The 57,671-nt window shown below is 42.1% G+C and carries 48 protein-coding genes, 1 rRNA gene and 1 pseudogene (2 of these 50 running past the window's edge); 33 read left to right on the top strand and 17 right to left on the bottom strand.

Going from position 1 to position 57,671, the window contains the following annotated elements; all coding sequences use genetic code 11:
• The 4 genes from CPS94_RS07345 to CPS94_RS07335 form a co-directional block, all read left to right on the top strand.
• Positions 1-1,014, top strand: partial view of a hypothetical protein gene (locus CPS94_RS07345; protein ID WP_112194276.1) — the 3' portion only. 270 nt of this gene lie to the left of the window's left edge; only the last 1,014 of its 1,284 coding nucleotides appear in the window; its start codon lies off the left edge, out of view; its stop codon occupies positions 1,012-1,014.
• Between the two features lie 395 nt (positions 1,015-1,409).
• Positions 1,410-4,100, top strand: coding sequence for a bifunctional acetaldehyde-CoA/alcohol dehydrogenase (gene adhE / locus CPS94_RS07340; RefSeq protein ID WP_112194278.1), 2,691 nt, complete (start codon positions 1,410-1,412; stop codon positions 4,098-4,100).
• 185 nt (positions 4,101-4,285) lie between these two features.
• Positions 4,286-4,447, top strand: a complete 162-nt coding sequence (locus CPS94_RS11345; protein ID WP_162626418.1) for a hypothetical protein — start codon at positions 4,286-4,288, stop codon at positions 4,445-4,447.
• Positions 4,444-5,607 (top strand): MFS transporter, encoded by a 1,164-nt coding sequence (locus CPS94_RS07335; RefSeq protein WP_112194280.1) that lies wholly within the window; start codon positions 4,444-4,446, stop codon positions 5,605-5,607. The genes CPS94_RS11345 and CPS94_RS07335 overlap by 4 nt, the downstream gene beginning before the upstream one ends.
• A 74-nt stretch (positions 5,608-5,681) precedes the next feature.
• On the opposite strand, the gene lacD is transcribed toward CPS94_RS07335, so the two are convergent.
• The 3 genes from lacD to CPS94_RS07320 form a co-directional block, all read right to left on the bottom strand.
• Complete coding sequence (lacD, locus tag CPS94_RS07330; RefSeq protein ID WP_112194282.1) at positions 5,682-6,665, bottom strand: tagatose-bisphosphate aldolase; 984 nt, start codon at positions 6,663-6,665, stop codon at positions 5,682-5,684.
• Positions 6,666-6,772: 107 nt separating this feature from the next.
• Positions 6,773-7,480 (bottom strand): GntR family transcriptional regulator, encoded by a 708-nt coding sequence (locus CPS94_RS07325; RefSeq protein WP_112194284.1) that lies wholly within the window; start codon positions 7,478-7,480, stop codon positions 6,773-6,775.
• Between the two features lie 6 nt (positions 7,481-7,486).
• Complete coding sequence (locus tag CPS94_RS07320) at positions 7,487-8,206, bottom strand: GntR family transcriptional regulator (protein ID WP_112194286.1); 720 nt, start codon at positions 8,204-8,206, stop codon at positions 7,487-7,489.
• 300 nt (positions 8,207-8,506) lie between these two features.
• Between CPS94_RS07320 and CPS94_RS07315 the strand changes: the two genes are divergently transcribed.
• The 7 genes from CPS94_RS07315 (at position 8,507) to nagA (ending at position 15,303) form a co-directional block, all read left to right on the top strand.
• A complete protein-coding gene (locus tag CPS94_RS07315; protein WP_112194288.1) occupies positions 8,507-10,303 on the top strand; it encodes a glycoside hydrolase family 35 protein in 1,797 nt (598 codons plus the stop codon).
• The gene (locus CPS94_RS07310) at positions 10,300-10,782 is read left to right on the top strand and encodes a PTS system mannose/fructose/N-acetylgalactosamine-transporter subunit IIB (RefSeq protein WP_112194290.1); all 483 of its coding nucleotides are present in this window, start codon (positions 10,300-10,302) and stop codon (positions 10,780-10,782) included. The genes CPS94_RS07315 and CPS94_RS07310 overlap by 4 nt, the downstream gene beginning before the upstream one ends.
• 6 nt (positions 10,783-10,788) lie before the next feature.
• A complete protein-coding gene (locus tag CPS94_RS07305) occupies positions 10,789-11,682 on the top strand; it encodes a PTS mannose/fructose/sorbose/N-acetylgalactosamine transporter subunit IIC (RefSeq protein WP_112194292.1) in 894 nt (297 codons plus the stop codon).
• On the top strand, positions 11,669-12,493 hold the full coding sequence (locus CPS94_RS07300; protein ID WP_112286450.1) for a PTS system mannose/fructose/sorbose family transporter subunit IID: 825 nt from the start codon (positions 11,669-11,671) through the stop codon (positions 12,491-12,493). Before CPS94_RS07305 ends, CPS94_RS07300 begins: the two co-directional genes overlap by 14 nt.
• Before the next feature lie 68 nt (positions 12,494-12,561).
• Positions 12,562-12,960, top strand: a complete 399-nt coding sequence (locus CPS94_RS07295) for a PTS sugar transporter subunit IIA (protein ID WP_112194294.1) — start codon at positions 12,562-12,564, stop codon at positions 12,958-12,960.
• Positions 12,961-12,972: 12 nt separating this feature from the next.
• Positions 12,973-14,139, top strand: a complete 1,167-nt coding sequence (locus CPS94_RS07290) for an SIS domain-containing protein (protein WP_112194296.1) — start codon at positions 12,973-12,975, stop codon at positions 14,137-14,139.
• Positions 14,140-14,154: 15 nt separating this feature from the next.
• Complete coding sequence (gene nagA, locus CPS94_RS07285) at positions 14,155-15,303, top strand: N-acetylglucosamine-6-phosphate deacetylase (RefSeq protein ID WP_112194298.1); 1,149 nt, start codon at positions 14,155-14,157, stop codon at positions 15,301-15,303.
• 86 nt (positions 15,304-15,389) lie between these two features.
• Here the strand turns inward: nagA and CPS94_RS07280 are convergent, their stop codons facing one another.
• The gene (locus CPS94_RS07280; RefSeq protein WP_112194300.1) at positions 15,390-16,493 is read right to left on the bottom strand and encodes a vitamin B12 independent methionine synthase; all 1,104 of its coding nucleotides are present in this window, start codon (positions 16,491-16,493) and stop codon (positions 15,390-15,392) included.
• Between the two features lie 210 nt (positions 16,494-16,703).
• Here CPS94_RS07280 and CPS94_RS07275 point away from each other — a divergent pair, with 210 nt between their 5' ends.
• Positions 16,704-17,966: a serine hydrolase gene (locus CPS94_RS07275; protein WP_112194302.1), complete on the top strand. Its 1,263-nt coding sequence runs from the start codon at positions 16,704-16,706 to the stop codon at positions 17,964-17,966.
• Positions 17,967-18,160: 194 nt separating this feature from the next.
• A complete protein-coding gene (locus CPS94_RS07270) occupies positions 18,161-18,436 on the top strand; it encodes a hypothetical protein (RefSeq protein ID WP_162626417.1) in 276 nt (91 codons plus the stop codon).
• A gap of 192 nt (positions 18,437-18,628) precedes the next feature.
• Here CPS94_RS07270 and CPS94_RS07265 read toward each other — a convergent pair whose 3' ends face one another.
• From CPS94_RS07265 to CPS94_RS07255, 3 genes are all read right to left on the bottom strand, one after another.
• Entirely contained in the window at positions 18,629-20,089 is a 1,461-nt protein-coding gene (locus CPS94_RS07265) for a glycoside hydrolase family 1 protein (protein ID WP_112194306.1), read from the bottom strand.
• Positions 20,090-20,103: 14 nt separating this feature from the next.
• Entirely contained in the window at positions 20,104-22,071 is a 1,968-nt protein-coding gene (locus CPS94_RS07260) for a beta-glucoside-specific PTS transporter subunit IIABC (protein ID WP_112194308.1), read from the bottom strand.
• Positions 22,072-22,187: 116 nt separating this feature from the next.
• On the bottom strand, positions 22,188-23,036 hold the full coding sequence (locus CPS94_RS07255; RefSeq protein ID WP_112194310.1) for a PRD domain-containing protein: 849 nt from the start codon (positions 23,034-23,036) through the stop codon (positions 22,188-22,190).
• A gap of 333 nt (positions 23,037-23,369) precedes the next feature.
• Between CPS94_RS07255 and CPS94_RS07250 the strand changes: the two genes are divergently transcribed.
• Positions 23,370-24,008: a YfbR-like 5'-deoxynucleotidase gene (locus CPS94_RS07250; RefSeq protein WP_076149017.1), complete on the top strand. Its 639-nt coding sequence runs from the start codon at positions 23,370-23,372 to the stop codon at positions 24,006-24,008.
• A gap of 98 nt (positions 24,009-24,106) precedes the next feature.
• Positions 24,107-24,535 (top strand): nucleoside-diphosphate kinase, encoded by a 429-nt coding sequence (gene ndk / locus CPS94_RS07245; RefSeq protein WP_112194312.1) that lies wholly within the window; start codon positions 24,107-24,109, stop codon positions 24,533-24,535.
• Between the two features lie 90 nt (positions 24,536-24,625).
• Here ndk and CPS94_RS07240 read toward each other — a convergent pair whose 3' ends face one another.
• Together CPS94_RS07240 and CPS94_RS07235 are read right to left on the bottom strand one after the other, a co-directional pair.
• A complete protein-coding gene (locus tag CPS94_RS07240) occupies positions 24,626-26,212 on the bottom strand; it encodes a peptide ABC transporter substrate-binding protein (RefSeq protein ID WP_162626416.1) in 1,587 nt (528 codons plus the stop codon).
• Between the two features lie 315 nt (positions 26,213-26,527).
• Positions 26,528-31,123: a S8 family serine peptidase gene (locus CPS94_RS07235; protein ID WP_112286449.1), complete on the bottom strand. Its 4,596-nt coding sequence runs from the start codon at positions 31,121-31,123 to the stop codon at positions 26,528-26,530.
• A 213-nt stretch (positions 31,124-31,336) separates the two neighbouring features.
• On the opposite strand from CPS94_RS07235, the gene CPS94_RS07230 reads away from it, so the two are divergent.
• Positions 31,337-32,077 carry a threonine/serine exporter family protein gene (locus CPS94_RS07230; protein ID WP_004050050.1) on the top strand — a complete coding sequence of 247 codons (741 nt, stop codon included), beginning with the start codon at positions 31,337-31,339 and terminating at the stop codon, positions 32,075-32,077.
• Between the two features lie 14 nt (positions 32,078-32,091).
• Positions 32,092-32,544: a threonine/serine exporter family protein gene (locus tag CPS94_RS07225; RefSeq protein WP_004050051.1), complete on the top strand. Its 453-nt coding sequence runs from the start codon at positions 32,092-32,094 to the stop codon at positions 32,542-32,544.
• A gap of 18 nt (positions 32,545-32,562) precedes the next feature.
• Here the strand turns inward: CPS94_RS07225 and CPS94_RS07220 are convergent, their stop codons facing one another.
• On the bottom strand, positions 32,563-33,510 hold the full coding sequence (locus CPS94_RS07220) for a helix-turn-helix transcriptional regulator (protein WP_004050053.1): 948 nt from the start codon (positions 33,508-33,510) through the stop codon (positions 32,563-32,565).
• Between the two features lie 116 nt (positions 33,511-33,626).
• Between CPS94_RS07220 and CPS94_RS07215 the strand changes: the two genes are divergently transcribed.
• From CPS94_RS07215 to CPS94_RS11790, 3 genes and pseudogenes are all read left to right on the top strand, one after another.
• The gene (locus tag CPS94_RS07215) at positions 33,627-33,902 is read left to right on the top strand and encodes a Mor transcription activator family protein (protein WP_004050055.1); all 276 of its coding nucleotides are present in this window, start codon (positions 33,627-33,629) and stop codon (positions 33,900-33,902) included.
• Positions 33,903-33,957: 55 nt separating this feature from the next.
• Positions 33,958-34,749, top strand: a pseudogene (locus CPS94_RS07210) (tyrosine-protein phosphatase).
• A 253-nt stretch (positions 34,750-35,002) separates the two neighbouring features.
• A complete protein-coding gene (locus CPS94_RS11790) occupies positions 35,003-35,164 on the top strand; it encodes a dihydrofolate reductase family protein (protein ID WP_238145331.1) in 162 nt (53 codons plus the stop codon).
• A gap of 34 nt (positions 35,165-35,198) precedes the next feature.
• Here CPS94_RS11790 and CPS94_RS07200 read toward each other — a convergent pair whose 3' ends face one another.
• The 7 genes from CPS94_RS07200 to CPS94_RS07170 all read right to left on the bottom strand — a co-directional run bounded on the left by CPS94_RS07200 (position 35,199) and on the right by CPS94_RS07170 (position 40,578).
• Positions 35,199-36,044 carry a DUF72 domain-containing protein gene (locus CPS94_RS07200; protein ID WP_004050059.1) on the bottom strand — a complete coding sequence of 282 codons (846 nt, stop codon included), beginning with the start codon at positions 36,042-36,044 and terminating at the stop codon, positions 35,199-35,201.
• A gap of 151 nt (positions 36,045-36,195) precedes the next feature.
• Entirely contained in the window at positions 36,196-36,606 is a 411-nt protein-coding gene (locus tag CPS94_RS07195) for a peptide deformylase (protein ID WP_039936203.1), read from the bottom strand.
• 52 nt (positions 36,607-36,658) lie between these two features.
• Positions 36,659-37,822, bottom strand: a complete 1,164-nt coding sequence (locus CPS94_RS07190) for an MFS transporter (protein ID WP_004050062.1) — start codon at positions 37,820-37,822, stop codon at positions 36,659-36,661.
• A gap of 2 nt (positions 37,823-37,824) precedes the next feature.
• The gene (locus CPS94_RS07185; RefSeq protein WP_004050063.1) at positions 37,825-38,385 is read right to left on the bottom strand and encodes a helix-turn-helix transcriptional regulator; all 561 of its coding nucleotides are present in this window, start codon (positions 38,383-38,385) and stop codon (positions 37,825-37,827) included.
• Positions 38,386-38,509: 124 nt separating this feature from the next.
• Positions 38,510-39,145, bottom strand: coding sequence for a cyclic di-AMP binding protein CbpA (gene cbpA / locus CPS94_RS07180; protein WP_004050070.1), 636 nt, complete (start codon positions 39,143-39,145; stop codon positions 38,510-38,512).
• Positions 39,146-39,302: 157 nt separating this feature from the next.
• Positions 39,303-39,518, bottom strand: a complete 216-nt coding sequence (locus CPS94_RS07175) for a hypothetical protein (protein ID WP_004050072.1) — start codon at positions 39,516-39,518, stop codon at positions 39,303-39,305.
• Between the two features lie 97 nt (positions 39,519-39,615).
• The gene (locus CPS94_RS07170; protein WP_004050073.1) at positions 39,616-40,578 is read right to left on the bottom strand and encodes an L-lactate dehydrogenase; all 963 of its coding nucleotides are present in this window, start codon (positions 40,576-40,578) and stop codon (positions 39,616-39,618) included.
• A 276-nt stretch (positions 40,579-40,854) separates the two neighbouring features.
• Here CPS94_RS07170 and pth point away from each other — a divergent pair, with 276 nt between their 5' ends.
• From pth to CPS94_RS07100, 13 genes are all read left to right on the top strand, one after another.
• The gene (pth, locus tag CPS94_RS07160) at positions 40,855-41,421 is read left to right on the top strand and encodes an aminoacyl-tRNA hydrolase (RefSeq protein ID WP_004050075.1); all 567 of its coding nucleotides are present in this window, start codon (positions 40,855-40,857) and stop codon (positions 41,419-41,421) included.
• 19 nt (positions 41,422-41,440) lie between these two features.
• Positions 41,441-44,974, top strand: coding sequence for a transcription-repair coupling factor (gene mfd, locus CPS94_RS07155; RefSeq protein ID WP_162626461.1), 3,534 nt, complete (start codon positions 41,441-41,443; stop codon positions 44,972-44,974).
• Positions 44,964-46,553 (top strand): putative polysaccharide biosynthesis protein, encoded by a 1,590-nt coding sequence (locus CPS94_RS07150; protein WP_112194319.1) that lies wholly within the window; start codon positions 44,964-44,966, stop codon positions 46,551-46,553. Before mfd ends, CPS94_RS07150 begins: the two co-directional genes overlap by 11 nt.
• On the top strand, positions 46,550-46,819 hold the full coding sequence (locus CPS94_RS07145) for an RNA-binding S4 domain-containing protein (RefSeq protein WP_112194321.1): 270 nt from the start codon (positions 46,550-46,552) through the stop codon (positions 46,817-46,819). Before CPS94_RS07150 ends, CPS94_RS07145 begins: the two co-directional genes overlap by 4 nt.
• A 78-nt stretch (positions 46,820-46,897) precedes the next feature.
• Positions 46,898-47,305, top strand: coding sequence for an FtsB family cell division protein (locus CPS94_RS07140; protein WP_112194323.1), 408 nt, complete (start codon positions 46,898-46,900; stop codon positions 47,303-47,305).
• A 79-nt stretch (positions 47,306-47,384) separates the two neighbouring features.
• Complete coding sequence (locus tag CPS94_RS07135; RefSeq protein WP_076148998.1) at positions 47,385-47,885, top strand: S1 domain-containing RNA-binding protein; 501 nt, start codon at positions 47,385-47,387, stop codon at positions 47,883-47,885.
• Positions 47,886-47,944: 59 nt separating this feature from the next.
• Positions 47,945-49,315, top strand: coding sequence for a tRNA lysidine(34) synthetase TilS (gene tilS, locus CPS94_RS07130; protein ID WP_112194325.1), 1,371 nt, complete (start codon positions 47,945-47,947; stop codon positions 49,313-49,315).
• The gene (gene hpt, locus CPS94_RS07125) at positions 49,308-49,850 is read left to right on the top strand and encodes a hypoxanthine phosphoribosyltransferase (protein ID WP_039936205.1); all 543 of its coding nucleotides are present in this window, start codon (positions 49,308-49,310) and stop codon (positions 49,848-49,850) included. Before tilS ends, hpt begins: the two co-directional genes overlap by 8 nt.
• A gap of 79 nt (positions 49,851-49,929) precedes the next feature.
• A complete protein-coding gene (gene ftsH / locus CPS94_RS07120) occupies positions 49,930-52,050 on the top strand; it encodes an ATP-dependent zinc metalloprotease FtsH (RefSeq protein ID WP_112194326.1) in 2,121 nt (706 codons plus the stop codon).
• 112 nt (positions 52,051-52,162) lie between these two features.
• Positions 52,163-53,050 (top strand): Hsp33 family molecular chaperone HslO, encoded by an 888-nt coding sequence (gene hslO / locus CPS94_RS07115; RefSeq protein ID WP_076148993.1) that lies wholly within the window; start codon positions 52,163-52,165, stop codon positions 53,048-53,050.
• A gap of 70 nt (positions 53,051-53,120) precedes the next feature.
• Entirely contained in the window at positions 53,121-54,116 is a 996-nt protein-coding gene (gene dusB, locus CPS94_RS07110) for a tRNA dihydrouridine synthase DusB (protein ID WP_112194328.1), read from the top strand.
• 104 nt (positions 54,117-54,220) lie between these two features.
• Positions 54,221-55,717: a lysine--tRNA ligase gene (lysS, locus tag CPS94_RS07105; protein WP_112194330.1), complete on the top strand. Its 1,497-nt coding sequence runs from the start codon at positions 54,221-54,223 to the stop codon at positions 55,715-55,717.
• Between the two features lie 814 nt (positions 55,718-56,531).
• Positions 56,532-57,671: ribosomal RNA gene (locus CPS94_RS07100) — 16S ribosomal RNA — on the top strand; it runs 424 nt beyond the window's last position.

Raw genomic sequence — 57,671 nt, 5'->3', positions numbered from 1 at the left:
CAAAAAGCTGAACCAATGGTAGATAGACCGACTGATGTAAGTAAAGAAAAGGCTAAAATAGATCGGACTTCGCAGACATTGCAAACTTTGTTGAGTGAAAAAGGTGACAGTCAAGCGTTAGATAATTGGGTGCAAAAAGACCCCAAGATCTTTGAGCGCTTATTTGATATGGTAATGGTCTATAAAGTTTCAACGCGTCGGATCGGTTTTAAAGCCTATAATAAAAACAATAAAGAATTGAGATTTAGAGAGACGATCCGGAATCAATTCAATCCTAAAAATGGTGATGCGATCTTGGTCAGCAACGCCCATACGGAGTCACCTCGAATCACAAAATTGATCAGACGACCAGCTGAGTCGTATTATCCTAATACAGTGACCTTTGATCGTGGGGTAGTTGAGGTCAACGCTGATAATGAACTGATCGTTAAACGCAATGTAAGTGGGAAAAAGCTTCGAGTCGATGGTGAATTGTTTGAGTACAAGCTCCCAGCTCAAGCCTATAATATCCACGAAGGTAGTATCGTGCGGTTGCGTTGGTATGCTAATTCGCATGGTGAACGGCAAAATGAAGATATCTCGCTAGCCTGGGTCTATCCTGAGCGGCAAGAAAAAGTCACCACGCCAGCTCCGAAAAAGGAAAAGGGGCCTAAGCCACAATATCAGCCGACGATCGAATTTGATCTAGAAGGTAGAACAGTCGGGGTCGTTGTTGGGCGTGAATTGTATCGTGATAAATACGAAGCGATCATTGAGGCACATAATGGTAAGATGCTGATGGTCGATGCCTTCTATCATCGCCGTGACCCAGAAAATTATTTCTCACGGCGCTTGAGTGAAGCGGATTATGTGGTCATGGTCCAAAACCAAAATAAACATAATACGAGTTATGCTTTAGCTAAGATCAAGGATCAATTCCAAGGTTTTGCAGTGGCTAAGAACTTGACCGGGATCCAGGTAGAACAAGCTATCTATCGGGCCGTCAAAGGGCTACCGGCATTCGTAGCCGGTTAAAAGGAAAAATAAATGCCGTTAGCATCGTTTGAATAACGCGGGACTCATCTTGATGTGTATTTGCATCATGGTGAGTCCCGTTTTTGCATGGCGAACATGTTATCGTTATAAATAAGATAAAAAGTGCACAAACTACTAGATATTAGTTAAAAAATTTATATAAATCTTGGCAGAGATGCCTAAAAGATATTTTTGGAGTGCTCTCGAACAAAAAGTTAATTTTTATATAAAGTAAGCGCTGTTTGGGTGGAGATATTTCTTGTTTAAGAAAGAGTAAAATAAATTGAAATCGGTATCAATAAGGTTTAATATAGTTAGCGAAAGTATTCACTAAGGATTTATCGAGTGAATTACTAGTCATTTTTAATTTAATTATTTTGGGAGGTTCCAGATAGATGAGCAAAGAAAAGCCAAAGAAAAAAGTATTAACTCCAGAAGAAAAAGAAGCAAAGATGCAAGCAGCGCGCGTTTATACCGATGGCTTGGTCGAAAAAGCGTTAAAGGCAGAACAAGAGTATGCGACCTTTACGCAAGAACAAGTTGATAAGATCGTAGCTGCCGCAGCTTTAGCTGGCTCTGAAGCAGCTTTGACTTTAGCTCACGAAGCAGTCGATGAAACTGGACGTGGGGTAGTTGAAGATAAGGATACTAAAAATCGTTTTGCAACAGAAAATATTTATAACTTGATCAAAAATGAAAAGACAGTCGGTGTCATTTCAGAAGATAAGATCAAGGGCCAAGTTAAGATCGCAGCTCCATTAGGTGTCTTAGCGGGAATCGTCCCAACGACCAACCCAACTTCGACTACAATGTTCAAGGCTTTGATGGCTTTAAAGACGCGTAATGCGATCGTCTTTGCTTTCCACCCCCAAGCACAAAACTGTTCAGTACACGCAGCTAAGGTCATCTATGAGGCAGCATTAGCAGCTGGAGCACCAAAAAATATCATTCAATGGGTCGAAAAACCATCACTTGAAAATACAACTGGCTTGATCCAAAATCCAAAGATCGCATCTATCTTAGCAACTGGTGGTCCAGGAATGGTCAATGCAGCGTTACGCTCAGGTAATCCGTCAATGGGTGTCGGTGCAGGTAACGGGGCGGTTTTTGTCGATCACACAGCCAACTTAGACCGTGCTGTCGAAGACCTTTTGCTGTCTAAGCGTTTTGATAATGGGATGATCTGTGCGACAGAAAACTCAGCTGTTGTTGAAGCACCAGTTTATGACGCTTGGTTACAAAAGATGCAAGAAAAAGGTGCATATTTAGTACCAAAAGAAGACTATGCTAAGATCGAAGATTTCGTCTTTAATGATAATCACGGGGTAAACGGTCCAGTTGCAGGTAAGAGTGCCCGCTGGATCGCAGAACAAGCCGGTGTCTTTTTACCAGAAGATAAAGACGTGATGTTATTTGAATTAGATGCTAAAAACATTGGTGAAAAGTTATCCTCTGAAAAATTATCACCACTCTTGTCCATTTATAAAGCTAAAGACCGCACTGATGGGGTCAAGATCGTTGGTGCCTTGCTAGACTACCAAGGTGCAGGACACAATGCTGCGATCCAGATCGGTTCTCAAACAGATCCATTCATCAATGAATTTGGTGATAAGATCAAATCAGCGCGTATCTTAGTCAACCAACCAGATTCGATCGGTGGGATCGGTGATATTTATACGGATGCATTGCGTCCAAGTTTGACACTCGGAACAGGATCATGGGGGAAAAATTCATTGTCACATAACTTATCAACAGGTGATCTTTTGAATATTAAGACAGTTGCTAAACGTCGCAACCGTCCACAATGGGTACGCTTGCCAGAAAAGATCTACTATGAAAATAATGCGATCTCATATTTACAAGATGAGACAGAAGATATCAAGCGTGCCTTTATCGTAGCCGATCCAGGAATGGTTCAATTTGGCTTTGTGGACAAAGTTTACGATCAATTAGCCGTGCGTGATACGCCAGTGAAGACAGCTCTCTACGGAACCGTAAAACCTGATCCAACATTAGGCCAAACGATCGAGATCGCTCGGCAAATGGCAGAATTTAAGCCAGACACAGTGATCGCGCTTGGTGGTGGATCCTCCTTGGATGCAGCTAAGATCGCACGTTATATCTACGAATACTCCTTAGATCAACCAGCTGGTTTCATGGATAATTACGCTAAAGTCAGCGAATTGTTCTTATTGCTACAACAAAAATTCGTTGATATTCGTAAGCGGATCGTTAAATTCCACCATGCAACAGAAACTAAATTATTTGCGATCCCAACAACATCAGGTACCGGTTCAGAAGTGACACCATTTGCAGTTATCACTGATGATAAGACACATGTGAAGTATCCTTTAGCTGATTACGAATTGACACCACAAGTTGCGATCGTGGACCCAGAGTTTGTAATGACTGTACCAAAACGCACTGTTGCTCTTTCAGGGATCGATACGTTATCCCATGCTTTAGAAGCATATGTTTCGGTAATGTCTTCTGAATTTACTCGTCCATGGGCATTAGAAGCGATCAAGTTAGTCTTTGAAAACTTAGTTGATTCATACAACTTTGATCCAAAGAACCCAACAGCTGCTGGTGAAAAAGCACGTGAGAACATGCATTACGCTGCGACATTAGGTGGGATGGCATTTGCTAATGCCTTCTTGGGTATCAATCACTCGCTTGCACATAAAACAGGTGGAGAATTTGGTTTGCCACACGGTCTATGTATCTCGATCGCTATGCAACCAGTTATCCGCTTCAACGGGGCATCTGGTAAGGTAAAACGTTCACCATATCCACGCTATGAAGTATACCGTGCCCAAAAAGACTACGCTGACATTGCCCGTGCTTTAGGACTTAAGGGCAATAGTGATGCCGAATTAGTTGAAGCATTATGTGCTCGGATCGCGCAGTTGTTCAAAGATCTTGATGTTGAACCTAAGTTATCCGCTAATGGAGTTACCAAGGAACAATTTGAAGGAGCATTGGATGAAATGGTCGATTTGGTTTACAATGATCAATGTACACCAGCTAACCCACGCCAACCATTCTTAGAAGAGATCCGCGAATTATTGTGGGAACAATTTTAATTAAATAACGCAAAAGAGCGAGTTTCAAGTGTCGAAACTCGCTCTTTTTGTTGTGAATAAAAGCTTACCAATTTTTACATAAAATTATATAACGATTAATTTGTTTTTTGTTTTTGATTAAAAAAAGGTTTGAAAAATAAAGCGTGTCGGTGTATAATTTGTAAAAAATATGCGGAGGCTTTTTTATGAACAGTGAGATAGTGACAGATATTGTTTATATTTTAGAAAAGTATGAGATGACTATGCTAGATGAAAAGGTTATGAGCGTAGCAACCACTGTTAAAAACTTGCTGGTACTTATCACAAGCATTAAAGGACAAACTACTTTGGGGAGGTTCGGCGTATGAAAAAGAATTTTACTCTTTTTATTATTAGTGATCTTATTTCCCAATTCAGTGCCGGCATCGTTTTAGCTGCTTTGAATTGGTACATAATCGATGTGTATCAGTCTAATAGTTTAGTAGCAACGATCGCTAACATCAATGTTATTGCTGGGTTGATAATTTCTTTAGTAGCAGTTGGATTACTAAAAAGGATGAATTCAAAACGGATTGCATTGATGTCATACTTCTTTAGAGTTATTTTCATAGCACTACCGTTGATATTACTAAAGCTAGGGATTGATGATCGTCTGGCGATCTACCTGTTAGCTTTGAGTAATGGTATTGGCTGGAATCTATATTTTCCAGCATCCAAAGATATCTTGAATAGTTTTACCGCTGAAGAAAATGCACTGCAGCTCAATTCTTTTGCTGAAATTTCGATGCAAGTGGGACTATTTTCGGCAGCCCTAGTTTCAGGGATCTTGTATCGTTATATCGGATTTGAAAATATTTTACTTTTAGGTACGTTTCTTTTTTTCGCTGCCCTTGTTATTTTTGCTTTGGTGAAATATCAAGAATCAGATAAGGTAGAAGCGATAGAACAGCAAGGTGTTTTTGCTTATCTGATCCGACACAAGTGGTTATTGATACTAGGGTTAGTTTTATACATACCATTTATTGGTGCTAACGTTATTAACACAACGCTTCCTGGTTATATTCAAGCACATTTATCCGGGAATTCGATCAGTTATGGTTTTACAGATACGATGTATGGTGTAGGTGCTTGTTTAGCAGGGGTTTTACTCCCAGTCATTGCTAAATTTATCAATAAAGAACACCTCATTTTTCCGTTATTTTCAATTGCTGTGTTACTAGGTGTTGTTCTCGTGTTAAATCATAGTTTAGCTTTAACTGCCGGATATATTTTTTTATTGGGCTCAGTCGGTCCAGCGATCCGAACGATCATCTATACTAGAACGATGGAGATAGTTCCTAGCAAGCTATTGGGTCCACTTGTATCTGTTTGGAATTTTATCAATCTGATCTTTCAATTTGTCGCTAACTATAGCGTAGGGCGGGTGATGGATATAGTTGGCCCTCAATGGGGATTTATGATCTATGCTAGTACGATGCTTCTAGGGATATTGTTGTTTATTGGGATCAAAAACAGATATAGAGCATAAAAAACTCTAAGGGTAAAATATACGGGTGTACACTTTCTGGTACGGAATTATACCAGAAAGTGTACACCCGTTTTTTAGATCAAGTTTTTACTTGCAAGTGGAGTCGCAGTTTCTTTTAAGACGGTATTTAAAGCTTCGATATTAGCCCTTCCTTTTGTCTCACACCAAAGGCTCGCTGCACCAGCACCATCTTGTGCAAATGGGGCGACGCTATCTTGCCAGGTCGCACGCCCACACAAGACACCATTGAATTTTGAACCAGCTTCATGGGCAAAGTAGAGTGTATCTTGAAACATCTGTGCCGATACGCCAGCACTTAAGAAGATAAATGGGACACCGGAAGCCGCTTTGGTCTGTTCAGCAAAGTAAGCTGCAGCTTGTTCTTTGGAGTAGACTGCTTCCTCATCTTTTGCAAACCCAGCAATATAAGCCATATTAACTGGAACTTCGACTTTCAAGACATCAACGTTATAACGTGGTTTAGCAAATTCACGCATCATTTCGATAACTTTGTGCGGTTTGACGGCTGCATATTCTTTACCCTTGGTGTCTTCGATATTAGCATCATAGGACATCAATTCGAGGAAAAATGGGATATCTTCAGCTACGCACTCACTGCCGATCCGCTCGATGAAGGCCTGTTTTTTTTCGTTGATCGCCATTGGTTCATCGACATCATAATAGACCATGAACTTAACGGCATCAGCGCCCGCTTCTTTTAAGCGTTTAGCCGACCAAGCGGGTAAAAGATCTGGCATACGTCCTGGTTCGCTGATATCATAGCCCGTTTTTTCATAAGCTAGTAAAAGGCCACAGTTGTTGTCACGGGCCAAAGCTGCGGGCAAACCATATTCTGGATCGAGTAAGATCGCCGATGAATACGCTGTCATTTTTTGAGAGATAACTTTTTTGAACTCACTTAGATCAGAACTGGTTACGGGATGGTCGGCGTTTTTAGCCAACATCTTTTTTAATGAGCCACGTTGATCGATCGCAAGGGCTGCAATAATTCCATCAGAGTTAGAGAGCCGCTGTAAAGCCGTTGTTTTTCCTATCATGATCTCGCATCCTTTGTTTTAAAATGTTTGTTTATGTTCTTATACGTTTAAATTACCATGGAGAAAATGATTAGTCAAACGATAATGTTTATAAATGTTTGAAAATATCATTGAGTCGGGCTTTCAAGTTTGATCTTGTAATACTCCCAACGTTTGTACGAGCAGATGTATTCAATGATCTGTCCGCTGAGTGATAGAGTTGTTGTGCGTTCTTGTTTGACGGTCGGGGTCTCTTCGCTGATCTCTAAAAGAGTAGCGATTTTTTGGGGGGTCGGTAAGATGATCTGATTATATTCAACAAAAGGTTCGGTGTTTAGCTGGATCTTAAATTCATTTTTCATTTGAGTATAGATCGAATTGTAATAAGCGAGATCTTGGGGGTGAGTCACAAAGCGTTCGGGTAAATAAGTGCACTGATAGATATATGGGATCTGTTTAGCCCGGCGCACACGTTCGATCGCATAATAAAAGTCAGTTGAGGCAAGGCCTAAATGTGTCAAGATCGTGGAACGGTTATCTCGAGTGATGCTGATGACTTCAACGCGGTCATCGGGGGGCGAAAAGACCTCGAGATCGCTAAATTTAACGGTCTTTAACTTGCGCGAGCGTGAGATAAAGGTCCCTTTACCTTGGTAACGCACTAAAAAACCTTCAGCGACGAGCTCTTTTAAGGCGCGGATCACGGTGATCGAACTGACATGAAAGCGTTTGGTGAGTTCAGCTTCACTATAGAATTTGTCGCCACTTTCAAATTTGCCAGATAAAATTTCACTTTTGAGATTATTTTTGACGAGTTGATGCTTAGGGATCTTCATAATTAATTACACATCCTTTGTGAGAGGCACTTTGTAAGCAAAATAACGTGAAGGTGCGGTCGTGATCGTAAATTCAAAGGGACGTTCGAAGATATCATAGGCAAGCCGTTGGATCTTAAGGCAGGGTGAACCCACGCGTAGATCGAGTAAGTCAGCTTCGCGTTCGTTGATGAGACTAGCAAAAAATTCCTCAGCACCATCTTTGATCTTCAGCTGGTATTTAGTGGCAAGGAGGTCATAGAGCGAGTTTTTGACCAGTTCATTACGTTTTAAAGCAGGAAAACGTTCAGCCGGTAAAAAAGTTTTTTCAAACAAAACTGGCTGATGCCCCAATAAGCGCAAGCGCTCAACGCGGTAGACTGGCTCATCTTGAGCTAAGTGGAGCATTTGGGCCACATAGTAGTTAGGGATCGTCTGGGTGAAAAGTAAGATCTCGGTCGTGGGCGCCTGCTCAGCGGGCATATCCAATTTGCTGAAGCTGTAAAAATGTGCGTAATCATATTGAACGGGTTCATAGGTCACATAATAGCCGATGTTTTTAGCTTTGGCGATCAATTTTAGGTCTTCTAATTCACTTAGAGCAGCGCGGACGGTGGAGCGACTAACTGAATATTTGTGCGCTAATTCTTTTTCTGTGAAAAAGCGGGTATTCGTTGGCTGCTGGGTCTCTAAGATATTTTTGATCAATTTGTCTGCTAGAATAGCGTATTTAGGGCGTTTTATCATCGCTTAACTCACCTACTTTGAAAAAATTGTACGTTGAAAAAAACGTAAGCTGATAATATTTCACCCCAATTATACACTAAATGGTATGTAAATTAATACTGAAAAAGTATAGCAAAAAAGTTTAATTAATTGTGTAAATAAGCTAGAATTAAAGTGTAAATGATAGCGCATACAAAAGTGTATGACTAACTATTACAGGTATATACCACTTTCAGCTGAACCATTTTTTGTAGCATTTATTTATTATTACCGTAACTTAGTATATTAATATAATGATTTTATTTAAGAGGACAGATGGATATGGAGAATTTTATCGTACGAGAAGATGGACTTTATCTAAACGATGAACCCTTTAAGCTTCTTTCAGGGGCGATCCATTATTTTCGGATCCCACGTGAACAATGGTATCGGTCCTTATACAACTTAAAAGCATTAGGTTTTAATACGGTCGAAACATATACGGTTTGGAACCTCCATGAACCTAAAGAAGGCGTGTTTGATTTTAGTGATCGCCTTGATCTTAAGGCTTTCATTGAGTTAGCCCAGAGTTTAGGTTTGTATGTGATCGTGCGCCCGTCACCATATATCTGTGCGGAATGGGAATTTGGCGGTCTACCAGCTTGGCTCTTGACGAAAGAAAATATCAGGTTACGCGCTAATGATCCTGTTTTCTTACAGGCTGTCGAGCGTTATTATCAAGAGCTTTTTCAGATCTTGACGCCATTGCAGATCACACATGGTGGTCCGATCATCATGATGCAGATCGAAAATGAATATGGATCATACAGTGAGGACAAGACTTATTTACGTCAGATCAAAGCTTTGATGGAAAAATATGGAGCTGATGTGACGTTGTTTACCGCTGATGGTGCTTGGCAAGCAACGCTACGTGCGGGAAGTTTGTTAGAAGACAAGATCTTAGCGACTGGTAATTTTGGTTCCCATGCCAAAGAAAATTTCACAGCGTTAAAAGCGTACCAAGAAAAGCTAGGAGTCAAGCAACCTTTGATCTGCATGGAATTTTGGGATGGCTGGTTCAGTCGTTGGGGCGAACCCGTCGTTAAACGCGATCAAGCTGAACTTTTAGCAGCATTGCGTGAAGTTTTAACGCTAGGTGCAGGTGTCAATCTTTATATGTTTCATGGTGGCACTAACTTTGGTTTCATGAATGGCTGTTCAGCGCGTAGAGAACACGACTTACCGCAGATCACGTCATATGACTACGGCGCACCGTTAAATGAAGCTGGTGAGCCGACTCCAACTTACTATGCGATCAAAGAGCTGATCGGCGAAATGTATCCTGAGCTTGAACAAAAAGAACCAATAGTTGAAAAGACGATCAAGGTTTCAGATATCAAATTGACGGGGCAAGTCGATCTATTCACCTGTTTAGACCAAGTCAGTGAAAAGTATGACAGTCAATATCCGCAGTCGATGGAAGCATTAGGAAGTGGCTATGGCTATGTGTTATATCGCACACAGATCTTACGCGATAAGCTAGCTAAAGAACGTTTTCGCGTGATCGATGCTAGAGATCGGCTAGGCTTTTATCTAGACGGTGAGCATGTAACGACCCAATACCAAGAAGAGATCGGAGAAGATATTGAGGTCAAGTTACCTAATGAAACTGGGCGACTCGATATCTTAGTCGAAAACATGGGCCGGGTCAATTATGGAAGTAAGCTATCAGCCAATACGCAACGCAAAGGACTCGGACGCGGTGTTATGGCTGATCTACACTTTATCTTAGGTTGGCAACAGTATGTTTTGAACTTTGATAAGCTTTCAGCGCTCGATTTTACCGGTAAATGTATCAAAGGCCGACCGAGTTTTTATCGCTATGAGCTCGAGTTAGTTGAGCCAGGTAATTGTTATCTAGATCTAAGTGGCTTTGGCAAAGGAGTCGCGCTGGTAAATGGGCATAATTTAGGTCGTTTTTGGCAAAAAGGACCACAATTAGCGCTCTTTGTTCCCGCAGAATTTTTAAAGCAAGGCAAAAATGAAATCGTTATCTTTGAAACAGAAGGCATTTATCAAACTAAGCTGAATTTGGTAGAAAGACCGATCTATAAACATATTAAGGAGGATGCGCAATGATTATTGCAGTACGGATCGATGGACGTTTGATCCATGGACAGGTAGCTAATTTATGGACGACTAAGTTAAATATCACTCGGATCATGGTCGTAGATGATGAAGTTTCACAAAGTGCGATCGAAAAAAGTGGACTTAAGCTTGCAACGCCAGCCGGAGTTAAGTTAAGTGTTCTCCCGTACGCGCGGGCAGCGGAAAATATCTTAGCTGGTCGTTATGACTCACAACGTTTGTTGATTGTGGCTAAAAAACCACATTATTTATTGAAATTAGTTGAAGCTGGCGTCCCACTTGAAGAGATCAATGTGGGCAACATGTCACAGTCGGATACGACGACTTCGATTACACGCTCAGTAAATGTTGATGAGCAAGATATTTTCGAATTCAAAGAATTGAACAAACATGGGGTCCATTTGATCCATCAAATGGTACCTGCTGATTCGGCGGAAGATTTTATGGAGCTATTGAATAAGAAAGGGTGAGCCTAAATGACAATTGCATGGTGGCAGATTTTACTACTCACGTTGTATGCCGGATACCAGATCTTAGATGAATTACAGATCAACTCCTCGGCGGGTTCAGCTGTTTTTGCCGGCTTGATCTCCGGGCTTGTAATGGGTGATCTAAAGACTGGTCTATATATTGGTGGGATGATGCAACTGACGATCTTAGGGGTCGGAACTTTTGGCGGCGCTTCCAGAATTGATGCTAACTCGGGTACGATCTTGGCGACCGCCTTTGCCGTTTCGGTCGGGATGGATCCCAAACAAGCGATGGCAGCGATCGCAGTGCCAGTGGCTGCCTTGATGATCCAAACTGATATCTTAGGCCGTTTTGCCAATACGTATTTTGCACACAAGATCGATAAAGATGTGGAAAACTTTGAATATAAGAAGATCGAACGTCACTTCTTGATGGGGGCGATCTCATGGTCACTTTCCCGGATGTTACCAGTGTTCTTAGCTTTAGCCTTTGGTGGTGGCCTAGTTTCCAAAGTCGTTGGTTACTTGAACGGCGATCTCAAATGGTTAGGGGATGGGCTCTCAGTTGCGGGGGCAGTCTTACCAGCTGTCGGTTTTGCGATCTTACTGCGCTACTTACCAGTTAAGAAACACTTTGCTTATTTGATCTTGGGCTTTGTGATCACTGCACTTATGACAACGCTCTTTGGCAATATCCAATTGCTTGGAACAAGTGTTGCCGGTTTAGACAAGACTTTAGTAGCTAACTTCAATAGTATGCCAATGTTAGCGATCGCTTTGATCGGTCTAGCTTTAGCCTATATCTCTTACAAACGCAGTGATGCGGATGCACCAAAAGCACCGCAACAGCCACAGGTAAATAATAACAGTGAGGGGGAAATTGAAGATGACGAACTCTAATAAACCAAAAACAACAGGTTACAAATTGACCGATGCCGACTTCAAGCAGATCAACCGGCGCAGTCTCTTTGGTTTCCAATTAGGCTGGAACTACGAACGCATGCAAGCGTCAGGTTATCTGTATACGATCTTGCCCCAATTGCGCAAGATGTATGGTGACGGGACACCTGAGTTAAAGAAGATGATGAAATTACACACCCAATTCTTCAACACGTCAAACTTTTTCAATACGATCGTTACAGGGATCGACTTGGCGTTGGAAGAAGAAGGGGCCAAATCAGCTGAAACAGTCAACGGTTTGAAAGCTGGTCTGATGGGACCGTTTGCTGCAATCGGGGATGCGATCTTTGGCGCTTTGATCCCAGCGATCTTTGGTGCGATCGCCGCTGATATGGCGGTCAAAGGTAATCCACTTGGCGTTTTGATCTGGGTCTTGGCCTGTGTAGCGATCATGGTCTTTCGTTGGAGCCAATTGAAATTTGCCTACAAAGAAGGTAGCACTTTGGTAACAACGATGCAACACCGTTTGACCGCTTTGACCGATGCTGCGACCCAACTTGGGGTCTTCATGGTGGGAGCGTTGGTAGCTACAATGATCAATGTTAAACTCGCTTGGACACCGATGATCGGAGACGTTAAGATCGATTTCCAAAATAACTTGGATATGTTATTACCTAGATTATTACCAGCAGTGATCGTTTTAGCTGTTTACTGGTTACTTGGTAAGAAAAATATGACTTCGACCAAAGCGATCTTCATCGTACTCTTTGTTTCAATCGCATTATCAGCTTTAGGTGTTATTTCAAAATAGACTCTTAGCGGACCATGGTGAAGTAGCTTCATTGTGGTTCGTTTACCATAGGAAAGGAAATGAAATTTATGAAACCATTAGTATTGATCAGTCACGGAGATCTAGGTATTGAATTGAAGAAAAGTGTTGAAATGATCATGGGACCACAAGATGATATCTACACAGTATCACTGTTACCCAATGAAGGCCAAACAGAATTTTTAGCTAAATTTGAAAAAGTTGTTGCTAAGCTTGATGATTTTGTCGTGTTAGCTGATCTATATGGTGGGACACCGTGCAATGTGATCGCCAAACAGATCATGGCCGGCGCTAATTACCGGCTCTATGCTGGGATGAACATGGCAATGGTGATCGGGTATTTGAACGCAGAAATGTTAGGTTCAAAGGCTGATCTTATTGCGGAAGCGCGCAATGGCGTGACTGATGTCAATGAAGCGCTCCAGGGTTTGATCGATGCAAATAGTTAAGAGGTGAGCAGATTGTTTGAAAAAAGTAACGCGACCTTAGAAAAATTAGGAGCCGTTATTACGACCCGTGAGATCCAACAAGAACCAAAACTTTGGCTAGAGACCCTAGCGATCTGTCAACAGCATCAAGCTAAATTAGCTGACTTGTTGGCTAGCTTTGAGCTCAAAGAAAACCAAAAGATCCGCGTGATTTTCACGGGAGCGGGGACCTCACAGTATGTGGGGGATACCTTAGTGCCTTATCTACGCCGGATGGGGGACACGAACCGCTTTGAATTTGTGAGTCTGGGGACTACGGATATCGTGGCAGCACCAAAAGACTATCTTTTAGCCGATGAACCGACCTTACTCGTGTCCTTTGCGCGCAGTGGTAATAGCCCTGAAAGTAAGGCAACTGTGAAATTAGCAAATAAAGTCGTCAAACAGGTCAAGCATTTAGTGATCACCTGTGCTGCTGAGGGCGCTTTAGCAGTTACAGGAAAGACTGATGCGAACAGCTTGGTCGTTTTAATGCCAGAGCTTTCTAACGATAAAGGGTTTGCGATGACCGGCTCATTTACGTGTATGACATTAGCGGGTCTCTTGTTTTTTGATCAAACTGACCAAGCTAAAAAGATCGACTATGTAAAAACAGCAGTTAAATTAGGCGAGTATGTGATCGAACAAGAAGACCAGTTAGCAGCTTTAGTTGAGCTTGATTTTGAGCGGATCGTTTACCTGGGTTCGGGCCCGTTGAGTGGACTAGCTCGTGAAGCGCAATTGAAGATCTTGGAATTGACTCATGGTCAGATCGCAACAGTCTTTGATTCTTCGATGGGCTTTAGACATGGGCCAAAATCTTTTATCAATGAAAAGACTTTAGTGTTGGATCTTGTAGCTAATGATCCGTATACCCGCAAATATGATCTTGATGTGTTAGAAGAAGTTCACGCCGATCAGATCGCTTTGCAGACGGTAAGCATTGGGCAAGTGAGTGGCCATGAATTTACTGGCCAACGTTTCGATTATCCTCCAAGTGAGACCTTACCAGAAGGCTACTTAGCCTTGCCCGATATCATGGTGGCCCAAGTGATCGCTTTATTGACTTCACTTAAGATCGGTAACACACCCGATACTCCATCGCCAAGCGGGACCGTTAATCGTGTCGTTAAAGGTGTTTTGATCCACGAATTTGAATAAAGAAGGCGAAATGACATGCATTATTATATAAAAGCACAGACATTTTTAACTAAAAGTGGGGTAAAAACTGGGGGCTACTTAGAGATCAAGGATGGTAAATTTGGCCGTTACCTACCGCCAGAGACCGACCTTTTTGCTGCAACGATCATCGACAAAAAAGATGCGATCATTGCCCCGGGCTTAGTTGACACGCACATCCATGGCTATGCGGGACATGACGTGATGGATGCCGATCCAGCAGGCTTAGCTGAGATCTCACAGAGGTTACTTTCATGTGGGGTAACTTCCTATCTGCCGACGACTTTGACCGCACCACCACAAAAGTTAGCGCAGGTTTGTCAGTTGCTAGGTGAAAAAGCTCATGAAATATCAGGTGCCAAGATCCAAGGGATATATCTTGAGGGACCTTATTTTACTACGGAACATAAAGGAGCACAGAACCCAGCGTATATGCGCGATGCCGATCTTGTTGAGCTTAAAAGCCTGCAAGCTTATGCAAAAGGAATGATCAAAAAGATCGCCCTTGCCCCCGAACGTCCTGGGGCGCTCGCATTTACCAAGCAAGCTGTCAAAAGTGGGGTCAAGGTTTGTCTAGGGCATAGTAATGCTACCTATAAAGAAGCGATGGCAGCTGTTGATGCTGGCGCTGATATCTTTGTTCACACGTATAATGGGATGAGTGGCCTAAATCATCGGGCACCTGGAATGGTCGGAGCTGCTTTTGCAAGTGATGCTTATACTGAGTTGATCTGTGACGGACATCATGTTCATCTGGGTGCGATCTCAGCGTTGCTCAAGGCTAAAAAAGAAAAGACCGTTTTGGTGACTGACTGTATGCAAGCAGGCGGGATGCCTGAAGGTGAGTATATGTTAGGCGAGTTTTTGGTCGAGGTCAAAGATGGAGCGGCCCGCCTAAAAGATGGTGGCAGTTTAGCTGGCAGTGTCTTAGAGCTATTTACCGCAGTCAAAAACCTTGTTGATTGGGGGCTATGTAGTCTTTCAGAAGCATTTGAAATGGCAAGTGAGCTTCCAGCTAAGAGTGCCGGGATCGCTGATGTCTGTGGCAGTATCCAAAATGGCCGTGACGCTGATTTCTTGGTAGTCAGCCCAACTTTAGAACTCAAAGAAACTTATGTTGATGGCCAAAGTGCTTATCAAAGATAATGCTCTCTTTGATAAGCAAATAAACTCCCGCTCAAGATGCAAGAACACACCTTGAGCGGGAGTTTTTGCTAGTAGTTATTTATACACTACCAGATCTCTTTACCTGTTTCGACTACTAATTTGACCTTGGCCCATTGTTCATCTTCGGTCAATTCGTTACCTTCTTCTGTTGAAGCAAAACCACATTGAGTTGAGATCCCCAGATTTTCTAAGGGTACTAGCTTGGCTGCTTCAGCTACTCTAGCCTTTAACTTAGCTGGATCTTCTAAGTCAGGGAATTTTGAGGTCACTAAGCCTAAAATGATCTTAACGTCTTTTCGCTCGTTCCAGATCCGCTTTAAGGCATCAAAATTGCCGGAACGTTCATTATCGTATTCTAAGAATAATTCATCATAGTTCAAAAGACTTAAGTATGGTGCGATCACGTCATAGCTACCACTGAATAGGTAAGTCGATTTGAAATTGCCCCGACAAATGTGGGTCGTGATGGTCATATCGGCTGGGACTTTTTCAAGCATCTTATTGATGACAAAGACGCTATCTTTGGCTAAAGCTAAATATTTGTCGCGTTCTTCACCCGTTGTTTCATTTAACTTGCTGATCAAAAAGGCCCAGGTCGTATCATCTAATTGTAAATAACGACAACCTAGATCATAGAAATGCTTGATCGTTTCACTATAAGCTTGAGCTAAACCCTTGAGAAATTCTTCCCAATTAGCATAGAAGAGTTTGTAATTTTTACTGCGATCATCTCTAAAGAAAAGTGTTGGAGAAGGGATCGTTTGTTTAGCAACAACGCCTTTTGGAACGATGCTCTTTAGATACTTAAATTGTTCAAAGAAGGGGTGGTCTGGATTATATTCGATACGGCCACCCAACTCAACATTGTCAGTTCGGGTCTTTTCCCCGTGGAATTTATAACTTTGGTGATAATCATAGCGTTTGACACCCTTGAAGCCCCAAAGAAAATCTAAATGCCACCAACTGCGCCCAAATTCACCATCGGTTGCATCCTTTAAGCCAAGTTTAGCTTGTTTTTCAACAACACGTTTGATCTCTTTTTTCAAGATCTCATCGTAATTATCTTGGTCGATCTTACCGTTTGCTAAATCCTCTTTAGCATGTTTTAATTTACTTGGTCGTAAAAAACTACCGACAACATCATAGTGTGAACTAAATTTTTCATTCATAATTAATGCCCCCCTTGAAATCGTGAAGCGCTAAACCTCACGTTACTTTAAGGATAACGCTAATTTTCCACTTAGACAAAGAAAAGCAATTTTGTAGCTAAAAATAGTGAAAAAACTAAGGAAAATTTCAAGGATAAGATACCTATTAAAAATGACCGATTTTAGCTAGAATATTACTAAGAACTAGAGATAATGAAGGGATGTTAAGACGTGAAGTGTCCAAAATGTAATTCGACTAATCCAACTGGCTCAAAATTTTGCCAAAGTTGTGGTGAAACTTTGCCAGATCCAACTACTCAAGTATCAAGCGCTAAGCCAGGAAAAATCTGCCAAACTTGTGGTGTCTCAAATGATATCAAAAATGATTTTTGTGACCAATGCGGTGCGCCCTTTGCTGGCACGGCCCCAAAACAAGCGCCAGCGCCAGAACCGACCTATTCGCGAACAAAAGGACCATATGCGGGTGTTCCCCAACGTAAAAGTAATCCAGCTGGGATCATCATTGGGGTAGTTGCAGGGCTACTTGTTTTAGGTGTTGGTGGGTATTTTGCTTACAATACACTCAATAAACCAGCTAATGAAACAACTTCTGTAGCTAAAAGTAGTAAGGCTGAAAGTTCGACTGAAAAAGAGAGCAGTAGTGTTGCTTCTAGCAGTAGTGAAACTTCGAGTTCAAGCTCCAGCTTTGATGAAGCTAAAGTCAAAGAACTTGTAGCTAATGATATCGGCGGGATCGCTGGTGATAAAACAGTCTATGTGGCACCGATGAATGAAGATACGAGTTATTTATTGAACAATCAAACTCAAAGTGCAGCTTCGGTGATCAAACTCTTTATTTTAGCAGCAGCCTATGCCCAACAAAAGATCGGTACGATCAATTTAGATGATACGTATACTCTTTCTAATGCTGATAAAGTTGGTGGGACAGGTGTGATCCAAAACATGCCAGCGGGCAAGACCTTTACTTACCGTGAATTATTAGCTTATATGATCGATGAAAGTGACAATACAGCGGCTAACATCATGATCGATGCTTTAGGTGGGATCGATAAAGTCAATGCACAGATCGAAAAGATGGGGGCCCATGATACTAAGTTACAACGTAAGATGATGGATACTAAGTCACTTGAGGCTGGGCGCGATAATATCACATCGGCAGCTGATGTGGGTGAATTGTTGAAGAAAGTTTATAACCACAAATTGATCAGTAAGAGTGACAGTGCTGAATTCTTAGATATTTTAAATAAGAACCGTGATCATGATAAATTAGTTCGTGACCTACCAACTGGAGCTAAGGTCTACAACAAGACTGGGATCATGCAAAATTACGGGATCTTAAATGATGCAGCGATTATTGAAAATGAAAAAGGTGCCTTTGTTGTCGTTGTCTTGACCCAAAATGGTGATAACAATGAAGAACAAGCAGCCATGAATAAATTAGGTCTGGACCTATACAATACTCTATTACAATAACTTTAGCGGGCCATGAGGTGATAACATGAAAAAGCAGTTACGTGTTTTAGGCGTACTGGTTTGCTCGTTACCCTTAATGACAGGGTGTTTGCCCTAAACTAAGGACAAACAAGGATCTAGTAGTAGCCATAAAACTAGTCAAACAACTAAAAAGAAGGCTAGCAGTAGCTTCACATGCTCCAGTGACAAAGGGTGTGACAAAAGAGCAACCAGTGTCGGATTCTGTTGTTGGACAGACCCTACCTAATGGAATGGATTTTTATTATCATTTAGCGATCCAAGCAGGAATATGTGATCCCAGCGTTTCACCTGAGGATTTTTATCGTGAAGCAACTTTAGGTGATCAACAAGTTACTTATCAAGGCCATACGGTAACCGTTAAACTTATCCACAAGGGTGAGGGTGCGTATGAACAAAACGGAGAAACGATGATCGATAATTCCATTTATGAGATCGTTTCGGTAAATTGAGATAAAAACAGTGCAAAAAAATCGGGTAGTGCCTTAGCATATAGCTATGACACATCCGATTTTTTTGCACTGTGGTAGTCGTGCTTCAGAAATCTGAGCCTAGCGTATAGCTACGAATAGTCAATGCTGCAAGGTACGCACCATCGCCTATTCTAGGCTATCCGTACGGTTCACCCGATTTCTTACGCACTGTTATAGGTTTTCGCCGTTTGATGCGATCACTTGTTGGTACCAATAAAAGGAATCTTTGCGGATCCGTTTTAAGGTACCATTGCCCTCATCGTCTTGATCGACATAGATGAAGCCGTAACGCTTAGACATTTCTGAAGTTGAAGCACTGATCAGATCGATCGGGCCCCAAGTCGTATATCCCATCAATTCGACCCCATCACCGATCGCTAACTTCATCTGCTCGATATGTTTGCGTAGATAATTGATCCGATAGTCGTCGTGAATCTTGCCATCAGAAGTGAGCTCATCAAGAGCACCTAGCCCATTTTCCACGATGAAAAGTGGTACTTGATAACGATCCCACATCTCATTTAAAGCGATCCGAAGTCCGATCGGATCGATCTGCCAGCCCCAATCACTTGTCTCAAGATAAGGGTTAGGCTGTCCAAGAGCGAAATTTCCTAGAGCTTGATCAGTTGTATCTTTGGCAGAGCTGATCGTTGACATATAGTAGCTAAAGCTTAGGTAATCAACTTTTCCTTCAGCTAAGATCGTTGTATCTTCTGGCGCAAAGTCTAAGGTGATCTCGTGCTCTTTAAAGAAGCGATTCATGAAGTTTGGATATTGACCACGTACTTGAACATCGGTAAAGAATAGATTGAATTGATCATTTGCTTGAGCTGCGCGGACATCAGCAGGGTCAGGGGTAGCTGGATAAGTTTGCATCCGTGCTAGCATACAACCGATCTTGGCATTAGAGTCAAGCTCATGGAGTTGCTTGACTGCTAGAGCGCTAGCGATGAATTGGTGATGCAAGGCTTGATAGCGTAAGTTGAGCATTTCTTTTTCACTTAGCTCAGCGTCGATCGCACCTGTGCCACCAAAGCCCATCGAAGCAGCATTGATCTCATTGAAAGTCATCCAATATTTGACGATCCCACGGTAGCGTTCGAATAAAACTTTTGTGTAGCGGGTAAAATGTTGGATCACTTCACGACTAGCCCAACCGTTGTATTTGAGGGTAAGTTCGAGGGGCATCTCATAGTGTGAGATCGTGACGACTGGTTCGATATTGTATTTCTTACAGGTCGCAAATACCTTATCGTAAAATGCAAGGCCCTTTTCATTAGGTGTCTCTTCTAAACCAGTCGGAAAGATCCGAGCCCAAGCAATTGAGAGGCGAAATGCCTTAAAGCCCATTTCACTGAAGAGTTTGATGTCTTCTTCGTAATGATGATAAAAATCGATCCCGCGGCGCTTAGGATAGTTAGCCACGCCGGGGTCAGCGATCGCTGCTTGGATGCTGTCTTTAGTTACAGAACTCATAGTAAATGTTTTGCGGTCAGTAGCTTTCTTGACGACCTCGGCTGTTGTTAGACCTTTGCCGTCAATGTCAAATGCTCCTTCGATCTGGTTAGCTGCTGTTGCGCCACCCCAGAGAAAATCTTGCGGAAATGTTTTAGGAAAATCAGTTTGATACATTTTTTTCACCTCAATTATTTTAAGTCAAGTAATTTAGCGCCAGTCTTGATCGCACCTGTTTTGACAGGAACGATCTGATGGTAATTCTTGGAATTGGTAACAACGATCGGGGTCGTTAAGCTAAAGCCAGCTTTTTTGATCTGTTCAAGGTCAAATTTGACGAGGGGTTCACCGGCTTTGACTTTTTGACCTTGTGTAACTAGAGTCTTAAAATATTTACCATCTAGTTGAACGGTATCCATCCCGATGTGGATCAAGATCTCAGCTCCCGCAGTGGTATTTAGACCGATCGCATGTCCCGTTGGAAAGACAAGGGCGATCGTGGCATCAGCTGGGGCACAAACGACGCCGTTGCTAGGTTCGATAGCGATCCCTTGTCCCATTGCCCCCGATGCAAAGACTTGATCACTGATACTATCTAAAGTTACAGCTTTACCAGTCAAAGGACTGGCTAGCGTGGTCGGAGCGTTGTAGCTAGCAGGAGACTCACTAAGAATTTTATGAGTTGCGACTTGTTGGGCTTCTTTGGCTGTCTTTGCTACAGTTTCAGCTGTTTTTTGGTCTTGCACTTCAAGGACACTTTGACGTCCAAAGAGCATTTGTAAGATAAAACCAAGAATAAAGGAAACTCCCATGGCGATGATCAAGCCATAAACTGACATGTCCATACCGTTTTTAGGTGAGATCGCAGTTGGGATAGAGAAGATGCCGAGACCACCCATCATGAAGAATTTGGTGCCAAAGAAACCGATCAGACCCCCACCGATAGAAGCTGCGATACAGCTTAAAATAAAGGGACGTTTACGCGGTAAAGTCAAACCATAGATCGCAGGTTCCGTGACCCCGAAGATCCCTGAGATAAAAGCTGGAAAAGCCAGGCCTTTGACTTTAGCATCTTTTGCTTGGAATAAGATCGCTAAAACGACCCCAGTTTGGGCAAAAGAAGCCGCTAATGTCAAACTTAGCGTAGTATCGAAACCTTGTGCAGCGATATTAGCCAAGGCGACGGCAACAAAGCCCCAGTGGACACCAAAGATAACAAAGACTTGCCAAAAGGCTCCCATCACTAAGCCAGCTAAGATAGGGCTCAAGTTGTAGATGCCTTCAGTGATCGCGGCTAATAGATCCCCGATCCAAGATGCTAGCGGTCCGATGACTAAGAAAGTGACCGGAACGGTGATAAGCAAGGTGGTAAATGGAACTAAGAACGTTTTGACTACGGTTGGGATGAACTGCTTGCACCATTTTTCAACTTTAGCGGCAAACCATACGGCAACGATGATCGGAATAACGGTCGAAGAGTAATTGATCGCAATGATCGGCAAGCCAAGAAAGGTTGCATGGATATCAGATTGGATAAATGTTCCTTCAAAGAGCGTATAAAGCGTCTTTTGCTCGCTACTCATTGCGATGATCGCAGGATAAGTCATGGCTGCCCCGATCGCGATCGCAGTGAATCGATCTAAGCCAAATTTCTTAGCTGCCGTTAAGCCTAAGATGATCGGGAGAAAGTAAAAGAATCCATCCCCGATCGCATAGAGTACTTGATAGGTACCAGAAGTGGTATTCAACCAACCAAAAGCAGCACACATGGCAGTCAGCCCTTTGATCATCCCAGCAGCACATAGCGGACCTAAGATCGGTTGGAAGATCCCTGAGATCAGATCGATGAAACGGTCGAGTAGACTCATGTTTTGTTTGTCGACATAATCATCAGCCACAGGCGCACTGCTGTTAAAACCTCCTAATTTGACCAAAGTATTATAGACATCAGGAACATGATTGCCGATCACGACTTGGTATTGTCCCCCAGACTTGACGACCGTGATAACACCATCATTTTGCTTTAAAGCTTCATCGTTAGCCTTAGAAACGTCTTTTAATTTAAAGCGTAAACGAGTCGCACAGTGAACGACGCTTGCAACATTATCTTTGCCACCAACATTTTCAATAATGAAGTTAGCTAATTCTTCGTAAGCCATATAAAATTCCTCCTTTATAATAAGAAAACCCAAGTGTCTTCAAAGAAAGCTATAAAGCCTAATTTGAAAACGCCTTGGGTTCATGCCTGATCGTATCAGTAACACACCATAAGTGTTTAGTTAGTATTTGCTTGACGTGAAGTAACGCGAAAAATATGCAAGGTCAGATATACCAATTCATCGGCTTCAAGTTGCCAGCCCATTTTGGCATTGAGTAAGACAGCGATGCGCTCGGCAGTTTCATAAGCGCGCGTGTATTTGACCTGCATCAGTTGAAGTAAAGCTGGGTCAAGTTGTGCCCCTTCTTGCTGCTTATCTTTTAGTAAGCGAACGAGTAAAGTCCGTAAATGCGAGACGAAGCGACTATAATTAAATGATTGCTGATCGAGTTCTAATTGATACTCGTAAGAAACGATCTTGATGATCTCAGTGATCAATTGCGTGATCTGGATCGTTTCTTGTAATTTAGCATCGTCTGAAGTTGCATTGACAAAGTGATAAGTCATCAAGATCGATTCACTAGCGGGAAGCTTTTGGGCAGTTGCTTTTTCGATCACGGAGATCGCATCTTTAGCAACTGCGTATTCTTCGGGAAAAAGATTGCGGACTTCCCAGCGCGTGTTGGTCGCATTCATATCGATACTGTCTTCGCTGCGGGTCAAGGCAAAGTCGATATGATCGGCTAAAGCTAAATATTGGAAATCATTGAATTTGATATTTAGCTTTGGTTCAGCGAGTTTGATGACTTTGGTCGTAAGTTCTAAAGTCTTAGCGCTGATATCCTTTAGTTGCATGATCGATTCTTGATCTTCCGCTGTGATAAAGCGCCGTTCGATCTTTTCTTGGTCGATCTGATCGCCTTTTTTGAGCCCAAAGCCGATCCCTTTGCCGATGACGATCTCTTCTTTTCCCTGCTCGTTTTCCACCAAAGCAACGCTATTGTTGTAACTTTTTAGAAAACGCACTACCTCACCTCCTTGTAAAACAAAAAGCTGTTGTAATAGGATAAAAGAGCCACTAGCCCCATCTACCTATAACAACAGCTAATGCCTGATAAAATCAGTAACACGCTTGACTACATAATAATGATAACGCTTTCTATAAAGGTTGTCAATGCTTTATTTGTCGAAAAGATCAGTGTTCATCTTATTACTAATTATTCAGCTGTATAATATTTTTTAGCGATCAGCCCACTGTGTTCTTATGTGTTCTATCATTATAAGCTAAAAGAATAAGATATTTGCAAAAAAGTTGCATGCGGTGTATCCTAGTATGAAATATAGACGGAGGTGTTTTTCATGGGCATGCATGAATATTTAAAGAGTTTGAGCGATCTTGAGATGATCAATCGAGCCCCAGGTTATTTCAAATTTGAAGAACACAATGTGGCAGCTCACTCATTTAAAGTGACGCAAGCTGCGCAAATGTTAGGTGATATCGAAGAACAAGCGGGGCATGCGGTCGATTGGCGCTCACTATATGAAAAGGCGCTTAATCACGATTATACGGAACGTTTTATCGGTGATATCAAAACTCCAGTCAAGTATGCGACCAACGAATTACGGACGATGTTAGCCAAAGTTGATGAGTCGTTGACAGAAAACTTCATCCAAACGGAGATCCCAGTCGAATTTCGCGAAGCCTATGAGCGTAGATTTGCAGAAGGTAAGGACGATACTTTAGAAGGCAAGATCTTGTCGGTCGCAGATAAGATCGACTTGATGTATGAATCCTTTGGTGAGATCCAAAAGGGCAATCCCGAACCTGTTTACATGGATATTTATCGCTCAAGTTTAAAGGCGATCATGAAGTTCAATGATATGGCAAGTGTGCAATATTTCTTGAAGATGATCTTACCAGAATTGTTAAAAGATAACGCCAACACGAATGCCCAAAATCATTTGGCGATCATGACAACACAGATCATTCAACAGTGATCAACAAGGCATTCTAAAAGCAGCTTTTTTACTAAAAACATTAAAGTATTAATTACGCTTAATTAATGATATCCTATCTGTGGATAGGAGGGATTTCTATGACAGAACAACGTACTTTAGTTTTAGTTAAACCAGATGGTGTCAAAGGACAACATATCGGGGATATCATCACACGGATCGAACATAAAGGTTATCAGATCACAGCTTTAAAAGTGATCCAAGCGACCAAAGAGCAGCTTGAAGCGCACTATGAAGACAAGGTCAATGCACCATTTTTTCCGGAGCTAGTCTCATATATGCAAGAAGGTCCCCTCGTAGGAGTGATCGTAACGGGCACGAATGTCGTTTCGATCATTCATCGGATGGCAGGGGCAACTAACCCAAGTCAAGCTGATTGGGGGACAGTACGTGGAGACTTTGGGCGTGAGTGGCCGGATGGGAACCTGCGCAATGTGATCCATACTTCAGATAGTCCAAGTGAAGCTGAAAGAGAGATCAGCATTTGGTTTCCAGAAGAGAGCAGATAAGGCGCTAGAGCTCGAAAAATTACTCAGCTGAATCAAAAATACCTGACCAAATTTCTTTTTGCGAGATTTGATCAGGTATTTTTTAGTACCCTATTTTAAAGTGACGTTTTTAAAATTATAACCACCGATCGGAGCATAGATCACATGTTTGACGTCTTTTTTCAAAAGTGTTGCTAAGGCAGGTTGATAAAGCGGAGTGACCGCTTGTTCAGCTGTCAAGAGTTCATCGGCTTTTAGCAATGTCAAAAAGCGTTTTTGCCCAGTCTGCTCTTTAGCGCTGGTCAGAAGTTTATCATAGTCAGGGTTTTGCCACTTACCAAAGTTATACGGACTGTCAGAGCGTAAGAGATTCAAAAAACTAGTTGCGTCTTGATAATCGGCCCCCCAGCCCGTTAAGACGACCTCAAATTCACCTTTTTTCATGCGTTCGATCCGACTTTTCTTGTTGATATTTAGTGTAGTGACCTTGGTGTGTGGGAGGTTTTCTTCTAATTGGGATTGGAGATATTCGTTGACTTTTTTGCTGATATCATCATCGTCTCCCAGTAATTGTAGCTCAAGTTCATCTTTACCTAACTCTTTTAGTCCCAATTTGAGATAGTGTTGGGCTTTTTTACGATCAAAACTTATTTTTGCTTTAGTTCCTGAAACTTTAGCGAAATCCTTAGCATTATAAGTCATCAAGTCGTAAGGAACAAAACTCTTAGGGCGAAGTGAACCATCAGCTAGGATAGAGTTGACTAGTTGTTTGCGATCGATCGCATAAGCCAGTGCTTTACGAACATTGAGATTTTTAAGTAAAGGATCTTGAGTATTGAACTGCAGATACTGCATCCGGGCTTGCTTACGGGCGATAAATTCTTTATTTGTACGCAATTGCCGTGCTTGGTCTTGACTTAGATCTGTTTTATCGAGTTGCCCACTTTGGAACATATTGTACGAAGTCGCTGTACTTTTAGTCACTAAAAAGTCGATCTGATCAAGTTTGACTTGTTTTTTATCCCAATAATGTTTATTTTTGACGAGTTGCCATTTTTGATTTGAACCAGTCCAGCCTTTGACATTAAAGGGGCCGTTAGTAACAGTTTTAGTAGCGGAAGTGCCGTAATCCTTACCGTATTTTTCGACTGCTTTTTGATCGAGCGGTGAAAAGATCGGTGCTACCACTAGGGAACGAAAGTAAGGTAGTGGTTTTTCAAGTTCGACTTTTAAGGTATGATCAGAAACAGCACTTACCCCCAGTTCAGTGGGGGCTTTTTTACCAGCCATGATGGCAGCAGCATTTTTGATACCGTCAAAGAGTTGGGCATTTGAAGCTTTAGTATTAGGATCGACGGCTCGTTGCCAACTGTAAACGAAATCTTTGGCAGTTACGCGATCGCCATTTGACCATTTGGCATTTTTTTGTAAGGTAAAAGTATAGGTCAGTCCATCTGCCGAGCGAGTTTCTTTTTTGACTAAGGCTTTTTTTACCTGACCGTTATTTTCAAAACGATATAGACCTTCGTAGCTGTTACGCATCATTTCAGAACTGGTGGTATCAACGGATAGTGCAGGGTCTAGGGTCTGGATCTCGGATGGTTCACTCCAACGTAAAGTTTGTTTAGCTTGAGCAGAAGTTCCAAATAAGGCCAGACCAAGTGTCAAACTCAACAATGTCTTTGCAATTTTTGTCATCATGTTTCCTCCATTTTTAAGATTAAGCTAAATATAGCATAAACATGGGGTAAAAAATAGTTGTTTTTAATATAAATTTATATTTTATGTAATTAAATATTAATATTTTTACCTAAATATAATTACTGATGTTAGATCTATCGCTACGTGTATTCACGATAGTCGTTGTCTTAGGTGGTTAGTGATCGATGTTAATGTTAAAAGATGACAGTAAGTAACTGGATAAGCAGTGATCTGGTCTACCTTTACCACATAAAAATGCCACTCAAGGAGAGTAACTATCCTGAGTGGCATTTTTGTGTTATTAGTGATTATTTAGTTTCTTTTTTTACGATCAAAGTTAACTAAAGTAAAGAGACTAGCTAAGCCTAGCGCTAAGAGACCTAAGATAGAAGCTTGATGTTTTGTCTCACCTGTTTGTGGTAGACCAGTAGTTGTTGGTGTAACAGATGGCTGGGCCTTATCTTGGAGCACAGGAGCAACTGGTTTATCGGCTGATGTAGCCTGTTTTTGCTCTGTGTCAGAATCAGTAGTGTGCTCTTTACCAAAGCTACCAGTATCTTGCTCATTTTGAGAGGAGAGATGATCTTTTGGTGCTTCTACGATTTCTTTTTCATTTTCACCCACTTCTTCTTTAGGTTCGGCTGTATAAACGTTCATCAAAGCGACCACATTGCCGTATTTATTGACTAAGCTATAGGAGCCATCTGGATGGAAGTCTGCTAAAGCGAGCTCTTTGAAGCTTTGCGTTTTTGGATCAAGGAACAAAAGGGTCGTTTCTGGATACTGTGCAACAAACATATCGACATAGTTTCGCTCAACGTCTAAGGTTTCTGTAACGTTTGTCTTAGGTTGGTAGTAGACGTAGAATTTTTTGGTCGTGTGATTACCAGTCACATCAAGTACCTCTAAAGTATAGACGTGTTTTGTTTCACCAGCATCATCATTTAAGGCAAAGCTTTTTTCAAAGCTGTAAGGAGCGTATGGATTGCCCCCGTGGTTGATACCTGAATGGTGGAATTCACGAAATTCATTATCTCCGTTAAAGAAGAAACGGTAACCGTCAAGATTATCGTGGGCTGTTCCCTTGATAGTGAAGAGCGGTTCGTTAGTGTAAACGTAATAATTTTCACCATCAAAGTCATAGTTAACGACATTTTCAAATTCCAGTGTTGGCAAGACTGTATCCAAGATGACTTGAATCGTTCCCCGTGTTTTTTGCCCATCTTTGGTGGTGTAGATATAGGCAAGCGGACGTTGTTGTGTCGGTTTGATATTGAATTCAAAGCTAAAGTTCCCAGCTTCGTTGAATGAAACGCGATTTTGTGGATCTTGTTCGTTAGCGCTATTGCCTAACATGATCAATTCCACTACATCTGGGCTCACTTGACCAGTCACATGGAAAGTTTGGCTCTTAGGATCATAAACGCCATCAGCGATCGCTTGTGCTCCGATCCAGTTGTAGTTATTATCTTCAAGGTAGTCAAAACTGATATCTGGGTTAGGTTCGCTGCGGGTCGTTAGATCACTCAAAGCATGTCCTGGTAGCGCACCTGGAGCCCCTAAAGTAGTTGGATCAGCATTTTCTTGGACTAGATCAGTTTGCAATTCAGCCACATTAGCGAAGTTATAACGCTGTGGTTGGTTACTTGGACGTGCATCGACTCCGAGATAAGCATTATCAGAAGCTGTAGTTTGGACCACATTAAAGGTCGGTCCCGCTACTTCAGTCCAGCCCAATAAGACAGTCCGGCGACTGGCATTTTTGACTTTGACTTCAAAAGTTGCTAAGCCATCTTTGACATTTGCTTCATAGACGTCCCCGGTGAAGTAATCACGTGCAAAGGCTTTGACCCCATTACCGGCAGTTACAGCAGCATAGACAAAGACGTGTTCTGGATCATTAGTTGTGACGGTATCTAAGTCGATCCCAAAGTTTTGTTCAGTCGTGTGCGCTTTTTGCCAAGCAAAGGCAGCTTTTGGCGTGGTTGTGTTTAGTGTCAATAGGACATCTTTACCAGCTTGATCAGAAGTAAAGACGACCTTTTTGACGTCAGCATTGACATTTAAGCTGTAAGTTGAGTCAGCTTTGGCTTCAACTAACTGACCGTTGTAATAAAATGGTCGGATCGTCCCACCAACTAGAGTATAGGTGTTAGTTTTAGCATCATAGAAGTTGCTATCTTTATCAAAACCTAGCCCATCAACGGCATTCCAAACATTGACCGTTTGGGAAGCAGACGCCACACCTGCAACTTCACTGGTAAAGAGACCTACATTATCGGCAGTATCAGTGACCATGACCGTAACTTGGTTTTGAGCTGCAGTAAAAGCTGCTAGTTCTTCGGGGCTCAATTCAAAGTTGGCTGTCCCACTTAGCTTTGTGTCATCGGTGAATTTTGAAGTACCTTCATTTAGTTTGTGCCCAAAGAGCTTACCATTGATCAAAACGACAGCATAGGAATAGTCAGTAAAGCCTGCCCCAGTATCAGAAAAATCAAAGCTCAACTGGCCACTTGGTCTATCCTCAGCAGTATTGAGCGTTAATTTATAGTTGCTGATCGTTGGAGCCGTTGTATCGATAATGACTGGATAATCAGCTGTTTGGACTTTCTTTTGGCCATCATTATAGAGTGTGGCAACAAAGCGGTAAGTATATTGTCCGTCAGAAGCGACTTCAAATTTACCTGTCTTGTCATTATAGACCATTCCGTCCCAATCAAAGGTATTTGGATCATTTCGCATGGAGACTGATAAACTCACATCTTGGTTGCGACCGGATTGATAAAATGACTTATCTAAGCCTTTTTCATCGGCAACGACGCGAACAACTTTACCATTTTGGTCGAAAACGACAACTTTTAAGTCTTGCAGGTTTTGTTTGACAAAGGCAACTGGTTTTAAGAGATCACTTTTTTTGTCATTATTTGGTGAGAAAGCAACTTTACCATCTTGATAGAGTTTAGCCACTTGTTGCCAGTTGTAGTCACCATCTAAGTTGACTAATTTCTTCAACGATTCTTCATCAGCGATCCCACGTGGATAATTGTGTTCGTTGACAAAGTAGTTACCACCGTAAACGTTTGTAGCATCATTAGCTTTTTTGTCTAAAACATCTTCACTAGTCATATCCCCAAAGTAGCCAAGGAAAGGTACGACTAAGGTGCTTTGTCCGTTATCACCAGTAAAGCGGAGCCATCCTTCAACTAATTGACCAGGCGTAAGTTCAGTTAGATCTAAAGTATACGGAACTGTCAATGTTTGCCCAGCTTTGACTACGACTTTATTAGCACCATTTACGCGAGCCCCAGGCAATTGTTCTTCGTAATAATAGCCAGTAAAGTCATCGCGTTTTTCGGTAAAACCACCACCGAGGTCATCGAAAGTATAAGTCTGATCGCTGTTACTCAAGTTGGTAAAAGTCAAGTTGAATTTCGTGCTTTCTGTAAGTTGGCGCAAGGAAAGTGAACTTGTCCCATCATCAGCCGTGATATAAACAGGTGATGCAACAGCAGCGCCAACATTGATCTGACCAGCACCTTGGCGTCGTGGTGAGACCACTACACCTGAGATCGCATCTAATAATGGCTGTGAGGTGTTCATCAATAAAGCTTTAGTAGCTTGGACAAGTTCAGCATTTTTGAGGGAGGTCTCCTTTTGTAATTTTTGCATCACTAAGGCAGCTGAGCCCGCAGCAAACGGTCCTGCCATCGAAGTTCCACTCATAGTCTTATAGCCATTATCATTTCCAGTTGAAACGATCTTGACCCCAGGAGCGGAGATATCTGGTTTTAAAGTAAAATCTTGCATTGGTCCCCAAGAAGAAAAGTCAGCCATGTTAGCAGCAGCGCCTTGCCCAGAGTTTTCGGCAGCAACCGTCAAAGCATTGCGTGAAGCGCCAGGATTAGCGACTGTGCTACTTGAAAATGGTTCAAAAGCGCCGGTTGCCCCACCTGGTGAGTAGTGGATCGCTGAAGTTTCGATACTGCCGGCATGGCCGTTATTTGAAGCCGAGATCGAAACAAAAACACCATGGTCGATCGCATATTGGACCGCTTTTTGTTCGACATCATTTAGATCTGAGGCAGCGACTCCTTGGCCTAGCGACATTTGGATAACATTAGCCCCTAAATTGACAGCATCGTAAATAGCTTGGGCGATATCGTCAGGATTTTCGTCGGCAAATTGATCGTTAAAGACTCGTAAAGCTAAAAGTTGACTTTCAGGTGCGACCCCAACAGCATATTTTTCATCTCCATTTGGCTGACCATCAGCCCCGATGATCCCAGCCACGTGTTGCCCGTGTTGGGAAGCGCCAGGGCCATCATCTTTGATCCAGTCATTGCTTTTTGAAGCATAGTTATAGACGAACGGGAATTTTTCAGATGCATAACTCCCATAGCCGAGTTCATTGATCTTGGCTTGGGCTTCAGTTTGTGAGAGCTTAGGTTCTGTTGGAGCTTGCTGAAAATCTTTATGCGTCGTATCAGCGCCAGAGTCAATAACGGCTACGACCATCCCTTGACCGCGATAGCCTTGCTCCCAAGCTCCAGTTACATTCCCCTTATCATGGTCGGCTTGAGTCGTTGGAGCTGGTGTTTCAGTGGTCGGTGCCTGCGTAGCATCAGCTGTAGTTGCAGTAGTCGGTGCCTGCGTAACATCAGTTGATCTCTCAGTGGCTGATGTCTGTGTGCTTGGTTTAGCTTCAGGCTGTGTTTGGGTCGTTCCCTGGAGCTGTTGCTCATTTTGGGCTGTGGTCGTTACTTCAGCTGTAACAGCTTCATCGGCTAAGGCACTTGGTGTCCCTAAGAATAAGAACGCCCCCGAAGCGGTAATGATCGCAGCACTGACCCATCTTTTCTTAGCCTTATATAATTTATAACGGCGCTTTTCTTCATAATTGTGTCCCATGCAAGTCACTTCCTTTTTTTAGATTAAGCTAAATATAGCATAAACTCTTAATAAAATATAGATATTTTTAATATAAAGTTATATTTTATGCAATGAAACGTTAATGTTTTTAGGTATTTATAACGAATCATGGTAGTAAATGATCGTAATTTTTAGAACTAAAATGTTAAAATGATAGCTATATAATGTAATTAAGTAAATTAGGGGGAAATCATGGAAGACAAGGATCTAATTATCGAAACGACGCTGTTAGCGGGGAAGATCATGATCGAAAATGGAGCTGACATGGCCCGGATCGATGACACTTTAAAGCGGATCGCTAAAAATTCAGGTGTAACTGAACCCGATATCTTTGAAACGACGACGGGGATCATGATGTCGATCAAGGGGGCAAATGCACAGGTCATTGCGATCGAAAAGCGTCGGATCGATCTTGAGCGGATCGCTCGGGTCAATGATATCTCACGGGCTTATCAAGCTAAGACCAAAACTTTAAAAGAAGTCTATGCTTATCTGACTACACTTGATCAGACGACCCCGGATTTTAAGTTACGGTGGTTGGTGTTAGCTGCTGGTGTTGTTGGTGCGACATTGGAGATCATGTACAACGGTTCGTGGCAGGATTTTTTGCCAACTTTTGTGATCAGTGCTTTAGGCTATTATTTGTTTCATGTAGTCAACACGCGGTTTAAAGTCAAATTTGCTAGTGAGTTTGTGGCTGCTTTAGCGATCGGGGCCTTAGCTGTTTTGAGTGTCAAATATGGTTTGGCTAAAAATTATAGTATCGTGATCATCGGAAGCGTCATGCCTCTAGTTCCAGGCGTTCCGTTGACCAATGCGGTACGTGATCTATTAGCAGGGCACATCTTAAGTGGGATCGCCCGGGCAACTGAAGCCTTGTTGACTGCGGTTGCGATCGGGATGGGTATTGCTTGTGTTTTACGCTTCTTTTAGAAAGGAAGATCAAGATGGATCTAACAACGATCGTGATTCACGTTATTTTCAGTTATCTAGCTACGGTCGGCTTTGCGGTCACCCTGAACATTCCGCGTTCAGCTTTGAACGTCTGTGGCTTGATCGGAATTTTGGGTTGGATGACATATAAATTCTTATACCTTGGTCACACGGGAATGGTCTTAGCCAATCTCGTTGCGGCGGTCGTGATCGGTATTTGTTCGGTGATCGCAGCACGAATCAAGCAAAAGCCGATGATCTTGTTCAATGTCCCGAGTTTAGTGCCATTAGTTCCCGGGGGGCAGGCTTATCGAGCAGTCTACTATTTTGCTTTTAAAAATGATGAATTGGCGTTACGCTTTTTAGTAGAAGCCGGGATGATCGCTGGAGCTTTAGCGATGGGCTTTTTCTTAGCCGAATTGTTGGCGCAAGTCTATTTTAAATTCAGTGATCAAAAAAGAGCCTAGGTTTCCAGGCTCTTTTTGTTAGGAAGTATAATTTTGTAACATCTCTTTTAGCTCTTGTTTCATTTTAGCTTTAAAGTTGTCAGGGCTTAAGACTTTGACGCGTTTACCTTGACTTAAAAGCCACATCATCGCGCCTTGATCGATCGTTTCAGCTTCGATCACAACAGAATCGGCTAATTTTTTAATAACTTTGGAGTTAGGAAAACGATCTAAGGCTGCTTCGACGGTCCCAGAGAATTCAAAAGTGATCGTGAGCAGATCACCTGGGGTCATGAATTGGATGTTTTGGCGTAATTTTCCATCTTCATAGCGTAAATTTTGTGAGTGCCCCGCTTTTTTATCGAGCGGAGTGTAGTCGATGATCCGATCTAGACGGAAAAAGAGATCTTGCTCGGCATTTTGGCTGTATGAAACAACGTAAAAGTAATAATCTGAAAAAATTATCGCTTTTGGCAGAATAGTGTGTGTTACTTGTTTTTTATCTTGTCTAGTATATACAATGTTTAAGAGCCGATGTTTAACGATATAGTTGGAAAATTCCCACAATATCTGAAGTAGTGCTTTGGTATGTTGGAGTTCAACATAATTACTCTGTTCATTTTTGATGATCCAGTTCAATTCTTTTTGTTCAGCTGGGGGCAAGTTATCGTTTAGAGCTCCTAAAAGATGATCAGTTTCTTTTTTCGTAAAAGCACGGCTGGCAAGGAGGATCTTACATAAGGCCAAGGTCTCAGCTTTGCCCAATGTATTATTTTGCCCTGCTAGATAAGAGCTTTTAGTACTGCGATTGTATTGTAGTTTTGCATCAGGGCGGTATTCTTCTAAGAAGAGTCGGATATCGGCTAAATCACGCTGGATCGTGCGGGGAGCGACTTCATATTTTTGGGCAAATTCTTCTTTGGTGATCGCGGCTCCATTGAGCAATTTGTGATAGATATCTAGTAAGCGAGTTGCGCTAGATGACATAAAAAACACCTTCTTTTTTAAATGACAATATATGTCTATGTAACCCTAGATAATAGAAGATGTCAAATGAAAACTATCTTGTAATTTGCAAGGAAAAATAAAGTGAGGATAACAAAATGACAGATGAAGTAGACAAAGAATTATTAAATGAATTTTATCAGGAGTTAGCCGACCTGATCGGGTTGGAGAATGCCTATAAGCTCCATGAAACTTACCGGGGGTTATCATATACGTTTCCGATGCGACTCTATGATCCTAAAAAAGTGGCGCAAAAGATCGTCGCTGAGTACAACGGTGAAAATGCAAGTGAGTTAGCACGACGTTATGGCTACTCGATGCGGTGGGTGTTAGAAGTTTTGCGCAAGGAACGAGAAAAAAGGCACAAAGATTGAAATAAAACAAAAACAAAAGTATAGTGGCAGTAAAGACAATTAGGAAGGTGAGAGCATGCCAGTTTTATTACCACTAGAGCAGGGCGTTAATTTTAGAGATCTGGGTGGCTATCGGACTAAAGATGGACACCAGATAAAGGCAAATAAGGTGATCCGCGCTGCATCTTTAGGTAATTTATCGCCTAAAGATGTAAATTTTTTAGCGGAGTATGGTTTGCGTCATGATGTAGACTTCCGTTCATCAGAAGAACAAGAAAATGCACCAGATAAAGTTCCAACGGGTGCAACTTACCATTTTGCACCGGTATTTCCAGAAGATGAGACCAAGAGTACAGCTAAAGATCAGCGAGCAAAGCAATTTTTCACCGATCCTCAGGCTGGGTTCAATAATATGTTATGAGCTTACCATGATATCGTATTGGCTGATAGTGCAAAGAAAGCGTATCGGCATTTCTTTGATGTCTTGTTAGAAAATAGTGATGAAGGTCGCTCGGTGCTTTTCCATTGTTCAGCGGGAAAGGATCGTACAGGAATGGGGGCAGTCTATCTTTTGACGGCACTAGGGGTCGATGAAGCAACGATCAGGCGTGATTACTTAGCTTCAAACAAGTATTTAGCTCCTTGGCAAGAAAAGCAATTAGCCAAGCGCCAATTACCAAAGACAGGTCAAGAGATCTATTTGACTAATCTTCGTGCACTAGGCTCGGTCAATGACACATATTTAGAAACGGCGCTGCACGTGATGCAGCGTGAATATGGTTCGTTAGAAAATTATTTACACAACGAATTAGCCTTGACCAAATCACAGGTAGCCGATCTAAAGAAGATATATTTAGATAGAGTGTGAGCAAAAGCGAACAGCGCCGTATGGATAAGGAGCCCCAGCCGTGATGAGAATTTAGCATCAGGGTAGGGGAAGCTTATCCACTAGGCGTTGCTTTTGAAAACACGTTTAAATAGAGTGAAAGAATAGGGAATGCTAAATTGCGCAAAGTTAGTTTATTTATTGCACAAAGTTTAGATGGATATATCGCAGATAAGAATGGAAGTGTTGACTGGTTAGGCAGTCAAGTGGCGGGGCTAATTTAGTCAAGCAAGCCTTGCAAAGTGATCTGATCGATGAGTATTATCTGTCCATCATGCCGATCGTTTTGGGGGATGGGATCATGCTATTCGATCAAATAGCTCCATCACAAAAATTAAAATTACTTCAAACAAAGACTTATAACGGGATCGGGGATTTACATTACGTTAAATGCTAAAAAAGATAGCCTTGTTGGGACTATCTTTTTTTAGTTAGATCAGATTCAATTGGGTCGGTGGTGGTGGTCCTAGCCCATCAAAGTCGATCCCCAATAGTTCCTTTAAGGTGAGCGCGTTAGGGACTGCATCGCCTGCGGAATTATTGTTAAAGATGATGCAGATCTCTTTGACATCATTTTGCAGGCCGACCAGAGTTTGCTTGAACTGTTCAAGTTCAGCGTGATCGTAGCGATAAAGAGTTCGCTCTTTGCGCCAATTGGGGCCTTTTTTGAGCCAGCCTTGTTGGTTACGACCGTGTAAACGCCAAAACATCAGATCAGGCGTCGTTACCACTGGATAAAATGGCACAGAAGCCTCAGTTTGATGTGGTTCATCGGCTGCTGTTAAAGTAAAGCGCTCTTGGCGACAAAAAGCGACTAATGACTGGAGCGTGTTAGGCTGATACCAAGCTTGATTGCGAAATTCTAAGCATAGCGGTAGCGCGGGCAACCAGGCTCTGATCTGACGCAGATAGTTGATGCTTTTTTTGGTGGGAATAAAATATGGTGGAAATTGAAATAAGACTGTTTTTAATTGACCAGTCTCCACCAGTGGTCCTACCGCAAGCTTGAAGTTGGCAAAAGTCTCTTTTAATTCGGCCAAATTAGCTTTTTTATCGCTATGACCTGTCATCGACCGATGAGCTTTAACAACAAAATGAAATGCTGGTGGGACTTGAGCTTGCCAATTTTTAACGGTACTTATCCGGGGGATCCCGTAGAAGAAAGTATCGACTTCAACAACTGGAAAATTTGCCGCATACTCTGCTAGTGTGACAGGGCGGTCTTCTGTGATCAAAGCTTTGTGTTCGCTCCAAGTAGTAGCACCGATCGTGATCATATGTGAATTTCCTTTCTAGTATACAAAGATAGGTAGACTAAGTATTTAACATTTTCAGCCCCAAAACCTAAATTAAAGTTAGCTATAGCAATGGGGGCAAATGGTGATTCAAATGAATTTCCGATCTTTTCAGTTAAAGACTAAGCCAAAACTAGATCAAGATCCCGTTTAGATGGTCGATCTCATGTTGGATGATCTGTGCGATGAAGCCTTGGAATTCTTGTTTTTGTTTGGTAAAGGTCCGATCAAAGTATTGGACTGTGATCAGATCATAGCGCGTCGTTTCTGTTGTCGTTGTAAGTGAAAGACAGCCTTCTGTTGTTGTATAAGGACGCGCTTTTTTGATGATCTTAGGATTTAACATGGGGAAAGCTAGCGGTCCCATCTGACAAACGATGATCTGTTTATTTTCACCGATCATGTTGGCTGCCATTCCAACACACCGGGCTTGATTAGCTTGCAAAGTATCAAGCAAGTCAGTGACGATCTGATCGTCTTTTGGAGTAGCTAAAACAGCTTTTTGACTTAAGAATTTAGGGTCGTGATTGATTTCACGGATCATAGTAACACCTCTTGATAATAAGATAGCAGTGTGCCCAGCCATGGACATACTGCTATTTTTGATATATTTTAACACCGATAGCTGCAATTAGAAAAGCAAGACTACCTAGAATAAATGGGCCTAAAACATTGACGTCATATAAAAGCCCAGCGATAAAGGCTCCGATGATCCGACCAAATGATTGTGAAGCTTGGTAAAAACCAAGAACAGTTCCTTGTGTTGTTGGCGTAGCTTGTTTGGTGATCAGATCTTGGACCATCGGCACACTGATCGCATAAAAACCGTAAAAAATCAAATTTAAGGCAAAAAAGCTGGTCAACCCGGATGCCAAGCAGACTGCTCCCATAAAGAAAGCACAGATGAATAAAATATAAGTCGTACTTTTGTTGAGGTCAGTTTGTTTGACCAAATACATTCCTAACGTCATCGTAGCTACAAGTGAGATCAAGCCGACTGCTCCTTTAAAGCTACCATTATAGCTCGTTGCAAGATCAAAGACGTCTTTTAAGTAATAATTGAAACTTTGATCAAAGGAAGTATAGCCTAAAAAGGTCAGAGCTGAAACGCCTAATAAGATCCAAAGTGACTGTGAGAGCTGAGCATCCTTAGTTGAAAAACTACTAAAAAAGTTCAAACTGCGGACTGCCTCTTTGATATCTGGGGCTTTTTGGGCAGTAAGATCTGGACCTAAGAGTAGATAAAAGGCAACACCTGTGAAAAAAAGTTGCCCGATCTGTAGCGCAAAGGCCCAATAAAGATCATATGTCCCAAGCATTCCGCCGACAAAGTAGCCTAAAGCGCCAAAAACTGTTTGAACGGCAGCATTTAAAGTCAAGTTTGCTCCCCGTTCTTTAGCGGTGGAGGTATTGGCGATATAATTCAAGGCCCCAACAAAAAAGGATCCACAGGCAAATCCTGCCAATAAACGCCCCCATAAGATGAGTGCCGGGGTGTGTCCGATCGCAAAGAGGACTTGGGCTAATGCATAACCTAAGCATCCCCAAGCCATCAAGACTTTAGAGCGAAAACTCTCAGCTAATTTTCCAAAGAAAGGTGAGCCAAGAAACATCCCCAAAGACATCACGGAAAACGCATAGCCAAACATGGCACTATCGAGTCCGAGGAGCTTGAAATAAGCAGGAGTGATCGGATGAGCGTAGTTAGCAGCAAGATTAAATGAAGCGATAAGTGCTAAAAAAGTTTTCTTTTGTTTCATGCCTAACTGCGCTTGTTTCGTCTAAACCAGCTAAAGAAGCCGCGTTTTTTAGGTTTTTTTTCTTCAGTGCTGATCGCATTGGTCGTTTTATAGCTGACACCTTGGGTCGGATATAAGATCTGTTGGGCTTGGCTATTTTCGGGCAATTGGCGTTGAACTTCAGCCGCCGCGATCTTGATGGCATCAGGATCGGTCTCTTGTAAGGCTAACAGATCATTTAACTGTTTAGTGGCAGAAAGGGTCAATTTTTGTTGATGATCGATCAGTTGGTGTAACTCTGCGATCTGGCGGTCTTTTTCCCGTAACTGTTCGTTGATCAATTCGAGCTGCTGTTGTAATTGATCAAGGTGTTTAGCTTCAGTTGCAAGGGTAGTTTTTTTGTTAGTACTTGGTAAAAGTAATTCGCGCCTTGCTTGTTTTAAGGTGTCTTTGCTGTAAAGTTTAGAGCGTCCATTTATTTCAACTGGTTGGATCTGATTGACTTTTAAAAAGCGGTAGATCGTTGACCGACTGACACCGATACTATCGGCAAGCTCTTGAGTCGTATAAAGTTTTTCGGCCAATATGGCTCATTCCTTTCATTAAGAGGTATAGTTATAAACATTTTAACATACTCACTGGAAGTTGTTACATAACTTTAACGATAAGAAATATCCCCCCACTTGATGATAAGTGGGGGGATAGGTGTTAAGCTTGTAAGTCTTCGATCTCAGGAACTTTGAAATTCTTACGCTCTAAACTCGCCACGATCCGTTCTAATTTCTCATGTGAAACGTCAGATGGGAGGGTAAATAATGTTCGGCGGACTAATTCGCCTTGTTGCACATCAAGTGTGATACAACTCGCGATCGAAGTGTATTTAGTGATGATCTTGGCCATGTCGACTAGATCACCGCGTTCACCTGAGGAGACAACAGTCAAAACATAGCTACCAACATTGAAGTTCCAAGACTGGGTCAACATATCTAACAAACGCGTATGGGTCAAGATGCCATAGAAGAAATTGTTTTCATCTAAAACCGTGATATATGGAAGGTCTTTGATCGAGAAAAACACATTAAAGAAGGCTGAATCGATTGGAATGAACTTGTTAGCATTCTTTAACAAATGGGTCACGGGTAGGCTCATATCACCTCCACGAGATTTGTGGCGGTAAATATGCATCTTATAGATATTTCCCCGGAAGATCTTACCAGTTTCATCCAAGATCGGTACACAACGATAACCGGAATCTTCGAGCACTGTTAGAGCTTCTTCCAGTGTGATATCTTCTTTAACTGTAACGAGATCTTTTTTAGGCTTGATCAATGTTTTCAGTAGCATAAAGTATCTCCTCGGCTTTCATTTTGTTTTCATAATATCCTAATACATAATAACACAAAAAACAAATAATGGAAGTTAAAAATTGAATAAATGTACAAAATTTTGCAAAATGTTCAAGTTCAAGCAAAAAGGCTGGTCAAGACCAGCCTCAAAAAAATCAAACTTGTTTTACTTTCACGACGAGATCGACAAAATCTTTTTTAGGATGGAACTTATCATGCACGATAAAGGTGCTACTGACAACTTCCCATTGCGTTTGTTCATCGCCGACCATGATAAAGTCACCTTTATGGGGAACAAAAGGTAATTCCGTGACGATCTGACCCGAGCCTTCATTGATCGGGACATCAGCATTTATTTGAGTCTTAAACATTTGCACGCCCACCTTTCTAGTCTTAGTTTACCACAGTTTATTGAGTATATAAAAAAACAGTCAAGGTCAAACCCTGACTGTTTAGGAATAAAAGAGCTTAGTCTTCTAAACTCTTCAAGCCGTCTGCAAGAACTTCTTTCAAAGTCTTAGCAGATTCTTGCATTTGTTTCAATTCTTTTTCGTTCAAAGGAACTTCAACAACTTGCTTGATACCTTCAGCATTAACAACGGCTGGTGTACCGATGTAGATATCATTCAAGCCATATTGGCCATCTAAGTAAGCTGAAACAGGTAAGACTGTATCTTCGTCACGTAAGATAGCTTTTGAGATACGAGCAAGCGCAGCAGCAACACCGTAGAATGTAGCACCTTTGCGGTTGATGATCTCGTAAGCTTTGTTGCGGACATCGTCTTCCATCTTATCAAGTGTTTCTTGGGAAACGTTGTTAGCTTTAGCCCAATCTAAGAATGGAACCCCACCGATCGTTGCTGATGAGTAAGCAGCAAATTCGGAGTCACCGTGTTCACCCATGATGTATGCGTGCATAGAACGTGGGTCTTTGATACCTGTAAGGTCAGCCATAGCAACACGAAGACGTGCTGTATCCAAGGATGTACCTGAACCTAAAACGCGTTCTGTTGGGAAGCCAGAGAACTTCCATGTAGCGTATGTCAAGATATCAACTGGGTTAGCAGCAACTAAGAAGACACCTTGGAAGCCAGAATCAACGATAGGCTTAACGATAGAAGACAAGATGCGTAAGTTCTTGTTAACAAGGTCAAGGCGAGTTTCACCAGGCTTTTGAGGAGCACCTGCAGTGATAACAACTAAGTCTGCATCTTTGCAGTCAGAGTATTCTGCAGAGTAGATCTTCTTAGGATATGTGTAACCTGTAGCATCGATCAAGTCAAGAGCGTCACCTTCTGTACGTTCTTTAACAACATCCACGATACCAAATTCTTCAGCGATACCTTGTAAAGCCATAGCGTAAGCATAGCTAGAACCAACAGCACCGTCACCGACTAAAATAACTTTTTGATGATTTTGTGTTTTTGACACAGTAATTCATCCTTTCTTAAGTAACTTAATTGATACTCCATAAGTATAACACGTTTTTCAGTAAATGGCGCAAAGATTTCAAGAGTTTGTAAGTTTTTTTCAGTAGAAATCGCAAAGTGTGGTATACTTAGTGAAATTAAATCAATTGTTGGAAGCGTCTTTTTAGGCGCTTCCATGCTAGATGTACGCTTAACTGTGCCTAAGTACGGTTTAAACAGTGTGCATTTTTTTTGGTAATGTAAATTTTTTTATATGTGAAAGGTTTTGAATTTAAAGATGAAATTGATCGTAGGATTAGGTAATATTGGTCGTCAATATGAAAATACCCGTCATAATACAGGCTTTATGATCGTTGATCGCTTTGCAGATGCGAATGGTCTTTCCTTCAATAAGGAAAAATTTGATGCGCAACTAGCTGACGGTATGGTCGAGGGCCAAAAAGTCATATTGGCTAAACCGACTACCTATATGAATGAATCGGGACGCGCAGTTCGTCAGATCGTAGATTATTATGACTTAGACCCTGATGATGTGATCATCGTTTATGATGATATGGATCTTGATTGTGGTCGGTTACGGTTGCGCCAAAAGGGTTCAGCTGGTGGGCATAACGGGATCAAGAGTCTGATCGCTCATTTAGGTACTCAACAATTTGACCGCTTACGTGTGGGGATCGATCATCCTAAACAAACTAAAGTCGTTGATTGGGTCTTAGGCCGCTTCACTCCAGAACAACGAGAAAATTTTGATCTAGGAGCAGCTGATGCAGTAGCCGCGTTAGAAGAGTGGGTCAAGACTGATGATTTTGCGCAAGTGATGAATAAATTCAACCGTAACAAGTAAGAAAGGATACACCATGAAGATGAAACTAAAGGAAGCTTTTCATAGCCTTCCAGAAGTCAAAGAATGGTCACAAAAAGAAGCAGGACGTCATTTGATCACAGGGCTGACTGGCTCGGCCAAGACGCTTTTTTTAGCTGAGTTGTTCCTAGAAAATGCAGGTCCAAAGTTGATCATATGTGATGACTTGTATCGAGCCCAACAGTTAGCCGATGATCTTGAAAACCTCTTAGATCCAGCTGATGTCTTGTTGTTTCCAGTCGAAGAGATGCTAGCATCAGAAATGGCAACGAGTTCACCTGAATTCAAAGCGCAACGTGTTTTAGCACTGGAAGCTTTAGCCAAGCAGGAAAAAAAGCTGATCGTGACTTCGATGTCAGGGTTACGGCGCTTTTTACCCCCAGTTGAACTTTGGCAAAAGAGTCAGTTAAAGTTGGTCGTTGGCCAAGACTATGAATTAGCAGATCTGGTGCAGTTGTTAGGCCAAATGGGTTATACGCGGCAAAAGCAAGTTGAACGGCCAGGCGACTTTGCACTACGAGGATCGATCTTAGATATTTTTCCTTTAGATATGTCAGATCCGCTTCGGGCCGATTTTTTTGATACTCAGTTAGATTCGTTGCGGACTTTTGATGTGGCCGATCAGCGTAGTTTGAAAAACATTGAACAAGTGCAGATCTTACCAGCGACTGACCTTATTTTTGATAAGGAACGTTTGGAAAAAGCAGCGTCAGCTTTAGATGAAGCTGTTAAAAAAGCCTCTACTAATTTATCTAAAGAAACAAAAGAACAACTGGATAAGAATTTTTCAGCCAAGATCGATGCTTTTTTAAAGGGGGAATTAAGTGCCAAAGATCTGAGCTTAGTCGAATACATCTATCCTGAAAAGCTAAGTTTATTTGATTATTTAGCCACAAATGGTGAAGTGTTTTTTGATGATTACCCTCGTTTACGTGAAAAAGAAAAACAACTAGTTCAAGAAGAGCAAAATTGGATCGTTGAGCAGTTGGAAAAACAGCAATTACTTGCTAATGCTGTTTTGGGACACGAATTGAGTTATTTAGAAAAAAAGCTCAAGCAGCCTAAAACCTTTTTAGCCGCCTTTCCTAAAGGGATGGGCCGGATGCGTTTTGTGCGGCATTTAGATATCAAAGCCCGCATGGTCCAACAATTCTTTGGTCAAATGCCACTGCTAAAAGCTGAAGCACTCCGGTGGAAAGAAAGTGGCCAAACCGTTGTCTTGCTGGTCGGGACTAAGGAACGTCAAGCAAAGCTCCAGCAAACGTTAGCCGATTTTGGGGTCACTTCTTTATTAGGAACAGTCGCTGACATCCAGACTGGGCAAGTGCAGATCGCTTTAGGTCAGTTGAATAGTGGTTTTGAATTGCCTGAATTAAAATTAGTCGTTTTGACCGAACAAGAACTCTTTGCTAAACGTTCGCGCAAACAGCCTAAACGCCAAACGATGAGCAATGCGGAACGTTTGAAGAGCTATACTGACTTGAAGAAAGGCGATTATATCGTTCACGTCAACCATGGGATCGGGCGTTTCATGGGAATGCAAACTTTAGAAGTCGGTGGGAAACACCAAGACTATATGACGATCGTTTATCAAGAGGATGCGCAACTTTTTATCCCAGTTTCCCAGCTCGATCGGATCCAAAAATATGTGTCAGCTGAAGGTAAGACACCAAAGATCAACAAATTAGGTAGTAACAAATGGGCCAAGACCAAGAGCAAAGTTGCCGCTAAGATCGAAGACATTGCCGATGAACTGGTCGAATTGTATGCAAAACGTGAATCTAATAAGGGCCATGCCTTTCCACCAGATGATAGTTATCAACGCGAATTTGAAGCCGCCTTTCCTTTTTCAGAAACACCTGATCAGTTGCGGAGCGCAAAAGAGATCAAAGCCGATATGCAAAAAGAACGCCCGATGGATCGTTTGTTGATCGGGGATGTGGGATATGGTAAGACCGAAGTTGCTTTGCGGGCAGCTTTTAAGGCGATCGAAGACGGAAAACAAGTTGCATTTTTAGCTCCGACGACCGTTTTGGCACAACAGCATTTTGAAACGATGCAAGCGCGCTTTGAAGGTTTTCCAGTCAACATCAGTGTCTTATCACGGTTTAGCACCAAAAAACAAGTCGATGAAACTTTGGCTAAGCTAAAAAGTGGTGAATGCGATGCTGTTGTTGGGACCCATCGTTTGTTGTCTAAAGACGTTAAATTTGCTGATCTAGGCTTGTTGATCATTGATGAAGAACAACGCTTCGGGGTCAAACATAAAGAGCGGTTAAAAGAACTCAAATCAACTGTTGATGTTTTGACACTAACAGCTACTCCGATCCCGCGGACGCTAAATATGTCGATGTTAGGTGTGCGCGATCTCTCAGTGATCGAGACCGCACCGATGAATCGTTATCCGATCCAGACCTATGTGATGGAACAAAATTACGGGGTGATCGTGGATGGGATCAGACGTGAAATGGCACGTGGAGGGCAAGTATTTTTCTTGCACAATCGAGTCGATGATATTGAAAAAAAGGTCAACGAGTTACAGAGCTTAGTGCCCGAAGCTAAGATCGCTTATATCCACGGGCAAATGACGGAGACTCAGTTAGAAGGGATCTTGATGGACTTTATCGCAGGCCAATACGATGTGTTAGTGACGACGACGATCATCGAAACTGGAGTCGACATCCCCAATGCCAATACACTATTTGTGGAAAATGCTGATCGGATGGGCCTAGCTCAACTTTATCAATTACGTGGCCGGGTCGGACGATCGAATCGTGTGGCTTATGCCTATTTTATGTACGAACCTGATAAAGTTTTAACGGAAGTGAGCGAAAAACGCCTTGAAGCGATCAAAGATTTTACCGAATTAGGTTCAGGCTTTAAGATCGCGATGCGTGATCTCTCGATCCGAGGGGCGGGTAACCTATTAGGGAAGCAACAACATGGCTTTATCGATTCGGTCGGCTATGAGCTGTACACGCAGATGTTAAATGAAGCTGTCGCCAAGAAACGTGGTCTTAAGCCTAAGTTGCACACTGATTGTCAGATCGATCTGTCATTAGAAGCTTATCTACCCCAAAGTTACATCGAAGATCCACGCCAAAAGATCGAGCTTTATAAGCGGATCCACCAATTGGAAAATAAAGAACAATATGAAGAGATCAAAGAAGACCTCATTGATCGTTTCGGTGAATATCCAGTTGAAGTAGCTAATTTACTAGAAATTGGGTTGTTGAAATTATATGCTGATCATGCATTGTTAGCTAATATCACCCAAACTAGTGCGTATAAGCTCACCTTGGATCTTGCGCCTGTAGGGGTGAAAAAATTCAATGCACCGATGATGCTCAAAGCCTTGGATGCAGCTGGCTTAGATGCGACCTTTGAAACGACCGCCAAAAAGACTGCTATCAAGTTGACCTTGCAACCAGCACAGCGCGCAGAACTTTTGGCTAAGTTACAAAAATTATGTTTTAATTTAATGGCTGAGATCAACAACATACCACAGATCGAGGAGACTGTAGATGAAAAATGAACAAGTCAAAAAGACGATGAAAGGGGCTTTGATCCTTTCGATCGCATCTTTGATCGCTAAGATCTTAAGTGCGGTCTATCGGATCCCCTTTGAAAATATTGTTGGTAATACTGGTTTTTATGTCTATCAGCAGGTCTATCCGATCTATGGGATCGGCGTTGCTTTTGCCTTGACCGGTTTTCCAGTTTACATTTCTAAATTAGTTGCCGAACAACGCGATGAAGCGACCAAGTTGCGCTTAGTTCAACAGATATTTTTGATCTTGTGTGTTTTTTCGGGTGCGATTTTTGTCGGATTGCGGGTATTTGCTCCATTTATTGCACTTTTGATGGGAGATCCACAGCTGGTAGTTTTGATCAAAAGTGTGGCTTGGATGTTTTTGTTCATGCCAATTTTGGCAGTCGGGCGAGGATATTATCAAGGGACGTTTGATATGCTTCCAACTGCTATTTCACAGGTGACTGAGCAATTCATGCGAGTCGGGATGATCATCTTAGCGGCATGGGCTTTTACGCTTTTTGACTGGTCCTTATATCAGATGGGAGCCGTTGCGATGTTGGCCTCTAGTGCGGGAGCAGTAGTTGCCTGTTTGAGTTTTATCAAATTTTATGCTAAAAAGTTTTTCAAAAAAACTTCGGCGCCTAAATTCAGTTATCTGTATCTGATTGAAAAACTCTTTAGCGATGGCTTGATCATCTGTTTGTTTGCTTCAACGATGGTCTTGTTGCAGTTGATCGACTCTTTTACGCTTGTCCGTGGCTTACTGCACAACGGGATCCCCTTAGCTGTAGCTAAGGATCTAAAAGGTATCTATGATCGCGCGCAACCATTGCTACAGTTAGGTATGGTCCTTGCGATCGGTTTTTCTTCAACGCTTTTGCCGACATTGAGTCAAGCGTTGCAAAAGCGTAAATACGCCGAATTTCGGCGGATCGCGCAAGTTATGTTGCGTGTCAGTGCGGCGATCTCGGTAGCCGCTTGCTTTGGGATGGTCGTTTTGATGCCACAGATCAACACTTTGTTATTTGGAGATGCTAATTTGAGTGCTGAATTGGCAGTTTATGTAGTCAGCGTGATCTTTATCACTTTGATCGGAACTTATAATTCGATCTTGCAAAGTTTGAATCAATTTTTGATCACGGTGGTCGGTCTGCTGGGAGCTTTAGTTCTAAAATTTATACTAAATATCTGGTTGGTCGGACGGATAAATATCATGGGGGCCAGTGTTGCGACCGTCCTTAGCTTGATCTTTGCGCTAGTCTTTATCCTGCTGTTTAGCCCTGAGATCGTCAAGGGGCTGTTCAACGAAGGACATTTTTGGCTCAAATTAGGCTTAGCGATCACAGTGATGTTTTTCAGTGTACGGATATTTACTATGAGCTATATGCATTTTATCGGAAATGAGCGGAGCGATACGCTCGTCATGTCACTTGGAGGGGCCTTTTTAGGTACATTGGTCTTTTTAGGGTGTGCCTTAGCGTTTAAATTATTTAGTGTTCGCGAATGGCTCATGTTACCAGGGGGCAAAAAGATCTTGAAAGTTTGGCAAAAAATTATCAGAAAAGAGGGAATCTTATGAGGTTAGATAAATATTTAAAAGTTTCACGTGTGATCAAACGGCGCAGTGTGGCAAAACAGATCGCTGACCAAGGCCGGATCACGATCAATGACAAAATTGCTAAATCCGCTAGTGATGTTGTAAAAGGTGATACTTTAGTGATCAATTTTGGAAATAAAACGTTGACTTTGAAAGTTTTGGAATTAAAGGATACGACCAAAAAAGATGAGGCTAAAGGCATGTACGAGATCATCAGTGAAGAATACAAGGAAGATTTTAGGCTCTAAATTGAATCTTTATCACCAAGTTTGTTATAATCTTCGTAAATATGTAACGGTTTTGGATGATTTGGTGAGGTCTAACTGATGAAAGAAGATAAGCAAAAGATCAAAGTCATGGATAATGATTTTTATCGGGAAAAAACAGCTGCTAAAAAGCGTATGGTCGCCAAAAATCGGCGTTATCTGCAACACAAAGTTATAATGCGTTTATTTGCCGTGATCGCAGTGGTCGTGACCGTTGGGTGTTTAGTTCAAGTCGGACGTAACTTGTGGCAAGCACATACGGTCAAGCAACAGACGACAACGGCTCAAAAGAAGCTTGATAAGGTAAAAAAAGACAATGCTAGCTTGAAACTGCGGGTAAAGCAGTTAAATGACGATGAATATTTAGAGAAGCTGATCCGTGAGAAATATTATTATTCTCGTGACAATGAAACGATCTACAATTTGCCCGATGATAAGGCAAAAAGTGTCTTAAATTCAGAAAAATAAATTTTTTTGGTTAAACTACTAGTATCATGATATACTTAGGTGTGTTTTATTAGAACTTTCTAGGAGGAAAAAATTTTTTATGTCAATTGAAGTCGGAGAAAAAGTCAACGGCAAAGTATCAGGGATCACTAATTTTGGTGCTTTTGTGGATCTAGGGGATAAAAAAACTGGCTTGGTGCATATCAGTGAAGTTTCAAATAATTTTGTCAAGGATATCCATGATGTGTTGACAGTAGGGGATAAAGTAACAGTCAAAGTGCTTTCGGTCGGTGAAGATGGCAAGATCAGTTTGTCGATCAGAAAAGCAAGCGACAATGTTCAAAAAGATTTTGGGAAAAATACCAAAGAAGAGCGCAACCAACGTGAAGGCGACTTCCGGAACAATGGTAAGGGAAATGATCACAAAAATAACAGTAATGCGGGTAAGGGTCGTTCCTTTGCACCTCGCAAAACTGAAAACAAAAAGAAAGACTTCGACTCTTTATTGGCTGGTTTCTTAAAAGAAAGCGATGAACGCTTGACCTCTTTGAAACGAAATACGGAAGGTAAGCGCGGTGGCCGTGGTGGACGCCGTAGCTAATATATAAAAGGACTGTGGCATTTTGTCACGGTCCTTTAGTTCTTTAAGGGAGACATTTTATGCAAGCAATAAAACAGCAGTTTGACCTACAGTGGCAAAATTTAAAGCTCGCAGCTAAAGAAAAGGTCTTAGTGGCGGTCTCGACTGGGGCGGATTCGATGGCATTGTTGTGGCTGTTAGCACATTTGCCAGTAGCAATACGTCCGCAGATCAATGTGGCGTATGTCGATCATCAATTACGCGACCAAAGTAAGACTGAGACAGAATTTATTCAGCGATATTGCCAAGAAAAAGGGTATCCGCTTTTTACCAAGACTTGGGCTGTAGCTGACCATCCCCAAACAGGGTTGGAAGAAAAAGCCCGCAAAATGCGGTATGGATTTTTTGAAACAGTACTAAAAAAACAACAGATCAAGTACTTATTGACGGCACATCACAGTGATGATCAAGCTGAGACCTTTTTGATGAAGTTATTGCGTGGGGGCGACTTAGCGCAGTTGACGGGGATCAAGCGCAGACGTAAATTTGGAGCTCATGCTGAGTTGCTGCGTCCTTTGTTGGGCTTTACCAAAGCTCAATTGTTACATCTGGTCCAAGAACAAAACATCACTTATTTTGAAGATGAGACTAATGAACAAGATGATTACTTGAGAAATCGCTTGCGACATCACGTTATCCCGCAATTAAAGCAAGAAAATCCACAATTTTTAGCGCATGTGGAGAATTATGCTGCGCAGTTAAGTGAAGTTCTTACTTTAGCCAATGAAACGAGTAAAGAAAAATTAGCTAAATTACAGCAACATGATGGTAGTTATACCTTAGAACAGTGGCAAGCGTTGACTTTGCCATGGCAAAATCAGCTTTTACGCCAACTTTTTCGGCAACATAAGTTAGAATTATCGGAAAAAAAAGTAGCTCAAGCCAACCGTTTGCTAAATAACACCACTAAGCCACAAGGACAACTCGATCTGGGACAAGGATATTTTTTGCTCAAAGAATACCATCATTTCTGGCTCGCTGATCATCCTTTGAAGAGCGAAAATTTAAATTTTCAGCAATATCTATCATTAGGCGAGTGGCAATGGATCTCTAATACAGAAAAGGTCGGGCTCTTTTTTTCAAATGCCTACTGCCCAAGACCAGGTGATGAGATCTTAGCTGTGTCTGAAGATGAGGCACCATTTCTTTTGCGTCATCGGCGACCAGGTGATCGCATGAAAACTAAGATCGGGACCCAAAAAGTAAAACAGATCTTGATCGATCGAAAAATAGCGAAAACTAAACGTGAGCGTCTGTGGTTAGTTGCAGCCAAGGATGGAAACATTTTATGGATCGTTAAAGTGAAAAAAACTGATTTGTCACCACGGCTCGTAAATGCTAAAATTCATTACATAATAGTTTTGCGAAGAGAGGTAAAAGATGATGAATAACGACATCAAAGAAATTTTATACAGCAAAGAAGATATTCAAGCAGTTGCCCAAAAATTAGGGGCTCAGATCACCGCCGACATGAAAGATAAAAATCCGCTTGTGATCTGCGTTTTAAAGGGTGCGATCTTATTTATGGCCGATATCGTGCGTGAGATCGACACATACTGTGAACTTGATTTTATGGATGTATCTAGCTATGGTGATGCAACTGAATCATCCGGTGAAGTTAAGATCATCAAGGACTTAGACGTTTCGGTCAAAGATCGTCATATTTTGATCGTCGAAGATATCATCGATACCGGTCGCACTTTGGAACGGTTAGTGGAATTGCTCAAGCACAGAAAGGCAGCTTCAGTTAAGATCTGTACTTTATTAGATAAACCTGAGCGTCGGGTGAAATCGGTCGTGCCAGATTATGTTGGTTTTGAAGTGCCAAATGAATTCGTGGTCGGCTATGGTCTAGACTATATCGGACATTACCGTAACTTGCCTTACGTAGGTATTTTGAAACCAGAAGTTTACGAGAACAATTAATAGTCAATATTAGTCAAATATGATATTATTGGTTCGATAGCTTTAAAATTTATGAAATTTACCTAAAAGGAGGAACTCCATGAATAATAACAAAAATGGACTAGTAAAGAATAGTCTATTTTACATTGTGATCTTCCTTGGCATTATGGGTGCGCTCTATTACTTTGTTGGTAATCGTGGCGGCGCTCAATCACAACAGATTCAATCAAGCCAATTCATTACCGAATTGAAGAAAAACAATGTCAAAGAATTTACAATGCAACCAGCAGGTAGTACCTACCGCATCACAGGTACCTACAAAAAACCAGCTAATGTGGAAAAGACTGGTGGTCTAACCGGTATTGCGGGTACCTCTACTAAAGTGTCGACCTTTACGACCAATGTGTTGACCAATGATACCTTAGTTAAGCAGATCGAAAGCTATGCTACTAAGAATAAAGTCAAATATGGCGCTAAAGAGGAGGAATCCAGCAGTATCTGGGTCCAACTCTTGATCTATGTCTTGCCCCTTGTCTTCTTTATCTTCTTCTTTTACATGATGATGGGACAAGCTGGCCAAGGCGGTGGCAATGGTCGTGGGGTGATGAGCTTTGGTAAGTCTAAAGCTAAGCCAGTTGAAAAGAAGAACAACAAAGTTCGCTTCTCTGATGTAGCTGGGGCCGAAGAAGAAAAGCAAGAATTAGTCGAAGTAGTTGAATTCTTGCGTGATCCACGTAAATTCCTTTCTTTGGGTGCACGGATCCCATCAGGTGTGTTACTCGAAGGACCTCCCGGAACTGGTAAGACTTTGTTAGCCAAAGCGGTCGCAGGTGAAGCAGGAGTACCATTCTTCTCGATCTCTGGTTCTGACTTTGTGGAAATGTTTGTCGGTGTCGGGGCTAGTCGTGTGCGTGATCTGTTTGAAAACGCCAAGAAGAGTGCACCAGCCATTATCTTTATCGATGAGATCGATGCTGTCGGTCGTCGTCGTGGTAATGGTATGGGGGGCGGTCACGATGAACGTGAACAAACCTTGAACCAATTGTTAGTTGAAATGGATGGTTTCGAAGGTGATGAAGGTGTCATCGTGATGGCTGCTACGAACCGTTCTGATGTTTTGGACCCAGCCTTGCTTCGTCCAGGACGTTTTGACCGTAAGATCTTAGTTGGGCGCCCTGATGTTAAGGGTCGTGAAGCGATCTTAAAAGTGCATGCTAAGAACAAGCCACTTGCAAAAGATGTTGATCTTAAGATGATCGCTAAGCAAACACCGGGCTTTGTTGGGGCTGATCTTGAAAACTTGCTCAACGAAGCTGCTTTATTGGCTGCGCGGCGTAACAAAAAAGCGATCGATGCCTCAGATATCGATGAAGCTGAAGATCGCGTGATCGCAGGTCCAGCCAAACGTGATCGCGTCATCAGCAAGAAAGAACGCGAGACCGTGGCCTATCACGAAGCTGGGCATACGATCGTTGGTCTGGTCTTAAACGATGCCCGGGTCGTTCACAAAGTTACGATCGTTCCACGTGGGCGTGCCGGTGGTTATGCAATCATGTTACCAAAAGAAGATCAAATGTTGCTTTCTAAAAAAGACATGCAAGAACAAATTGCGGGCTTGATGGGGGGACGTGCTGCGGAAGAGCTTATCTTTGGACAACAATCCTCAGGGGCTTCCAATGACTTCCAACAAGCAACGCAATTGGCACGAGCAATGGTGACCGAATACGGGATGAGCGATCAATTAGGTCCTGTCCAATATGAAGGTCAAAGTGGCATGTTTGCTGGCGATGCAGTTCCAGGTCAAGCACCTTTCTCGATCAACACAGCTAATGCGATCGATGAAGAAGTCAAACGCTTGTCTGAAGAAGGGATGGCTTTGGCTAAGAAGATCATCGAAGAGCATAAAGAACAGCATGCAGTCATCGCAAAAGCCTTGCTTGAATACGAGACTCTCGATGAAAAGCAAATTTTGAGCTTGTATAAGACAGGCAAGATGCCTGCACAAAATGAAGATGAGTTCCCAAGTGAAAAAGCAACAGCCACAACTTTTGAAGAATCAAAAGAAGCTTTGGAACGTAAGGAAGCTGCTAAACGTGAAAGTAAAGTAGCTGATGAAACAACATCTTTCCCAAGTGAAAAAGCTATAACTGCTGATAAAAATAAAACCACAGTCTTCTATCCAAAAAAGGATAAAAAAGACACAGACTCGGATAAAGATTAGTCTTTGAGCGAGTGGTGGAATAAATTTTAAATAGGAGGAAGTAAGTTGGCCTATGTGCCGCCCGCTTGCTTCCTCCTTGTTTATTAAAAATATAAAGGAATAGGTGAATTAAATGTCTGATTATTTAGTTAAAAGTTTAGCCTATGATGGGCAATTACGTGCGTATGCGGTCGATGCGACCAAAACGGTTCGTCAAGCACAAGAATATCACGATACTTGGAGTGCGGCTTCGGCAGCTTTAGGCCGCACCTTAGTTGCAACTTTACTGTTATCGGAAGCTTCATTAAAGGGTGAAGGCAAGATGACAGTGAAAATCAATGGGGATGGACCATTGGGAGCGATCGTCGTTGATGGTAACGCTAACGGGACTGTGAAAGGCTATGTCCAACACCCTCATATCCATTTACCATTGAATGATAAGCACAAGATCGATGTTAAAGGTGCAGTCGGAACGACAGGTTTCCTATCAGTTACTAAAGATCTTGGCTTAAAAGAACCATTTACTGGACAAGTACCGCTTGTTTCGGGTGAATTAGGTGAAGATTTCACGTATTACTTGGCTAAGTCCGAACAGATCCCATCAGCCGTTGGATTGTCAGTTTTTGTCAATGATGATAATACTATCCAAACAGCTGGAGGCTTTTTGATCCAAGTTATGCCAGGAGCAACGGATGAAGTTTTGACTAAACTAGAAGAACGTTTAAAAGATCTACCGCTAGTTTCGGAAATGATGCGTGAAGGCTTGACTCCAGAAGATATTTTAGTCAAATTATTTGATGAAGAAAATGTTGAGATCTTGGATAAAAAACCAGTAGCGTATGAATGTGATTGTTCCAAAGATCGTTTTGCAAAAGCAATGGCAAGTCTACCTGAAGCTGATATTGAAGAGATGATCAAAGAAGATCATGGCGCAACTGCTTTATGTCATTTTTGCAATCGAAAATACCATTTTTCCGAAGCTGAATTGCGTGAGATCGTAAAAAATGCAAAAGAAAAGTAGTCGTTTAAATAAAAGTGTGCTATTATCTACAAACGAAGTAAAGAATGATTTTATGAGGTGAAATTGATCCATGGAATGGAAAATTGGAGATATCACGATCCCAAACCAAGTTGTGGTAGCCCCAATGGCTGGGGTGACCAATGTGGCCTTTCGGATGATCTGTAAGGAATTTGGTGCAGGTATGGTCGTATGTGAAATGATCTCGGATAAAGGGATCCATTTCCGCAACAAAAAGACACTTGAGATGCTATTTGTCGATCCAAGTGAACATCCAGCAAGTGTGCAGATCTTTGGGGGAAGCAAGGAAACTTTAGTCGAAGCCGCCCAATTTGTGGCTGAAAACACCAATACTGACATTATTGACATCAATATGGGCTGTCCTGTGCCTAAGGTCACTAAGACCGATGCTGGGGCAAGATGGTTGCTTGACCCTGATAAAGTATATGAGATGGTCAAAGCAGTTTCGTCAGCAGTTGAAAAACCAGTTACCGTAAAAATGCGGACTGGTTGGGATGAGGACCATATTCTGGCAGTCGAAAATGCGTTGGCTGCCCAAGAAGCTGGGGCTAGTGCGTTAGCGATGCATGGTCGGACAAGAAAACAACTTTACTCAGGACATGCCGATTGGGAGTTACTGCATGAAGTAGCTAACAAGTTGACAAAGATCCCCTTTATCGGTAATGGGGATGTCCGCACGCCTCAAGATGCTAAGACGATGTTAGATGAAGTTGGAGCTGATGCCGTGATGATCGGGCGGGCAGCTTTAGGTAACCCATGGATCGTTAAGCAAACGACACATTACCTAGAGACTGGTGAATTATTAGAAGAACCAAAGCCAGCTGAAAAGATCGCAGTTGCTAAAGAGCATTTGCATCGTTTAGTTGAAGCTAAAGGTGAAGTCGTGGGGCCAAAAGAGTTTAGATCACAAGCAGCTTACTATCTTAAAGGGATCCCACGTTCAGCAAGGACTAAAGCTGCTTTGAATTCGGCTGATACAGAACAAGAAATGCAAGCGATCTTTGATAATTTCTTGACTGACATGATCGCTCGACCAATTCGGCGTTAATTATGACATTTGAGTATGCTATAATTAAAAAATAGTAAAGATGAAACGTGTTCGAAAAGGCACCCCCCTTTTCTCACACTCTAAAGAAAGGCGAGGATTTTAAAATGGGTAACCAACAAAACATGAATGACCAATTGCGTGTACGTCGTGAAAAGATGCAAGAATTGCGCGCAGAAGGTATCGATCCCTTTGGTCATCGGTTTGAACGTGATTCAATGAACCAAGACTTGCATGATAAGTATGGTGAAATGGATAAAGATGAATTAAATGGCTTGGAGATCACAGCGACGATCGCTGGACGGATGGTAGCTAAGCGTGGTAAAGGTAAGGTAGGTTTTGCTGATCTACAAGACCGCACTGGCAGAATGCAACTTTATATCCGTAAAGATGAAGTGGGTGAAGATATGTATCATATCTTCAAACGCTCAGATCTGGGTGATTTCTTAGGGATCAAGGGTCACGTTATCAAGACTGATATGGGTGAATTGACGATCAAAGTGACAGAATTGACCTTCTTATCCAAAGCTTTGCGTCCGTTACCAGACAAGTGGCATGGTCTGCAAGATGTAGAACAGATCTATCGTCAACGTTACTTGGATCTGATCTCTAACAAAGAAAGTTACGATCGTTTTGTAAACCGTAGCCGGATCATTTCGGCTATTCGTCGTTATTTAGACGGCGAAGGCTTCTTGGAAGTGGAAACACCAGTGTTACATACACAAGCTGGTGGTGCTGCTGCACGTCCATTTATCACTCACCACAATGCTTTAGATATCGAATTATATCTTCGGATCGCACTAGAATTGCACTTGAAGCGTTTGATCGTTGGTGGGATGGAACGTGTGTATGAGATCGGTCGTGTCTTTAGAAATGAAGGGATCGATACCCGTCATAACCCAGAATTTACAATGCTTGAATCTTATGCGGCATACTTTGATTTTGAAGACGTTATGGATGAAACAGAAGGTATCTTCAAAGCAGCTGCTTCAGTAGTGTCAAATAACAACATCGTGAATTATCAAGGTAAAGATGTTGATTTTGATAAGCCGTTTAAACGCGTGCACATGGTCGATATCATCAAAGAATATACAGGTGTTGATTTCTGGGAAGAAATGACTTTAGAACAAGCTCGGGCTTTAGCAGCTGAACATGGTGTTCACTATGAACAATACTGGAAAGTCGGCCATATCATCAATGAATTCTTCGAACAATTCTGTGAAGATAAGATCGTTGACCCAACATTTGTTTACGGTCATCCAGTTGAGATCTCACCGCTAGCTAAGAAGAACGTTAAAGATCCACGTTTCACTGATCGTTTTGAATTGTTTATTTTAGGTAGCGAATATGCGAATGCCTTTACCGAATTAAACGATCCGATCGATCAACGTGAACGTTTTGAAGCACAAGTGGAAGAACGTCAAGCTGGTAACGATGAAGCTGAAGGTATCGATGAAGACTATATCGAAGCTATGGAATATGGTATGCCTCCTACAGGTGGTCTAGGTATCGGGATCGATCGTTTAGTGATGTTGTTGACAGATGCGCCTTCGATCCGTGATGTCTTGTTGTTCCCAACGATGCGTCCGATCGAAAATAACTAAAAATAAGATATTTAATGCTGTGGCTATATAGTCGCAGCATTTTTTGTTGTGCGTAAAAAAGAAAATATTTATGTTCAGCGAATAGCGCTTGGGTGGTCAAAAAATATTTTATATGACGATCGGGTAGACTATCTCAGAGAACAACGGGATATATGGATAAATAGTAATAGCGAGCCTGTTTAGATATTTTTTGTTTTACTGGGGGATTTGAGAAAAAGTTAGCCCTTACTTGGGGAGAGTATTTTGAAAGTTTTGGTGGTAATTTATGCGCCGCTAACTGCACCTCTTTTTTGAACAACAAGATCATGCTGTTACTAAAAAAATGACGTGGAGCAGCTACCTAGTTGATCTTATAATGATGAAAGTAATGATGGTTGAAGGTGCAAAAGAATTTTTATAGAAAATCAAAAAAAGTCCTTGACGCTTAAATGTATTCCTTGCTATACTATAAAAGTTGCTGATGCAGAGCAGTTAAAAAATATAATTTAAAAATTATGTTGACATTAACTTGTGATACGTGATATTATATAAAAGCTGATTTGTTACAGCAGAAAAAATAAGGTAAAAAATTGTTGACATCATTCAATGGTTTTTGTTAAAATTATCAAGTCGTCAAAAAACGACTGAGATAAAAATGTTGACATGAAATTATCAATATGTTAAAATATTGATGTTGATTCTATCAACCGAGTAGATCTTTGAAAACTGAACAAAGTTTCGATAAGCAAATGTGCAGGGTCTCTTATCTAAGTGATAAGAGCAATAAACATTTTGCGAAGTCAATTCGCTAGTAAAAATAAAGAGTCACAAACTTTAAATTGAGAGTTTGATCCTGGCTCAGGATGAACGCTGGCGGCGTGCCTAATACATGCAAGTCGAACGAAACTTCTTTATCACCGAGTGCTTGCACTCACCGATAAAGAGTTGAGTGGCGAACGGGTGAGTAACACGTGGGCAACCTGCCCAAAAGAGGGGGATAACACTTGGAAACAGGTGCTAATACCGCATAACCATAGTTACCGCATGGTAACTATGTAAAAGGTGGCTATGCTACCGCTTTTGGATGGGCCCGCGGCGCATTAGCTAGTTGGTGGGGTAAAGGCTTACCAAGGCAATGATGCGTAGCCGAACTGAGAGGTTGATCGGCCACATTGGGACTGAGACACGGCCCAAACTCCTACGGGAGGCAGCAGTAGGGAATCTTCCACAATGGGCGAAAGCCTGATGGAGCAACGCCGCGTGGGTGAAGAAGGTCTTCGGATCGTAAAACCCTGTTGTTAGAGAAGAAAGTGCGTGAGAGTAACTGTTCACGTTTCGACGGTATCTAACCAGAAAGCCACGGCTAACTACGTGCCAGCAGCCGCGGTAATACGTAGGTGGCAAGCGTTATCCGGATTTATTGGGCGTAAAGGGAACGCAGGCGGTCTTTTAAGTCTGATGTGAAAGCCTTCGGCTTAACCGGAGTAGTGCATTGGAAACTGGGAGACTTGAGTGCAGAAGAGGAGAGTGGAACTCCATGTGTAGCGGTGAAATGCGTAGATATATGGAAGAACACCAGTGGCGAAAGCGGCTCTCTGGTCTGTAACTGACGCTGAGGTTCGAAAGCGTGGGTAGCAAACAGGATTAGATACCCTGGTAGTCCACGCCGTAAACGATGAATGCTAAGTGTTGGAGGGTTTCCGCCCTTCAGTGCTGCAGCTAACGCAATAAGCATTCCGCCTGGGGAGTACGACCGCAAGGTTGAAACTCAAAGGAATTGACGGGGGCCCGCACAAGCGGTGGAGCATGTGGTTTAATTCGAAGCAACGCGAAGAACCTTACCAGGTCTTGACATCTTTTGCCAATCCTAGAGATAGGACTTTCCCTTCGGGGACAAAATGACAGGTGGTGCATGGTTGTCGTCAGCTCGTGTCGTGAGATGTTGGGTTAAGTCCCGCAACGAGCGCAACCCTTA

The sequence above is a fragment of the Ligilactobacillus murinus genome (genome assembly GCF_003288115.1).
Taxonomy (GTDB): Bacteria; Bacillota; Bacilli; order Lactobacillales; family Lactobacillaceae; genus Ligilactobacillus; species Ligilactobacillus murinus.
The sequence above is the reverse complement of the archived record's forward strand: the minus strand, read 5'-3'. Positions and strand labels throughout refer to the sequence as shown.

What these genes read in the sequence shown, in the direction of transcription:
- CPS94_RS07225 (WP_004050051.1), top strand. Translation starts at nt 32,092, where the DNA reads ATGGATCTAACAACGATCGTGATTCACGTTATTTTCAGTTATCTAGCT.
- CPS94_RS07250 (WP_076149017.1), top strand. Translation starts at nt 23,370, where the DNA reads ATGGGCATGCATGAATATTTAAAGAGTTTGAGCGATCTTGAGATGATC.
- CPS94_RS07325 (WP_112194284.1), bottom strand. Translation starts at nt 7,480, where the DNA reads ATGAAGATCCCTAAGCATCAACTCGTCAAAAATAATCTCAAAAGTGAA.
- CPS94_RS07145 (WP_112194321.1), top strand. Translation starts at nt 46,550, where the DNA reads ATGAGGTTAGATAAATATTTAAAAGTTTCACGTGTGATCAAACGGCGC.
- cbpA (WP_004050070.1), bottom strand. Translation starts at nt 39,145, where the DNA reads ATGCTACTGAAAACATTGATCAAGCCTAAAAAAGATCTCGTTACAGTT.
- CPS94_RS07310 (WP_112194290.1), top strand. Translation starts at nt 10,300, where the DNA reads ATGATTATTGCAGTACGGATCGATGGACGTTTGATCCATGGACAGGTA.
- pth (WP_004050075.1), top strand. Translation starts at nt 40,855, where the DNA reads ATGAAATTGATCGTAGGATTAGGTAATATTGGTCGTCAATATGAAAAT.
- CPS94_RS07135 (WP_076148998.1), top strand. Translation starts at nt 47,385, where the DNA reads ATGTCAATTGAAGTCGGAGAAAAAGTCAACGGCAAAGTATCAGGGATC.
- CPS94_RS07335 (WP_112194280.1), top strand. Translation starts at nt 4,444, where the DNA reads ATGAAAAAGAATTTTACTCTTTTTATTATTAGTGATCTTATTTCCCAA.
- CPS94_RS07235 (WP_112286449.1), bottom strand. Translation starts at nt 31,123, where the DNA reads ATGGGACACAATTATGAAGAAAAGCGCCGTTATAAATTATATAAGGCT.
- CPS94_RS07315 (WP_112194288.1), top strand. Translation starts at nt 8,507, where the DNA reads ATGGAGAATTTTATCGTACGAGAAGATGGACTTTATCTAAACGATGAA.
- CPS94_RS07200 (WP_004050059.1), bottom strand. Translation starts at nt 36,044, where the DNA reads ATGATCACGATCGGTGCTACTACTTGGAGCGAACACAAAGCTTTGATC.
- nagA (WP_112194298.1), top strand. Translation starts at nt 14,155, where the DNA reads ATGCATTATTATATAAAAGCACAGACATTTTTAACTAAAAGTGGGGTA.
- CPS94_RS07300 (WP_112286450.1), top strand. Translation starts at nt 11,669, where the DNA reads ATGACGAACTCTAATAAACCAAAAACAACAGGTTACAAATTGACCGAT.
- lysS (WP_112194330.1), top strand. Translation starts at nt 54,221, where the DNA reads ATGGGTAACCAACAAAACATGAATGACCAATTGCGTGTACGTCGTGAA.
- CPS94_RS07220 (WP_004050053.1), bottom strand. Translation starts at nt 33,510, where the DNA reads ATGTCATCTAGCGCAACTCGCTTACTAGATATCTATCACAAATTGCTC.
- adhE (WP_112194278.1), top strand. Translation starts at nt 1,410, where the DNA reads ATGAGCAAAGAAAAGCCAAAGAAAAAAGTATTAACTCCAGAAGAAAAA.
- CPS94_RS07240 (WP_162626416.1), bottom strand. Translation starts at nt 26,212, where the DNA reads ATGACAAAAATTGCAAAGACATTGTTGAGTTTGACACTTGGTCTGGCC.
- hslO (WP_076148993.1), top strand. Translation starts at nt 52,163, where the DNA reads ATGTCTGATTATTTAGTTAAAAGTTTAGCCTATGATGGGCAATTACGT.
- tilS (WP_112194325.1), top strand. Translation starts at nt 47,945, where the DNA reads ATGCAAGCAATAAAACAGCAGTTTGACCTACAGTGGCAAAATTTAAAG.
- ndk (WP_112194312.1), top strand. Translation starts at nt 24,107, where the DNA reads ATGACAGAACAACGTACTTTAGTTTTAGTTAAACCAGATGGTGTCAAA.
- dusB (WP_112194328.1), top strand. Translation starts at nt 53,121, where the DNA reads ATGGAATGGAAAATTGGAGATATCACGATCCCAAACCAAGTTGTGGTA.
- CPS94_RS07260 (WP_112194308.1), bottom strand. Translation starts at nt 22,071, where the DNA reads ATGGCTTACGAAGAATTAGCTAACTTCATTATTGAAAATGTTGGTGGC.
- CPS94_RS07215 (WP_004050055.1), top strand. Translation starts at nt 33,627, where the DNA reads ATGACAGATGAAGTAGACAAAGAATTATTAAATGAATTTTATCAGGAG.
- CPS94_RS07230 (WP_004050050.1), top strand. Translation starts at nt 31,337, where the DNA reads ATGGAAGACAAGGATCTAATTATCGAAACGACGCTGTTAGCGGGGAAG.
- CPS94_RS07140 (WP_112194323.1), top strand. Translation starts at nt 46,898, where the DNA reads ATGAAAGAAGATAAGCAAAAGATCAAAGTCATGGATAATGATTTTTAT.
- CPS94_RS07280 (WP_112194300.1), bottom strand. Translation starts at nt 16,493, where the DNA reads ATGAATGAAAAATTTAGTTCACACTATGATGTTGTCGGTAGTTTTTTA.
- lacD (WP_112194282.1), bottom strand. Translation starts at nt 6,665, where the DNA reads ATGATAGGAAAAACAACGGCTTTACAGCGGCTCTCTAACTCTGATGGA.
- CPS94_RS11345 (WP_162626418.1), top strand. Translation starts at nt 4,286, where the DNA reads ATGAACAGTGAGATAGTGACAGATATTGTTTATATTTTAGAAAAGTAT.
- CPS94_RS07195 (WP_039936203.1), bottom strand. Translation starts at nt 36,606, where the DNA reads ATGATCCGTGAAATCAATCACGACCCTAAATTCTTAAGTCAAAAAGCT.
- CPS94_RS07305 (WP_112194292.1), top strand. Translation starts at nt 10,789, where the DNA reads ATGACAATTGCATGGTGGCAGATTTTACTACTCACGTTGTATGCCGGA.
- CPS94_RS07175 (WP_004050072.1), bottom strand. Translation starts at nt 39,518, where the DNA reads ATGTTTAAGACTCAAATAAATGCTGATGTCCCGATCAATGAAGGCTCG.
- CPS94_RS07190 (WP_004050062.1), bottom strand. Translation starts at nt 37,822, where the DNA reads ATGAAACAAAAGAAAACTTTTTTAGCACTTATCGCTTCATTTAATCTT.
- ftsH (WP_112194326.1), top strand. Translation starts at nt 49,930, where the DNA reads ATGAATAATAACAAAAATGGACTAGTAAAGAATAGTCTATTTTACATT.
- CPS94_RS07320 (WP_112194286.1), bottom strand. Translation starts at nt 8,206, where the DNA reads ATGATAAAACGCCCTAAATACGCTATTCTAGCAGACAAATTGATCAAA.
- mfd (WP_162626461.1), top strand. Translation starts at nt 41,441, where the DNA reads ATGAAACTAAAGGAAGCTTTTCATAGCCTTCCAGAAGTCAAAGAATGG.
- CPS94_RS07265 (WP_112194306.1), bottom strand. Translation starts at nt 20,089, where the DNA reads ATGTATCAAACTGATTTTCCTAAAACATTTCCGCAAGATTTTCTCTGG.
- hpt (WP_039936205.1), top strand. Translation starts at nt 49,308, where the DNA reads ATGAATAACGACATCAAAGAAATTTTATACAGCAAAGAAGATATTCAA.
- CPS94_RS07295 (WP_112194294.1), top strand. Translation starts at nt 12,562, where the DNA reads ATGAAACCATTAGTATTGATCAGTCACGGAGATCTAGGTATTGAATTG.
- CPS94_RS07150 (WP_112194319.1), top strand. Translation starts at nt 44,964, where the DNA reads ATGAAAAATGAACAAGTCAAAAAGACGATGAAAGGGGCTTTGATCCTT.